Raw genomic sequence first — 44332 nt, 5'->3', positions numbered from 1 at the left:
GCGCGCGCAAAATGCTCCCGGACGCTAGCAGTTTCCACCTTGAGCCGTTGTTCGCCGCTTGACTTCCAATACGGTTGCTTTTCTTTGCGGCGGCAAAGAAAAGTAGGTGCCGCCCCGCACAGGGGCAACGCTAATAGACCACTAACAAAACAAGGAAGGGCACCAACCTCAAACCACCACACGCTCCGCGTCACCAGCAAGGGCGACTTCAAAAAACCGCTCCTGCGCACCGGAACTAGCGCGTTCATAAGCGCGATTGACCCCACTAATAACAGCCCGAATAGAAGCAGTCACCAGATTGGCATCAATCCCAACCCCAAACGCGCTTCCTGTCACATCAGCCCCAGCCATCTCAGCAACAGCAACAGCCCGCGCATCAGCGCCTTGAGTCAAAGCCCGCTCCTCATAATGCTGAATCCGCACCGGAACCCCAATAGCATGCATCAACGCATCAAGCGGCCCATTCCCTTCACCACTCAACACGCGCCGCGAGCCATGAATATCGACAGTGAGCTTGATATGCTCCCGATCGCCACGTTCAGACAGGCTATGCCCGATATAGTGAATCGGCTCAGCACTATGCACATACTCCTGCTGAAACAATTCCCAGATCTGCGAAGGCGTCACTTCCTGCCCGCTATCATCCGTATAGCGCTGCACGGCCGAACTGAAATCAACCTGCAAGCGCCGCGGCAGCACAACCCCATAACCCTGCTCGAGCAAATAAGCAATCCCACCCTTACCAGACTGACTATTCACGCGAATAACTGAATCGTAAGTACGCCCAAGATCGCTAGGATCGATCGGCATATAAGGCACCTCCCAGACCGCGTCCGGTTTCTGCACGGCAAAACCCTTCTTGATCGCATCCTGATGCGAGCCGGAGAACGCGGTGAACACCAGATCGCCGACATACGGGTGGCGCGGATGCACTGGCAACTGCGTGCATTCCTCAGCAGTCCGCGCGACTTCATTGATATTCGAAAAATCGAGCTCAGGATCGACACCCTGCGTGTACAGATTCAACGCGAGCGTCACGAGATCGACATTGCCGGTACGTTCGCCATTGCCGAACAAACACCCTTCGACACGATCCGCTCCCGCCATCACCGCCAGTTCAGCAGCAGCCACGGCCGTGCCGCGATCGTTATGCGGATGCACGGAAACGATCAACGAATCGCGACGCGCGAGATTACGATGCATCCATTCGATCTGGTCCGCGTAGACGTTCGGCGTAGCCATTTCGACGGTAGCGGGCAGGTTGACGATCGCTTTGTGTTCCGGCGTCGGTTGCCAGATATCGAATACGGCGTCGCATACTTCCTTGGCGAATTCGAGTTCGGTGCCGCTGAACACTTCCGGGCTGTATTGCAACGTGAAGTGCGTTTCCGGCGTGGCGTCGGCGAGACGCTTCATCGTACGCGCGGCGTTTTGCGCGAGTTCTTTCACGCCGCTCTTTTCGAGGCCGAACACGATACGGCGGAATTCCGGCGCGGTGGCGTTGTACAGGTGAACGATGGCGCGCGGCGCGCCACGCAAGGATTCGAAGGTGCGTTCGATCAGGTCGTCGCGAGCTTGCGTCAACACTTCGATGGTGACGTCGTCGGGGATGTGCCCGCCTTCGATCAACTCACGCACGAAATTGAAGTCGGTCTGCGAGGCAGACGGAAATGCGACTTCAATTTCCTTGAAGCCGATCTGCACCAGCGTCTTGAACATGCGCATCTTGCGTTGCGCGTTCATCGGCTCGAACAGCGCCTGGTTGCCGTCGCGCAGATCGGTACTCATCCAGATCGGCGCACGCGTGATGACGCGCGATGGCCACTGGCGGTCGGTCAAATTGATGGGCTTGAACGAGTGGTATTTGGTAGCAGGGTTCTTCAACATTTTCATCATCCTTGGGATCGATCAACCTGGGTTGTCGACCGGACGACGAAAAGACAAAGCACTGCCGCCGGTCGGAAACCGGGGCTGGGTCAGTTACTGGGGAATTGAGCGGTGCTTCGGGTGTATCAGATGGAAGCGCGCAGCAGCAGACCTAGCCCGGTAGAGCGGGCTAGTAGTAGCGATAGGGTGGTCTGGGCGCGATACATAGTGCGCAATAGGAACATATTATTGGGATCGCGTCAAGCGCCGGTGCGGCGCAGCGCGCGCCGGCCGGAAGCGCCTATCCCGACCGGCGCGCGCTGAAACCCGCGCCGGTCATGCGTGTCACCTGGGTTTCACGAAGCGCAAGGTCATGCGATCCGATTCGCCGATCGCGGCGTACTTCGCCCGATCGACGTCGTGGCCTTCATACGTTGGCGGCAGCGACCACACACCATGTGGATAGTTTTTCGTGTCGCGCGGGTTGTTGTTCACCTCGCTTTGTCCGGCCAATTCGAAGCCTGCCGCGCGCGCGTGTTCAATGACATAGGCTTCGGTGACATAGCCGCTGTCGATGGTCTGTTGCAGCGAAGTGCCGGGCGCCGCGCGATGTTCCTCGACGCCGAGGATGCCGCCCGGCTTAAGTGCCGCGTAAAAGGCGCGCAGATTCGCATCGATCTGGCCGTCCTTGATCCAGTTGTGGATATTGCGGAAGGTCAGCACCTCGTCAACGCTGCCGTCGGCGGGAAAGCCGCTGAACTGACCCGTTCGCAGCGTGCCGACCACCACATTGCTATAGATCGCCGGTGTGGCCGACAGCTTGCGCGCGAACGACGCCCGGCCGGCCTGCTCTTCTGCCAACGGCGCAGCGTCCGGGCTGTCGTATTGCGCTTCGTACAATTTGCCGTGGTCGTGCAGATAGGGCGCGAGTATCTCCGTGTACCAGCCGCCACCGGGCGCGATCTCCAGCACGGTTTGCGACGACGCCACGCCGAAGAACTGCAGCGTCTCCTTCGGATGGCGGTAGACATCGCGTGCGCGGTTCTTGTCGCTACGCTGCGGCCCCGAAATGGCGGCATCGAGCGAGGCGGAATCGGCCGCCGTGGAAGAGGTCGATGCCGTCGGAGCGGCGCAGGCGGCCAGCAGCAGTGCCGCGCTCAGTGCCACGAGCGCGGAACGCAGCGCGCGGGCTTGGGGAATGGGGTGGGTGTTCATGGCAGCCATTATCGGGTGCGATCTGCCTGGAAAGAAATCGCCAATCGGCATAACGATATGCGCCTGGGGTATTTGCTGTGTCCCCGTGGCCTCTGTTGGCGCCAGGTGTGCAGCGGTTCAGTCCTTGTGCGATGGGCGGGCAAATTTAGCCGAATCCGAAAGACAGGGTAGCGCGTATAAATGATGTGATCAGCGTCTGCCGCGCGCGCTGGCGCGCCTGTGCTGGAATCGCGGACATGATCGCCTTTCATTTCACTTGGCACTTAGCTGGAGGTCGGTATGAAACGAACATCGAGGACGTCGAGGGTAGTGGGGGTTCTGCTGTGCGCGGTCGCTTGCGGCATCGCCGCGCAGGCTGGCGCACAGGGCCTGAGCGCGCAGGACGACATCAACGCGCCGCAAAACAGTACGCGTGTGATGCCGAACGCGGCGCGCGGCAGCGAATATCCGACGCATGGCAACCAGCAGGCGGGCGAGTTGAATCTGAATCCGACCGATCCGCGCGCGCAACTGGTCAATGGCTTGCCGAACAACACCCAGGCGGGTGGTTACGGGGCGCCGCTCGCCGGCGTGCGCACTTACGTGCAGCCGCAAATGCCGTCGAACTGAGCGTTCGCGCGGGCGACAGTCGGTCGTGCTGCATCGCGCGCTGGCAGCAGCGCATCCCGGCACGGGCTGTAGTGTTTCTGGTTTGGGCCCGGATTCAGGCCCATGCTCAGGCTTTCAGGCTCAGGAGTGACCACCCCACCGGCCGGCGACCGGATCACCGGCTGCAGGTCCGCTTCAGATACCAAACACGATCCGCAAGGTATCGTTCTGCACGATCACCGAAACACCAATTACCAGCAGGATCAGCGGCAGCAACGCCGTACCGTAGCGCCGGATCGGCGCGCCCAGCAACGGATGCGCCACCAGCCACACCGCGCCTGCGCACCAGAGGCCGATCATGGCGACGAACACCAGCGAGATGAACATGCCCTCACTATGCGAATGACTCGCGTACAGGGGCACGTACACCGCGAGATTGTCCGAGCCGTTGGCGACCGCCACGCACGCGACTGTCCACCATGACGAGCCTGTACCGGTCGTAGCCGGCGCGGCTGCTGAATCCGCGCGCGCCGTGGTCTGCGCCTCTTGCACCTGATCCGCGTTGCCGGGGCGCAGGCGCGCCCATGCTTTGCTCAGGCCCACGCCGATCGGCAAGATACCGAGCAGACCAACGTAGCCGGCAGGTAATCGAGTCAACAGTGCGGCGAGCAGGATCGATCCCACGATCAAAGTCAGCGAACCGGCAAACTGCCCGGCGACCACGCGCCGACGCCGGCCGCCCGTTTCCGCAAGGAAGGCGAGCAGCACGAAAAGGTTGTCGATATTGGTGGCGACGTAAGCTGCGACGGCGAAGAGGGCAAGGCTGAACATGCGGGAAAGCCGGTCAATACACAGTGGGAAAACGGATCCGCGCCCATCAAGCGGGTACGGCTGAGGAGGCGGCGGCGGCGCGCCGCCGGCGTCGCGGCCGGTCAACACGATGCCGATGCAAGGCGCCGCGGTCAAGCCGTCTCTTCGTCTTGTGCAATGTGCGGATCGGCACGTCCTTGCGCGATGCCGATCAGTCAGCCCGTAAGCTACAATTGACGACGGCTTGCAAAACGGAACATCAATGAAAGTTCGGATTCTCTCTATCGCCTGCGTTACGACTGCTGCAGCGCTGCTGGCGGCCTGCACGGCCGTCTACAAGAACTCGGATGCATGCGAGCAGTTGATGCGAAGCAAGCTGGCTGAAACATCGTCGCCGGATACGCTCAAGATCACTCATACGGGCACTGGTATCGACGGCTCGCGGGTGGTCGTCGAAGGATCGATCGAGCATGTGATGACGGCCTCGGAGGTTGCGGCCGCCTCGGCGGCGTCCGCGGCGAAGCTGGCGAATGCGCCCCAGCCGGCTTCGGGCGTGCGCGCGGCGTCCGGCGTGTCCGTGGCGCAGGGGGCTTCCTCGGCTTCGGCCGCTGCGGCTGCCTCAGACGTGACGGCTGGGGCGGCTTCAGGTGCAATGGCCGCTTCGGCGAGTGTCACTGCCTCGGGGGGCGACGCGGCTTCGCTCAAATCGGCCAAGCCGAAGAAGACCAATACCGCAGCGGCCGCCGAGTGCACGTTCCACGGTTCCGCGCTGAGCGTATTCAGCTGGTTGGCGCCGGCAAAGCTGGCCACGCCGGCCCCTGCTGCTGCGAGCGAAGCCGCCGAGTAAAGCGTTGCTCGCAACGGGCGCAGGCAGCTTTGGCTAGCGCCAGCTCAGCCGCAAACCACGAACCGCGAGTCACAAACCTCAAGCCGCCCCATCCGCGAGGCGGCTTTTGTTTTTGCGCAGCAGTTTCAGCACGCTTTCGCCGAAGGCCTGCGGCCGCCCTTCGAAACAGCGCTGTACCGCCTGCGTATCGATCAGGTGCTGGCGCAGCGCTGTGCGCTCGTCGTGCTGGTCGATCATGCGCACGGCCGCGGCGATATACGTCTCGACGCTGTCCGTGGTGGTCCACGAGGGCATGCCCACGCGCTCGAACAGCGCGCCGTCGATCCGCTCGAACACTTCCGGCCCGCGTTTGCATACACCCGGCAAACCGAGCGTCAACGCATCGACGATACCGTTGGTGTTGCCGAACGGAAACGGGCTCAGGAACAGATCGGACTGGTTGACGCGCGCCAGATACGAGGCGTAGCCATGAAAGTCGTGCACGATGGCGCCTGGCACCGCGCGCACGACGGCGTCGCGCAGACGGTCGAACGGCAGACCCGACGGCACACCGGTCATGAAGTGGAACTCGACGGGTGTCGCGGCACGCGCGTCGATCTCGCGGCACGCATCGAGAAAGCCAGGATTGAGTTTCATCGCACTGGCGGTGATGACGATCTGCAGCGTCTCGCGCCGCGACGGAATCTGCGCGACGATGTCCGGCAACGCGACGGACGGGCGGTACGGTTGACCGTCTTTCGGAAGCTTCATCAGGCGTTCGCTGAAACAGGCCGGGTCGCCGACGTAATCTTCCTCGACGCTGATGTAGTCGATCTTGTCTGAATACGTGGTGGCGGGATGGCCGAGCGCCGCGATCTGCAACGGCGCAATGCGTAGATTGGACATGAACACCGTCAGCACGAACATGCCGACGCTCGGCATGTACAACACGTCCGGCTGCTCGGCCTCGGCGAAGTCGCGAATCGTCTTCAGGCATTCGCCGATGTAGTCAGGTTTTTCCAGTTCGATGAAGCGGTCGAAGACGTCCCGCCCCACTTCGTCGAGCGCGTAACCGAAGCCGAAACCCACCACCTCGAAATGTTCGCGCGCGGCTTCGAGCGTACGCGAGTGCGTGCGGTAGATCGAATGGGCGCCGCTGAACCATTCCAGCACCACCACCATCAGCGGCTTCTTGCCGCGCCGCGTTTTGCCTCTGGAAGGCGTGGGTTTCGATGCGGGCAAGTCGGTCAGGCCGAGTTGTGCCAGCTTGCGGCGCACCAGCACATTGATGTCCTGCTTGATCGCGTGCCGCCGTGGCGTATCGGCATAGCTGCAGAACATATAGGCGTTGTGCAGCACGGCGGATGGCAGATCGTCGAGATCGTCGATCTGCTGCAGCTTGCCGGGCAGCCACTCCAGCAGCGCCTCGCGCTTGAGATGCGCGCTTGGCGAGCCCTTGAAGACCGGCGCCAGCAAAGCGAGGGCGAGGCAGGCCGCGATCGTTTTGTCGTACGCCCAGAGCGCGGCGAAGTCGAGTTCCAGTTCGGACTCGGTCGAATAGAGCACGCATAGCTTCTCGATGAAGCTGTCTCCCGGCAGAAACTGTGCGTCCTCCGCGCCGCGAGGATTCAGATGCCGGATGACGTGGTCCGCATTGCCGAACGCCGTGGCCGAGAACAGCGTGCCGATCCATTCATGCAGCGTGAAAAACAATTTGACGCACGCAGTGGGCGGCCGGAAATCCGGGTCGGCGAACAACGTAGACGCCGCGCTTGTCAGACGCGTGCAGAAACGCTGGCGTTGCTCATTGGGAGTCAGGTCGATCATGCCCGAGGCTTTGAAGCTCGCGTTCAATTCGCCGCGCGTTTGTTGGAGCAGTGCGAGTGCCGCGATGAGCTGAAGCGAGGCTTGCGTATGCTGCCGCGTGTAGACGAGTTGCTCGAAATCGTCGAGCGAAAAGGTGACTTCCATCGTTTCACTATTATTAGAGTATGCAGAGCTAACGATATCGAGATGACGCTAGCCAGAAACGACGATTATTGCAGTCAGGGCGTATCAAATAAGCGGGAGCTGAGAGTTTGGGAATTTTCCTCGCAGGGGAATCCGATCGGTCTGTAGGATTTTTCTGTTTGAGGCGGAAGTTTGGCGCTCGATACGCCAACTCTGCCCGGACATTCAATCGAACCCGCCCAACGCGCTTGTCTGCGCGCAAGGCGGGTCCCGACTTCGACCACTCAGAACGCGTAATACGGCCCCGGCCCTGCCGACGTCACGCTCGATGCAATCGCCGTGTAGACGCGTCGTCCGAAGAAGAAGGGCAGGCCCCATCCGAAGCTGTTGCTGGCAACGCCGGCCAGGTTGTCGAAGGCGTTATTCGACGAACCAAACAGTGCGTTCGAATTGCCGACCGAAAACGACACCGTACTCGACACGCCATCCGTGCCGGAGATCGAGGCACTCGCTGTTTGCGTGGAACTCGGACAGTACCAGTAACCGCATTGAGGCAATTGGCTATTGTTGAAGAACAGGCCGTTCGAGTCACTGTCGAGGTAGCTCTGCCCATAAGTCTGGCCGGCGCTGGTCGTGCGCACATAGCCCGTCTGCGTGTTGGTCCTGAAGACGGTTGCGCCGCCCAGCGTGTTATTCGCCTGAGTGCCGATGCCGAATATCAAGGAGCCCGACACGCTGGGCGCACCCGCGTCGGCGATCGCCGGCAGGTCGATCACCACGCCGTTGTTGTCGAGCGCGAAGCGGCTGACTGGATTGGTCACCTGCTGGGCGAGCGCTTGCGTGCTCGCGACGCAGGCGCCGCTGGCGTCGCAACTGTAATACCAGCGTGGCAGGGCCGAATTGACGCAACCACTGCCGCAATCGGCCGAGAACAGGCCGACCCCGAGAATGCCGTTGGCGCGCAGGTTCGCGACGGTCAGCATCGCGCGGCCTGAGCCGGCACAGTCGGTGGGCACATTGGGCAGCGTGGGGTCGGCAATCAGCTGGATCGGAATCGAGGTGGCCAGTTGGCCGGCCATCCGCACGTCCGCGCCGCGCACCGCGCCCCATGTATAGCCGCCGCCGAATACCGCGCACTCGCCCGCGACGCCGCTGCCCGAGGCCACTGCCGCCAGCGGAAGGCTTGCCGGCAGCGCCGAGGCGAGAATCCGCAAACCCTGCGAGCCGGTGTCGACCTGAATATTGTCGATCGTCGCGCAATTGCTGGTGCCGGACTGGCAGACGGTGACGCTAGTGGTCAGCATGTTGCGCGTCAGGCCCGGCGCGGCGCTGACCGTGATCGGCTGGACATTCGGCGTGTTCGACTGCGGCACGGAGTTCGTCACGCTGGCGCCAGTGCTTCCGGACGGCGCGCTTGCTGCGTTCGGACTGCTGGCCGGGCTCGTCGAGCCCGCCTGGGTGGAGGCAGCCGGCGTACTGCTTCCACCGCCGCCACCGCAACCAGCGAGCACGGCGCAAGTCAGGAACAGGGCGCGGAGACGAGAGGAGGTCTTCATGGCGTGTAGGCGGCGAGTATTCGGGGCGGTTTATTACCGGCTTGTCCGCGTCAGCGGAGGTCGTCGGAGGTGACGCCGGCGGGCAGGGCCGCCGGTAGCCACGCGCGTCCGACATAGCCACGCATCGGACCACCCGATTCCACGATCACATCTGGCCTGACAACCCGCGAGGCGTGCAGATTGCCGTCCGGCGCCGATGCGGCGGCACCCGCCCTGTAGGAGTCGGCGTACCCGCCCAGCAGTGCGCGCAGATCCGGCATGGTCGGGCCTTGCCACGTGTAAGCGATGATCTGACCGGTATTCGTCGCGTACTCGTTGATGGTGGTGTTGCCTGCGTCGGTCAGCGTGCGCAGGCGTAAGGCGCCGTTCAGCAGGGTTTGGGACGCTGCGGCCGTCGAATTCGCCTGGCTGGGCATCGTGCCGCCCAATTCGGCACGCGCGTCGGCACTGACACACAGCAAGGCGGCCACCATTGCCGGGACGGCGAAAGCTGGTATGAAAGAGGAGTTTGGCATGGCAACCTGTCTCGCTATTGGGAAACCTGGAGCGCTCAAGCTTTATTGAGACGTCCAATTCAAGATAACACTCAGGTTTCCTGATCGTTGTCAGTAGCGGTGCGAGGCGCTTCATCCAATCTCGAAAATAGCGTGTGGCGGGAATGGAAAGTGTCTTTTAAAACAATGATCTGACAAGGAACTAGGTCGTGCCCTACAGGCGTTTGAGAAGTGTTGTGAACTGTTAAATTTGCCGCGGATGGAGATGATCGCCGCTGTGAAGCGGGGCGTTTTTCCGCGATGGAAGGGACGCGCCGCGCAGCGATTCATCGGTATTCAGACTCTTCGGCGCAACCCGGGATTTGCCGTTCGCGCGCTGCTCAATTCACGGGCAAACCCGGGTTTTTGCACATGACTCGCCGGGATCGGTAAAATGTTGGGTTGATCCACGGAAACTTGCCGTGGCGTAGCGGAAGGATTCCCCGAACATGACTGATCTTCGTCTTACCAAGCGGTTTGCAGTAATGCTGATGGCAGGCGGTCTGGTCGCCGGCTGCGGCACCTCGTCGCCGACCAAAATCGACTACAAAAGCGACTCGAAATCGAAGCAAGTGTCACTTGCCGTACCGCCGAACATGATCGATGAGACGTCCGATCAGCGTTCGTTGCCCCCGCAGGGCGGCCAAACCTCGCTGTCCACGCTCCAGCAGGTCCAGGCGCAAGCACCGGCCGCCAACACCTTGACGGTGGTGCCGCAGGTCAACGGCATGCACATCCAGCGCGACGGCACGGAAAGCTGGCTTGTGATCGACAACAAGGCGCCCGACCAGGCCTGGGCGCCAATCCGCCGTTTCTGGCAGGAACAGGGCTTCCTGCTGGTGGTCGACCAGCGCGACAAGGGCGTGATGGAAACGGACTGGAACGAAACGCACGCTTCGATCAACGAGGGGCTGATCCGCGACACGCTGTCCAAGGCAATGGGCAACAGCTATGTGAGTTCCGAGCGCAACAAGTACCGCACGCGTCTCGAAGCGGCGCCGAACGGCGGCACCTATGTGTTCGTCAGCCAGAAGGGCATGCGCGAGGCGATCACCGGCACGAACAACGAGTCGACTAAGTGGGAAGCCAAGCCGAACGATCCGGGCCTGGAACAGGAATATCTGAAGCGCTTGATGGCAGCGCTGGCGCTGGCCGATTCGCGCAACACGCAAACTGCCGATCTTTCACCGGCGGGGGCGCAAACGGCGCCGAACGCGGCTACCGCGGGTGCGAAATCGGCGGCTGCGGCCACCGCGGCGCAAAACGTGGCGTTGTCGGCGCAACAGCCTATGCCTGATGACGCGGCAAACACCACGGCGGCACAGTTCTCGTCCACCGAACTGACGCTCAGCGAGCCGTATGACCGTGCGTGGCTGCGCGTGGGCCTCGCGCTCGATCGCAGCAACTTCACGGTCGACGATCGCGACGCGAGCCGCGGTCTGTACTTCGTGCGTTACGTCGATCCGAAGGATCTGAGCTCGGCGGAGCAGGGCTTCTGGAGCCAGGTGTTCCACGGCAAGAAGGAAAAGGTCGCCAAGCAGTATCTCGTCAACGTGCGCGCGGTGACGCCTGACCAGACGCGCGTGGCGGTGGTCGACGACAAGGGAGCTATCGATCAGAGCTCGCAGGCCAAGCAGATCATGGGTCTGATGGTCGACCAGTTGCACTGAACGAAGCTGTAGCAAGTAGCGAACGCTGTCTGAAAACCCGCCCGGAAGGCAATTCCGGGCGGGTTTTTTTATGTCCGCAATTTATCGCCGGCGCCGTAAGCCGTCGACCGCTATCGCAGCGCGCACGTGTTTTGCTTTCCGTCTGAAACACCGGTATGAACCGGCGACGCTTAACGGGGAGATGGCCATGTTCGACGTGATTCCTTACTGGATGTGGGCGGCGAGCTTGCTCGTCCTGGCGCTTGTCTGCGGCGCGGCCCTGGAGCGCCGCGAGACGCAGCGGCCAACGGGCTTGCGGGTCCGGCATCCGGCCGCGCAACGCACGAAATGGCCGGTGCGGTGATGGTCGGCTCGCTTCAAACGCATGAAACGAGTCCGCGCGGCCGCCCTTGTGCGGCCGCATGTAACGTGACGTTACCCCGGTGACGTAACTCGCGAAGCCCCTTCCGCAGACCCTGTCAGCATCCTTTCTTCGCAAAATAATGTAATAAAAATCAATGGTTTGCGAACAATTTCTTGTAAATCTCTATAACTGGCACGCAAGCTGCTTTTAAAGACTCATGGGGCCGGATTCGTAACATCCGACGTGAGTTTGCGGCGAGTGTCCAAACGGCGATTCCCAAACCCTTTCAGCACCGGCGAACGAACCGGTGCTTAGCCCGATGATGGCCTGCGCGCACGGCGCGCGGCCTCGGTGGCCCCGTCGCCTATCCTCGTAGGGCGACGGTTTCGCCCGCACTCCAACGGAGTGCGGGCTATTTTTTTGGGTGCCCGGAATGGGTTGCCAGGCCGCTGACGCGGCGAGCGGTGCAAGACGGGAGGCGGCGACGTAGAAGGCGTCGCGCGAGGCGGTGTTCCTGTGTCGGCGCGGCCCTCGCGGAGGCGGGAAGCGGACCGCGCCGAACGTATCGTGCGAGGTGGCTTTCAGGTGTCGGCGCGGCGCGGCCCGAACCACGGCAGACGTTTGACCACGCCGGTGGCAAGCGCGGTGCCGACGAGAATCACGCCACAGCCTTCCAGCATGCCCAGCGACACGGTTTCGCCGAGAAACAAGGCGCCCCACAGAATGCCGAAGATCGGAATCACGAAGGTCACCGTAATCGTGCGTGCCGGCCCGACCACTGCGATCAGATGGAAGAACAGCATGTACGCGACGCCGGTACACGCGACGCCCAGCGCGATGACCGCGCCCCACGCGTGCAGCGAGATCGGCGCGGCCGGCCAGTAGATCACGGCGAGCGGCAGCAATACGATGGTGGCGCCGGTCATCGTGCCGGTCGCAACGGTCAATGCATCGACGCCGGTCAGGTGGCGCTTCGTGTAATTGGCGGCGATGCCGTAAAGCAGCGTGGCGCCAAGCGCGGCAGCGGCCGCGAGCGCGGTGCTCATCGGTGTGGCGGCCGAGCCGTTCGGCGCGGCGATCTGATCCCATACCAGCATCAGGACGCCGAGAAAGCCGATCACGAGACCGAGCGTGCGCAGCGCGCTCAGGCGGTCACGCAGCCAGAGGAAGCCGACGAGCGCGCCCCACAGCGGCGTGGTCGCATTGATCACGGACGTCACGCCTGCCGACAGCGTCAACTCAGCATAGGCGAACAGGCAGAACGGCGCCGCCGAATTCAGGATGCCGACCACCAGCAATGGAAAAGCACGCGTGCGCAGGATGGTCGCAGACTCGTGCAGCGGCCGCCGCGCAATCAGGACGACGGCGAGAAAGGCCGCGCCGATGCCGACGCGCAACGCCATCAGCGGCGCGACGCCGAAGTCGGTCACGCCGACACGGATAAACAGAAACGAGGCGCCCCACAGGGCGGCCAGGATCAGCAGTTGCAGCAGGTTTTTGGCATTCATTGTCGTAGCGCCGCGCGCGGTTGAGTCGAGACGCCTGCGCATCGTAGCAGCGCGATCGCGCGAAACGTTTCAGGCTGGAATGAAACGGCAAGATTCGGGGGATAGAGGACGTCTGATAGCCGTTATCGTAAGCGCGGTCGAGCCGGCTGCAAAACGAGCAATTCTCACGCTAATGTGAGAAAAATTACGATGAGATTGATGCGGTTGCTAACCAGGTGCAGGCCCGGCGGGGCAGGCACCTGGGGAGCGTGAATTATATTGCGGCAACGCACCAGTGATCCTGGCCCATCACGCAAGCCGCCGCTTCAAGGAATTGGCAGGTGCGAACCGTTGCGTCGATGGGCCAGGCGCGTCTCAATGCGGAATCATCCACTGCAGGAAGTTCTGCTGCAGCCAGACCAGCACGCCGAGGATCACCGTCAACAGAATCGAATGCTTGAAGGTCTTGGCGAACACGACGCCTTCCTTGCCCTTGAGCTCGGTCGTCGCCACGCCGGTCGAGATGTTTTGCGGCGAGATCATCTTGCCCATCACGCCGCCCGACGAATTGGTTGCGGCCATCAGGATCGGGTTCAGGTTCAGTTGATGGGCCGCCACCACCTGCAGATTGCCGAACAGCGCATTGCCCGAGGTGTCGCTGCCGGACAGGAACACCGCGACCCAGCCGAGGAAGGCCGACACCAGCGGAAAGAACGGTCCGACCGACGCGGCGCCAAGCCCGAGCGTGTAAGTGAGCCCGGAGTAGTTCATCAGATAGGCGAGCGCGACGATGGTCGCCACCGTCAGAATGGCGATGCGCGTCTGGACCCACGTGTCGGCAATAGCCTTGCCGAATTCGCGCGCGCTCAGACCCGTCACGAACGTCGTGATGATGGCGGCCACCAGAATCGCCGTGCCGGTCGCGAGCGGCTGGAAGTCCCACACCGCGCCATATGGCGTGTTGTACAGGGTGATGAACACGGCCTTGTCGAGGCCCGGCCACGGTAGCTTGACGTCGCCGATCAGGAAGATTTTGGCGACGGTCCAGACGATCACCACCGCCGAGACGATGATCCACGGATACCAGCCCTGGCCGCCGCTGATCTTGCCGCGCACCTCGCCCACGCGATCGATGTTGATCGCGAACTTCGGATCGGCAGCGGGCTTCCAGACGCGCAGGAACGCGATAGTGAGAATCAGCGAGACCATCGACGACAACACGTCGGTCAGGCTGTAGTTCACGTAGTTCGACGCGACGAACTGGGTCAGCGCGAAGCTCGCACCGGACACCAGCAGGACCGGCCACACGCGCAGCATGTTACGAAAGCCCGCATAGACGCCGATCACATAGAACGGCAGCAGGAAGGCGAAGAATGGCAACTGGCGGCCGACCATCTTGGCGAGCGAATCGGCCGGCAGATGTGTGACCGCGCCGAGTACGGTGATCGGCACACCGAGCGCACCGAACGCAACCGGCGCAGTGTTGAAGATCAGTGTGAAGGTGAGTGCTTCGAGGGTGGGAAAACCGAGCAGGATCAACAGCGAGCTGGTGATCGCGACCGGCGTGCCGAAGCCGGAGATCCCTTCGAGCAACGCGCCGAACGAAAAGCCGATCACCACCAGCACCACGCGGCGGTCGTTCGGCAGGTTATCGATCATCCACATGCGAAAGGCGGCGAAGCGGCCCGAGCGCTGCGAGATGTTGTAGAGCAGGATCGCGGCGAACACGATCCACATCACCGGCCAGCAGGCGAACACCGCACCGTTGGCGACTGACGCAGCCGCGAGTCCGACTGGGAACTGCCAGACGAAAATCGCCACGATCAGCCCGACGATCAGGCCCGCAAGCGACGCCTGCCAGGCCGGCCGGCGGGCCCAGCCGAGCAACAGCAACACGACGATGATCGGCAAGGCGGCGACGAGGAACGAGAGCGGTAGCGAATTGCCGACGGGGGTGAGTAGTTGGTGAAACATCACGTCTCCTTCGTTGTTGTTCGATTCGACGCGGGACTACGCACTACGGGGCGCGTCGCTCTGGCAGGACGGATGGGCGCCGGCGGCGCGTCGAAGACGAGCCGGGTCGCTTATTTAAACAGGTACTGCGTGTGGCTTTCCCAAGCATAGGGCCCGATTGGAGCGCGTCAAGAAGGGAAAGTACGGGCGAAGGACAGAAGGGGGCGTCGCGTCTTGCGTGGCGGGATCGTCGCGGCATGATGCGCGTGAGGTCTGCCCGGCGCGGCATGGCGCGTGCTGGCGGGCGGCTTGCCGACTTCCGGGCAACGGGGTTGCGCACGACGTCGTGAGGCATGGGTCCATCCCGTGCACCGATAGTTGCGGGCACGGGACGGTCAAAGCGGATCAGCAAGATCCGGCTGCGGGATTCAGTGCCAGTGACCGTGGCCACCCCAGCCGCCGTGGCCTCCCCAACAGCAGCCGAAACCGACGCCGATTGAAACCGACGGGCCATACCAGCCCGGATAGCCGTAGTAAGCCGGATAAGCCGGGTAGACCGGCGGCGGATAGTAGGCGGGATAAGCGGGGGCAACGTACACCGGCGGCGGCTGAGCGACCGCGTAGGTGGCCGGCTGGGATTGCGAATTGGCTCGCGCCTGCTGCGCTGCTTGAGCCTGCGCCTGCTGCTGCGAAGTGGCCGAATCGCCAGCCGTCCCCACAGGGACATCCTGCTGAACGCCATTGGCTGGAACGGTGCCGTAAGCGTAATACGGGTAGTAGCCCGGATAGTAGCCGTACGGGTAGTAGCAGCCGGACAGCGTCAGCACACAGGCCACGCCGGCCAGCGCGATACCAGTTTGGGAAAGACGGGGCAAGCCGCGCGGCAGCCGCTGGCTGATTGCGCGAAGAGACTTGACGACGGGGGACTTCATGACGTGCTCCTGGTTACATCACACGCCGCCATCCGGGGCGTAGTGGCTTGAGCTTACGCCGCCGCAGCGCCAACAGGATTGCAAAACCGTAACGGCGTATTTCACGTCATTGCAAAGCATTTCGCGAAGTCACCAGCAGGGCGCCGGTCTTATTTGCGCTTACTTGCCCACCTGATTACCGATGATGCCGCCCGCAGCCGCACCGCCAATCGTCGACAGTGCATTGCCGCCGATCAGTCCGCCTGCGGCGCCGCCCACACCCGCGCCGATCACCGTATCGCGTTGCCGCGTGGTCATGTTGTCACACGCGGAAAGATTTGCGACAACCGCGACGATCGCAGCGAACGTACTGAGTTGACGAATCGATTTCATGATGCTCACTCCATTCATTGTGTCTGGACAATGCTTCGTGGAAATGGATGAATCACCCCGTCCTTACATTTGATCTTATCGCCGCAGCCCGTATCCGGATGTGTGAGCTTGTCAGCAAGGTGTCGGTTTCGTAATCAAATGTTTCCCTTCTGTCAGCATGCGGCGTGCCCGCCCGCGCAGAAACGCAAAAGCCCGCCAGTGGCGGGCTTCGGTGCTGCAATAGCGTGACGCAGAAGCTTCGAATGGCGGGCGCACGCTCGCACGCCCGCGATCCTTACCTTACTGCCGCTGATAGATTTCAGCGCCTTTCTTCATGAACTCGATCGACTTCACTTCCATGCCTTTCTTCAGCGCGTCGTCGTCGGAGAGACCTTGTTGCGCGGCGAATTCGCGCACGTCCTGCGTGATCTTCATCGAGCAGAAGTGCGGGCCGCACATCGAACAGAAATGCGCGACCTTGGCCGAATCCTTCGGCAGGGTTTCGTCGTGGAATTCGCGTGCCTTGTCCGGGTCCAGACCGAGATTGAACTGGTCTTCCCAACGGAATTCGAAACGCGCCTTCGACAATGCGTTGTCACGCACCTGCGCGCCCGGATGGCCCTTCGCCAGATCGGCGGCGTGCGCGGCGAGCTTGTACGTGATGATGCCGGTCTTGACGTCGTCCTTGTTCGGCAGCCCGAGGTGTTCCTTCGGCGTGACATAGCAGAGCATCGCCGTGCCGAACCAGCCGATCATCGCCGCGCCAATGCCCGAGGTGATGTGGTCGTAGCCCGGCGCGATGTCGGTCGTCAACGGTCCCAGCGTGTAGAACGGTGCTTCGTCACACCATTCCAGTTGCAGGTCCATGTTCTCCTTGATCAACTGCATCGGCACGTGGCCGGGGCCTTCGATCATCGTTTGCACGTCGTGCTTCCACGCGATCTGCGTGAGCTCGCCAAGCGTCTTCAACTCGCCGAGTTGCGCTTCGTCGTTCGCATCGTAGATCGAGCCGGGACGCAGGCCGTCGCCGAGCGAGAAGGCTACGTCATACGTCTTCATGATTTCGCAGATGTCTTCGAAGTGCTCGTACAGGAAACTTTCCTTGTGGTGTGCGAGGCACCACTTCGCCATGATCGAGCCGCCGCGCGAGACGATACCGGTCATGCGCTTGGCCGTCAGCGGCACGTATTGCAGACGCACGCCAGCGTGAATCGTGAAGTAGTCGACGCCTTGTTCGGCCTGTTCGATCAGCGTGTCGCGGAAGATTTCCCACGTCAGATCTTCGGCCTTGCCGTTGACCTTTTCGAGAGCCTGATAAATCGGCACCGTGCCGATCGGCACCGGCGAATTGCGGATGATCCACTCGCGCGTTTCGTGAATGTGCTTGCCGGTGGAGAGATCCATCACCGTGTCGCCGCCCCAGCGGATCGCCCAGGTCATCTTGTCGACTTCTTCGCCGATGGAGGAGGTCACCGCCGAGTTGCCGATGTTCGCATTCACCTTCACGAGGAAGTTACGGCCGATGATCATCGGCTCGCTTTCCGGGTGGTTGATGTTGTTCGGAATGATCGCGCGGCCGCGCGCAACTTCTTCGCGCACGAATTCCGCGGTGATTTCCTTCAGACCGTCGGGACCGAAGGCGCTCGCGCCGAACGCCTGGCCCGGATGCTGGCGGCCCATCATCGCGGCGAGCTTTTCGCCGTTCGGACCGCTCGTCTTCAGGGTCTCAAGATACGCGGCGCGTTGCTGGTTCTCGCGAATCGCGATGTATTCCATCTCCGGCGTGATGATGCCGCGACGCGCATAGTGCATCTGCGAGACGTTTTTGCCGGCAATGGCGCGGCGCGGCGTGCGATGCAGGCCTTTGAAACGCAGATCGGCGGTGGCGGTATCGGCGGCGCGTTCGCGGCTGAAGTCGCTCGAAAGGCCCGTCAGCGCTTCGGTGTCGCCGCGCTCTTCGATCCAGGCTTGACGCAGCGCGGGCAGACCGGCGCGGATGTCGATCTTGGCTTCCGGATCGGAGTAGGGGCCCGACGTATCGTAGACGAAGACCGGCGGATTTTTCTCGCCGCCGAAGCTGTCCGGCGTATCCGCCTGGGAAATTTCGCGCATCGGCACGCGGATATCGGGCCGCGAGCCGGTCACGTAGACCTTGCGGGAATTCGGCAGCGGCGCGACAGCGGCGGCATCGACGTGGGCGTCGGCGGAAAGGAACTTCGGATTGGCGTTCATGCATATCTCCTGATGTGGGGCCGCTAAGCAGGAGACGAGACGGAAGTTGTCGGAATTCGCGAGAGATGAAACGGTAGACCAGGTGCGAAATCCGTACGCTTCCCTGCGCTGGCATTATCCAGATCAGGTTCAAAGGGTATTTCTCACCCACGCAACACGGACCTCCAACCTCCGCGCTACGCAGGACCCCCGCGTTAGCAGCGCACACGATACACCGCCCGGGCGCTGCTTGGCAACCCGTCTTGAAAAAGTCAGATGTCGGAGATAACGCCGGTCAGCCACGCACTATTCTTATTGTGATAGGGCTGCCGGGGATGATGCGGCGCAGCGTTCTGCGTCGTGAATGGCTTGGGCTTACAGCGTGAAATCGTCGGCGGCTTCGGGCTGAAACAGGATTTTTTCGAGCTTCAGTACCTTCTCCGTGCCGCTCGGCGGTGTGAAGCGGATGCGGTCGCCACGTTTGGCGCCGAGCAGCGCAAGACCGACCGGCGAAAACACGTTCAGGCGGCCGTGTGCGAAGTCCGCGTTGGGCGGATAGACAACGGTCCAGGTCATCTGCTCGCCACTGGTTTCATCGACCAGCGTGGCTTGCGAATTCATCGTGACGATGTTCGCGGGGATGTCGCGCGATTCGACAATCACGGCGCGTTCCAGGACGTCGTCGAGCATGTCTTGCAATTTGGCGTCGGCACCGGGCGCGGCCGCGTGCTTTTCAAGACGGGCGACGTCGAGTTCGGTGAGGTAACAGGTTTTCGTCTTTTTCATGACGGGTTCTCCAATTCGATCTGCATGTAAGGGGACTGCGTGCGGATGAGATCAGCCCGGAGCCCGACGACGCGGCCCCGGCAATGGAGGGGAAATGCGTCAGATCGGGCGCCGGGCAGCGAGAAGCGGGAGCGTTCGGGACGGCTGGCCGGCGTGTGGCGTCGCGATGTCCGCGCGCGCGCAGCCGGTTGCGCGGCGGGGGCGCAAACGGGTGAGGGCTCGGGAAAACGGAACGCGCATTGGGGTAGCCGGCAGAGTACGAAAAGTGTTGGGGAGCGTCGGGAGGGAAGCTCGGTCGACGCAATCGAAAGGTGAATGTTAGCACGGGCCGGGCGTCTCTTTAATCGCCGCCGGGAGGTGCCGTGGATACGCGTTGCGGCGTGTCGATATCGCACTTAGTCGTTCAAGGCCGTCGCCGCGCTGCCGTTAATCCGCCTGTAGGGGCGGCCGTTGCCCAGCCGAGTGAGCGGCGGCGGGCAGCGCGTCAAAGGCGCGATGCGATTTGAGACGGCTTAAGGAGAGATGCTGATGAAAACGGGAATGGGGCGGTTTGAGGGGCTCAGCGTGGTCGCGGCGACGGCAACGCTGGTTGCGCTCGTTGCAGCGCCACTGCCGGCGGTGGCTGCGAATGGTGGAACGATCAGTTTTTCGGGCGCGATCGTGGCACCGCAACTGGAGATTTCGGCGGCGCCCGCCGGGGCCCGTGTCAATGCCGGCGGCGCGCGGCTCGATCAGTCGGGTTCAGCGGTCACGCTGACCTTTAGCGCCGCGCCGGGCGTGGCGACGGGCGCCGATGTTGCGCTTCAGGTGAACAGCGGCGCGACGGCGCGCAATGGCGACGCTCTGACTGAGCGTTTTGTCGACAGCCATGGCCGTGCATTTCGCGCAGCCAGCGATGGGCACTACCGGGTTGGCCGCGACGGCGGGGCGTTGTCGCTTGCACCGAAGAATGCCGGGCAGGATACCCGGGTGACGGTTGTCGTGAGTTACGACTGAGACACCTTCCGCGGGGCGCTTTGGGGCGGTTCGCCCGCAAGCGTACAGACAAGCCGCGCCCCGCGGGGATAAACAGCATGGAACGGTCTCGACCGTAGGCGAACAACGCAGACAAAAATAAAAATTCAAAACCGGCTGTCATAAGCGGGCTTGTGGTTCGACAAACGTGCAGATCCTGATGGAGCACGCCATGCAAACCGCACGAACCCGCCGAGACAATCGGTATGTCACTCGCGCAATCGCGCTAGCCGTAGCGCTGACAACCCTCTTCGCCAGCGGCCTTGCAAGCGCGGCCGGCGCCGTGTGTGCGTCGCACAGCCCATCGCACCGCGTAGCGCTGGTGGAGCTCTACAGCAGCGAAGGCTGCAACAGCTGCCCGCCGGCCGACAACTGGTTGAGCCAGTGGAAAAACAGCGGCGCAAGCCAAAGCATCGTGCCATTGGCGCTGCATGTGGACTACTGGAATAGCCTCGGCTGGACCGACCGCTTCTCGCAGCATCGCTTTACCGAACGTCAGCAAACCCTCACTGACCTCGCCGGCGGCCACACCATCTATACGCCTGAAATCTTCGTATCGGGCCGCGAACTGCGCAGCTGGTCGCAACACGACAGTTTCCAGAGCCGCATCGGCCAGGTCGTCGCCGAACCGGCGCAGGCGAACGTGGTGCTTGAACTGAAACCTCAGGCGAAAGGCGCCTTCAATGTCGATGCGCAATTCACCAGCAAGGCGGCAGACACTAGGGCCCCGCTGAATGCCTACGTCGCGGTCTACCAGAACGCGTTGAACTCGCAAGTCAGGGCCGGGGAAAACAGCGGCGCAACGCTGCATCACGAACGCGTCGTGCGGCAATGGATCGGCCCCGTGCCGCTGGTTGCCGGTAACGCGCAAATCCGCCGCGACATCCGTATCGACGATGCCGATGCGAATGCTCCGGCGGACCACTTCGGCGTCGTCGCCTTCGTCGAAAACGCCGCGACCGGCGACGTGCTGCAAGTGGGCGAGCTCGCCGCCTGCAATTGATCGCGCGACGACCCCGCGGCGCTTCCCGTTTCATCGGAGATTCTCATGGCCACGCCTCATGCTCTTAGCAAAACCGCTCCGCCCGTCATGCCGAAGAGCGGCACGATTCATCCGGTGTGGGTGCGCGTCACGCATTGGCTCAACGCACTCGCTGCCATCCTGATGATGCTGTCCGGCTGGCGCATCTATGACGCTTCGCCGATCTTCAAAGGCTTCACGTTTCCGCCTGCGATTACGCTCGGCGGCTGGCTTGGCGGCGCGCTGCAATGGCACTTCGCGGCGATGTGGCTGCTGGTCTTCAACGGTCTGCTGTATCTCGCGCTGAATCTGGCCAGCGGGCGCTTCGTGCGCAAGTTCCTGCCGGTCTCGCCGCGCGCCGTGCTGCACGACTTCATCGCCGCGCTGACCGGCAAGCTCTCGCACGCCGATCTGCGCGTCTACAACGCGGTGCAGAAATTCGCCTATCTGTTCGTCGTCTGCGATCTGATCGTGCTGGTGCTCTCGGGTCTCGCGATCTGGAAGTCGGTGCAATTTCCGCTGCTGCGAGAGTTGATGGGCGGCTACGACAACGCGCGCATCGTCCACTTCTGCGCCATGTCGCTGATGGCTGCGTTTATTGCCGTGCATCTGGTGATGGTGGCCCTCGTACCGCGCTCGCTGCTGGCGATGTTGCGTGGACGCTAAGCCGTGGCTACACGGATAAACGGATACGCAAAGCTTAAGGACATCGAATCATGACCAGACCCAATACACAACCCGATCGAAAGCTCGCCGCCATGCCTGACAACAAGCTCGACCGCGAATCGATCCTGATCGACGCCCGGCGCGAACTCGCGATGCCGTCGCGGCGCCTGTTCGGCAAACGGCTTCTGACGCTCGGCGGTCTGTCGATGCTGACGGGCTGCTCGCTCACCGACAACGATTCGGTCACTGCATTCCTGACGGCCGTGTCGCGCCTGAACGACCGCGCACAGGCCGCACTATTCGATCTGAAGCAGCTCGCGCCGACCTACACGGAAGCGCAAATCACGCGGCCGTTTCCGTTCAATGCGTTCTACGGTATCGACGACGTCCCCGATGTCGACCCCTCCGACTACAAGCTGAAGATCAGCGGCCTCGTCACCGGTCAGCGCGTCTGGACCTTGCCCGAGTTGTACGCGCTGCCGCATGCCGAGCAGATCACGCGGCATATCTGCGTGGAAGGCTGGAGCGCGATCGGCCGCTGGGGCGGCACGCCGTTTGCCGATTTTCTGCGGCGCATCGGCGCGGATACGAGCGCGAAGTACGTCGGCTTCAAATGCGCGGACGACTACTACGAAAGCATCGACATGCCGACCGCGCTGCATCCGCAAACGCTCCTGACCTTCGAATACGACGGCGAGCGCCTGCCCGCGAAGTACGGCTTCCCGATGAAGCTGCGCATGCCGACCAAGCTCGGCTACAAGAATCCGAAGCACATCGTCGAGATGTTCGTCACTAACACGTATCCCGGCGGCTATTGGGTCGACCAGGGCTACAACTGGTTCGGAGGCTCCTGACGCGCGCGGGTCGGCGCGAGCAATGACCGACGCGCGACCCCGGGCGGCAGAAGCTTCGGAAGTACCCGGCGCAAGGTAGAAGCCAGAAGCCGGTTCAGGTTTATCCACTACAAAACGGAGTCATCCCATGAAAAAGTTCGCAATCGCAGCAATGGCCGTCGCCCTCCTGACCAGCGGCGGCGCCGCGTTCGCGCAGGCCAGCGGCGCGATGTCCAACGATGCAATGTCGAAGGACACGATGTCGAAGGATTCGATGTCCAAAGACACCATGTCGAAGGACAGCATGAAGAAAAACACGATGAAGCACGATAAGATGAAAAAGGGCAGCGACGCGATGGGCATGAAGCACGAAGCCTCGGGCGCCATGGCCAACTGAGCGTTGCCGGCGATGCCGGTTGCATAGTTTGAACGCCGGTGTCGCAGGCGAGCCGAAAGCCGGGGATACGTCCCCGGCTTTTCTGTTGCAAGCACGCAAAAAAGTTACGATTCTTTCAGGCGACGCGGTGGGCGCTTACTGCATAATGCGATGCGCGCCCAACATTTGGCGTGTGTCAGCCGTGGCTCGATTTCCATCGATCGCCGCGGCGTTGTGGCCCCATTGGCCATCTATCGTCCTTCCGTTCCACCGACATGTCCGCCAGCCTCGCCCGTCAGACCGCATCGCCGATGCGGTGTCCGCCATCCCGTCACAGGGTCTTCAGCGGGGGCGCAGCACCTCGAGCGGCATGGGCGGTTTGAACGTATGGCGCCGCAACTCCCCAGCCGCTTTTCACGTAGTTTCCCGCGTGGTTTCCCGATCCGTTTGCCGCAGTCCCGCAATGGACAGATCGCGCTCGCGCTCGCCGTCGTCTATCTCGTATGGGGTTCGACGTATCTCGCCGTGCACGTAGCGCTGGGTTCGTTTCCGCCCTTGCTGCTTTCCGGCTTGCGCAATCTGTTTGCCGGCATAGGGCTTTTCATCTTCGCGGCGCGCCGCAATCCGGTCTGGCCGAGCGCGGGCGAAATCCGCAATGCCGGCCTTGTCGGCACGATGCTGGTCGGCCTGTCGAGCGGCATGCTGGCCTACGGCATGCGTACGGTCGGCACCGGCACCGCAGCCGTGATGGTCGCGACCGTGCCGCTGTTCGCAACGGTGATCGCGGCGGTGGCGGGGCGCAAGATCGGCAGGGGCGAGTGGTTCGCGGTCGGCCTCGGGCTGGTGGGCATAGCGATCCTGAGTCACGGCGACACTGCGCCGGGATCGGCGGGCGGCAGTCTGGCGATCCTGTGCGGTGCGCTTTTCTGGGCCGGCGGCGCGCATCTGGCCGGGCGGCTGAAGTTGCCGTCGGACCTGTTTCTGTCGACGTCGCTGCAGATCGGACTCGGCGGCGCGATGTCGACGATGGTCGCCTGGGTGTCGGGCGAGCGGATGATGGAAGTGCATTTTCTGCCGGTGCTGGCCTTCGTCTACCTGATGCTGGTCGGGACGATGACCGCCTACGTCGCGTACGGCTTTCTGATCCGGCATACGAGTCCGATCATCGCCAGCAGCTGTATGTACGTGAATCCGGTGGTGGCGGTGGCGCTCGGCGCGTTGTTGCTCGGCGAGCCGGTAACGCGTTCGACGGTCATCGCGACGATCGTGATTCTGGCCAGCGTGGGGCTGTCTTTCTGGTTCGATTACCGGAAGAAGGGGCTCGCTTAAGGAGGGCGGCGCGGCCGCCTCCGCTCTCCACTGGCTCAGTGGCTCGGTGGCTCAGAGCGCCGCCGCCACCTCCGCACCCTCGCGAATCGCGCGTTTCGCATCCAGTTCGGTCGCGACCTTTGCGCCGCCGATCACGTGATAGCGCGGACCGTTCGCACCATTCGAGCCATTCGAGCCGTTTGTCCGATCCGCAGCACGTTCCGCCGTCTCCGGATGCAGGTCGCGCAACGATTCCTGTCCCGCGCACACGACGATCGTGTCCACTTCAAGCCATTCTTCGAGCCCTTCACGCGCGATTTTCAAACCGCGTTCGCTGATCTCCTGGTACGACACGCCGCCGAGCATCTTCACGCCGTTCCTGGCCAGCGTCGCGCGATGCACCCAGCCGGAGGTCTTGCCGAGCCCCATACCGAGCTTGCCGGCCTTACGCTGCAGCAACCAGATCTCGCGGACCGGCTGCGCCGGCGCCGGCGGTTTCAAACCGCCGCGTTCCCGCACCGTAAGATCGACACCCCATTCGTCGAGCCATGTATCGCGCGGCACGGGCAGAGGGTCGCCGGAACGATGCAGCAAAAACTCGCTGACGTCGAAGCCGATCCCACCCGCACCGATCACCGCCACGCGGCGTCCCACCGCCGCACCGCGCAGCACATCCACATAAGACAGCACGTTAGGCCCGTTAATACCGGCGATCGCCGGGTTCCGCGGCACGATGCCCGTGGCGATGATCACATCGTCGTAACCGCCTGCCGCGAGCAGGGCGGGGTCGACGCGCGTCTCGAGCCGCACGTCGACGCGATGCCGCTCCAACTGGCTCTGAAAATAGCGGATCGTTTCGCTGAACTCTTCCTTGCCCGGCACGCGCATCGCCAGATTGAACTGGCCGCCGATCGTTGCGCTCGCATCGAATAAGGTCACGCGATGCCCGCGCGAGGCCGCGACGGTCGCCGCGGAAAGTCCCGCCGGACCCGCGCCGACTACCGCCACGGAGCGCGCGGCCTGCTGGCCTGCGATCGGCCGGTAGATCAACTCGGTCTCGCGTCCCGCACGGGGATTGACGAGACAACTTGCACGCTGGTTCTTGAACGTGTGATCGAGGCAGGCCTGATTGCAGGCGATACAGGTATTGATTTCGTGCGCGCGTCCTTCGGCGGTCTTCAGCACGAACTCGGGGTCGGCGAGAAGCGGCCTTGCCATCGACACCAGATCGCCCGTTCCCTGAGCGAGCAGTTCTTCAGCGACCTCGGGCGTGTTGATGCGGTTCGACACGATCACCGGCACCTTGACCGCGGCCTTCAAGCGCGCGCTCAACGCGGCGAATGCGGCGCGCGGCACCGAGGTCACGATGGTTGGCACCCGCGCTTCGTGCCAGCCGATTCCCGTGTTGAACATCGTGACGCCGGCAGCTTCGAGCGCCTGGGCGACCTGCACGGTTTCTTCCCACGTGTTGCCGCCTTCGACCAGATCGATCAGCGAGAGCCGGTACACCACGATAAAGCGTTCGCCGCACACCGCGCGCACGCGCTCGACAATCTCGCGCGCGAGCCGCATGCGGTTCTCGATGCTGCCGCCATAGCGGTCGGTGCGCTGGTTCGTGCGCGGGCAGAGGAACTGGTTGAGCAGATAGCCTTCGCTGCCCATGATCTCGATGCCGTCGTAACCGGCACGCTGGGCGAGGCGCGCGCAGCGGGCATAGTCGCGCACGGTCCGCGCGATCCCGGCTTCGGTGAGCGCGCGCGGCTTGAACTTCGAGATCGGCGACTTGAGCGCCGAGGCGGACACGACAAACGGCTGATACCCATAGCGGCCCGCGTGCAGGATCTGCAACGCGATCTTGCCGCCTTCGGCATGGACGGCCCCGGTCAGCAAGCGGTGATTGCGCAGATCGAACACTGAGTTCAGCGTGCCGCCGAAGGGCAGCAGCCAGCCTTGCCGGTTCGGCGAGATGCCGCCTGTGATGATCAGGCCGACGCCGCCTTTCGCGCGCTCACGGAAATACTCGGCCAGTTTCGGGTAATTCCAGAAACGATCCTCCATGCCGGTGTGCATCGAACCCATCACCACGCGATTGCGCAAGCGGGTAAAGCCGAGGTCGAGTTCAGCGAGTAAGTGTTGGTAAGACATGCAGGGGACCGTGTAAGTATGGTTGTGCGCGAACAATACACCGCGAAACGTGCCAACCCTCCGAGGAAAAATTCTAATCCGCGCAACGCGTTGCTCCGTAAGCCATTCGTCTGACGCCGGAACCCATATCGAACCCGCGGCACGTGCTTTGCTGAATGCTGGCGTCCATCGACACGGACCACACCGCTCACCACGGGCGCGATGTGCAGCAGGGATAGGGAGGGGGCGCTTCATTTCGGAGAGCCGGGCTGGAACCGTTCTAACGACCAACGAACAAGGTTTCCAGCCGGCACGATGTCCGAGGCCGGGCGCTCGCAAATTAACGGCTCGAGAGCCCAACATCGATATAGGTGGAACACAATGAAAACGATCCGAACCATGGCGGCTGTGGCCGCTGTTGCATCTGTCCTCGCCGCGTGCGGTGGCAGCGGCAGCGACGTAGGCAAGGAACTCGGTCTGACGAATCCGGAGATCCATTTCATCCACGCAATTCCTGGCGGCCCGGCAGTCGACTTTCTCGTGAACGGTACCGCACCCTCGGGACAGACGAACATCAGCTATAAGGGCGTGACGAACCTCACCAACATCAACACGGGTTCGACCTCCGTCGCGTACTCGAACACCGGCACGACGACCGCGTTGGCGAGCGGTAACTTCCCCGATGTGGCGAAGGGCCATGAATACACGGTGCTGGCTCTGCCGGGTGCGACAGCGCCGGATATCGGCCTGATCGACGATCCGTTCGACAAGGGGCTGCTCTCGAATAGTGCGCGCCTGCGCGGCTTCAACGCATCGGCTAACGCGACCAATCTCGACCTGTATCTGGTTCAGTCAACCGGCACTGACATCAGCAATGTCAGCCCGACGATGGCGGGCGTGTCGTTCAAGAACGCGGTGCCGGCAAGCGGCCAGGATTCGATCTACGTGTCCGGTGGCCAGTACGTGTTGATCGCGACGGTGGCGGGCAGCAAGACGCCGATCTTCCAGTCGTCGTCTTTCACGCTGTCGAACAACGCCGACTGGCTGGTGACGTCGGTGCCGATCGCCGGTGCGCTGAGCCAGCTCGTGCCGGGGCAGATCCATCTGCTGATTGCACAGAACGGCAACACCGGCACGCCGAGCATCGAGCTGACGAACACGCTGACGGGGCAATAAGCTCGCGAATCCGCATGCGTGCATAGCATGCGGCACATACGATAAGCGACAGTCTCAGGGAGGGCAGAGCGGCGATCCACGCAAGTGGGGCGCCGCTCTGTTTATGGCTCTGGCCATAAAAAAAGCCCACCGCGGTTTCCCGCGATGGGCTGTGGAATTCCTGCATGGCAGGGCGCCGTGAGGCGCCGCGCAGTCGATGCGTTGCCGCTAACTTACTTGGCTTGTTCGGCCGAATTCGTGATGGCATTGCCACCCTTCGAAATATCCTGCCCAGCCCCCGCCATCGTGTTGCAACCGGCGAGCGCAGCCGTCCCTGCGATGAGAAGCAAAGCGATCAGTCGATTCATGAAAGTTCTCCTTGTCGAGAATGCATCGGTTGACGTGCCCATGCTGTACGGCACGCGCTAGCCGGGCTAGCTGTCGTCCGACCGGGGCTTACGCCAGTCGATCCGGTCTGATTGCATGTTAAAAAAAGGGCGGAGGCCGCGCTGTCGGTTGCGCTGCGATTTTGTTGTAGGCGTGCTCCGGTGTTTGCGTCGGCGCACTCCTACACGTGCCATCGCAATGTTCGCCAAAGCCTTGCTAGACCGCCGTTCGCGACGGGGTCGATGGCGGCAGATCCACTGACGGCGTAGCCGTGCTGACGCTCGGCATCACCACATGGATGTCGGTGCCGTTCGGCACGCCGCGCTGAATATCGAAGCGCCCGCCGTGCGCGGCAACCCGCTGGCGCATGCCGAGCAGCCCGTGCGTGTGCGTACGCTGCAAATCGGCGGGCGTGATGCCGACGCCGTTGTCCGCGATCCGCAGCGCCACCTCGCCGTCGCCGACCTCCAAGGCGATCGAAACCTTCGAGGCCCGTGCATACTTGGCGGCGTTCGTGAGCGACTCCTGCGCGACGCGAAAGAGCGCGATTTCGGTTTGTTCGTCGAGCTGGATATCGTCGGCGGGCAAGTGCAATTCGAGCGTCCAGTTGTTGCGCTGCGCGGCTTCGTCGGCAAGCGTGCGCAACGCGGTGACGAGGCCGAAGTTCGCCAGCACGGTGGGCCGCATGTCTTCGATGATGCGGCGCTTCAGCGCAATGCCCTGGTCGAGATTGGCGAGCGCGCGCTTGAGTTTCTCGGAGATATCCGGGGCACTGTCCTTCAGTTTGCGGTTGGCCCAGGCCACATCCATTTTGCTCGCAGTCAGAATGGCGCCGAGTTCGTCGTGCAGTTCGCGCGCGAGCTGCGTCTTTTCGTTTTCGCTGACGGCCTGCAAGTGCCAGCCGAGCGCCTCGAGCTGACGCGTGCGTTCGTTGACAAGCTGGTCGAGCTCTTCCTGTTGCGTGATCAGTTGACGCTGCACGCGCGCCTGCCGGTTCATCTGGATGCCGAGATTGCGAAACAGCAGGATGAACAGCACGATGTTGAGCGCGGACAGCGCCGCCGCGCATAGCGTGGAGATACGCTGGTCGGCGCGGCTTGCGTCGAGCGCGTGCTGCGCGCGACGCTCCTCGTTGTCGCGCAGTAGCGTGAGCGTGCTGTCGACCAGCGTGGCATCGGCCGGATTGGCCTCGCCGGCACTGCCGCAGGCGGAGAGATCGAGCGAATGCGGTGTCGCGCGTTGCAATGCAGCAGCGCCCGTGCCGATGCGCGCGTCGATCAGCGCGACGATCTCGGTGAAGCTCGCGAGTTCGGGGCTGTCCGCCTTGCCGCCGCGGTAAAACCGGCTTAGCTGCTGCTCGTTCTGCCGTATCTGCACGGCGGTCGCGCAAAAGCCTTGAGCGGATGAGTCCTGCTTCGTCAGAAGAAAATCGCTTTGGTGGGCGCTTAAGCGGGATAGCTGGCTCGCGAGCGTGCTCAATTGAACCGTGACGTCGCGCGCTTCGAGTGCCGTTTCGTATTCAGCGGCGATGCGTTGGCGCGCGGTTTCGAGAATCACGAGCCCGCCTACCGTGATGACGATCGCCACGGTCATCGCAATGGCCCAACTGCGATTGCGCATCCAGTCGCTGAGCCGCACGGTGGCCCCTGATTTATGCGTGTTCGACACGTTCAGCACTTTTGGCTCCTGAGGTGGGCATCAGTGTAACGCCCGCAGGGCTCGACGATGGAGCAGGCGGCGTAACGCTGCCGTAACCCCGTGTAAGCGGATTCTCACACGAAAAACGGAGCACGTCGGAATGCGCCCGGCGTCGACGACCGATAGGATGAACCTGATCGTTCATTGACTGATTCTGGAGGAAGCCATCATGTTGAAATGGGCATTGTTCTTCGCCGTCGTGGCGGTGATCGCCGGCCTGCTTGGCTTTACCGGCGTAGCCGCGGGCGCGGCGGCGATCGCAAAGTTCCTGTTTATCGTGTTCGTGATTCTGTGCGTGGTGTTCCTCGTGCTCGGCTTCGTGGTCACGAAGAAGATCGTCGATTAGCGCCGTTCGATGAGGCGCTTGCGTGCTGTACCCGTTGATTGTGAGGGAACGGTTCGCGTCGGATTCGCCTCAGGGTCTCTTGATGCAGATACCAACAAGGAGAGTCGCCATGCTTCACTATGCCATCGTCTTTTTCGTGATTGCGATCATCGCAGCCGTGTTCGGTTTTACCGGAATCGCCGCGGGTGCGGCCGAAATCGCGAAGATCCTGTTCTATATCTTCCTTGTCGTGTTCGTGGTCACGCTGCTGCTCGGCGTATTCCGAACGTAGACGAATGCGCCTTCCTTAAACCGGCGTATCAGGCGCGATTCGTGCGGGATACGCAGTTCCCCCAATACCGGATAAAGGAGAATCTCAATGGCGAAGGCTTCTGGCGCCCAGGGCGCAGCATCTCAATCCAGCGGTTCGTTCGTGATGGACATCAAAAAGATCCGCGAAGACGCCCGCAAGCATATGTCGGATGGTCCGGTTACGCAGAGCTACGCTGCGGACCGTGAGACAGTGCTGAAACTGCTCAACGATTCGCTGGCCACTGAAATCGTCTGCGTGCTGCGTTATAAACGGCATCATTTCATGGCCAAGGGCATCAACTCCGAAGGCGTGGCGGCGGAATTCGCGGCGCATGCCGCGGAAGAGCAGGAGCACGCCGACCGCATCGCCGAGCGTATCGTGCAGCTTGGCGGCGAGCCGGATTTTGCACCGGACGGCCTGAAGACACGTTCGCATTCGGAGTACAAGGAAGGCAGCAATCTGACGGACATGATTCGCGAAAACCTGATTGCCGAGCGTATTGCAATCGATACGTATCGTGAGATCGTGCATTATCTCGGCGAGAAGGACGTGACGACGCGTCGTCTGTTTGAAGAAATCCTTGCTGTCGAAGAAGAGCATGCCGATGATATGGCGGACCTGCTTGAAGGCCGCGAGTAGGCGAGGTTGGAAAGCGGAGTCGAAAGGCGGACGTCAGCAGGCGTCCGCTGGACGCAGCGCGGATTGTTGCTTATAGCCGCTTCGGCTGCCGCGTCTGGTCGGTCGACGCGGGATGATCTGGGTGGTTTCCCGCGCCGGGATGGTTCGATGCACCGCTACGCCGTGCACATCGGTCTTCGGTAAAGACGGTGCCGGAGATCATTACAATGTCTGCTTTGGAGCAATCCTGTAGCACGGACGCCAAACTGATGATTCGAGTGCTGATAGCTGACGACCATGCGATCGTCCGAGGTGGTTTCCGGCAGTTCGTCGCTGACGAGCCGGACATGTGCGTCGCGGCCGAAGCCTCGACCGGCGACGAAACCATTAGCCTCGTGCGGGAGCAGGCGTTCGACGTGGTGTTGCTCGACATTGCGATGCCGGACAAGAACGGCATCGACACGCTACGTGTGATCAGGCAGGTGCGGCCGGAGCAAGGCGTACTGATTCTGTCGGGCTACCCGGAGAGTCAATACGCGATCAACCTGCTGCGCGCGGGCGCCAACGGCTACCTGAACAAAGACTGCGAGCCCGAGGAGATTGTGCGGGCGATCCGCGCGGTGGCGCGCGGGCATCGTTATCTGTCGGAGGCCGTGGCCGACACGCTGGCCGACAACCTCGACAAGCCGACGATGGGGCGGCCGCACGAAGCGCTCTCCGAGCGCGAGTTCCAGATATTCTGCAAACTGGCGGCGGGACAGATTCCGACTGACATTGCCGAGGAATTGCATTTGTCGGTGAAGACCGTGAGCACTTACCGGGCTCGCGTGCTGGAGAAGATGCGGTTGGCGAACAATGCCGATCTGACTTATTACGCGATCAAGAACGGCTTGATCGAATAATGAACGATCGAGATACACCGATGAACAGCGAATCGAACATTGATGCAGGAGCAGCCAATCGCGCGCCGTTGCGCGTGCTGCTGATCGAGGATTCGCCGCTGATACGCAGGAGTCTCGTCGAGGCCATCGATGCATCGGGTTTGCTGCAAGTGGCTGCGTATGCAGATTCTGCTGATCAGGCGATTGCTTTGTTGAGCGATGAGGCTTTTGATGCGGTGATCGTGGACTTGCAGTTGAAGCAGGGTTCAGGGGTGCCGGTGCTCGCTTACTTGCAGCGCGAGGGGATGGTTGAGTCGATTTTTGCTGCGGTGTTGACGAATCATGCGTTGCCGGCGTATCGGGAGCGGTGTGAACAGTATGGTGTTCGGCACTTTTACGACAAGTCGTTCGAGTTTGATCGGGTGATCGACGCGTTGCATGAGTATGCGTCGACGCGCTGAGCTGCGCCCCGTATAGCTGGTTCAATTCGCGCTGCAGCGTGACAACGCGACTTCCAGATGATCGCTCAGCAGCCGCGAGGCAACCAGGCCACCGTACCTGATCAGGATGCTGTGACGGCGTGGCGCTTGCCGCGGGAGTGATTCCATCCCGCCAGCGCCGCGAACGCCAGACCGGCGATGCTGACGCCGGCCCAGCCGAAGGTCGGCCACACGACTGCGCCGACGCCGGAGCCCAATGCTCCGCCGATGAAATACGCCACCATGTAAACCGTGTTCACCCGGCTGCGCGCGTCGGGCTTCAGCGCATAGATGCGTGACTGATTCGATATCTGCGCAGCCTGCACGCCGATATCGAGGATGATCACACCGATCACGAGCCCGGCAATGCTGGTCGCCGACAAGCCGAAGACGACAAATGACACGGCCACGAGCGCGATCGAAACCGAGATGATCGCTCGTGGCCCGCGGCGATCGGAAAACTTGCCGGCGAGCGGTGCGGCCATTGCCCCCGCAGCGCCGACAATACCGAACAGGCCGGCTGCCTGCGGCCCAAGATGAAACGGTGCGCCCGCCAGCAACAACGCCAGCACCGACCAGAAGATACTGAAAGCGGCGAACATCGCTGCGCCCGTTAGCGAGGCTTCACGCAGTGCGCGATGCTCGACCACCAAGTGCCACATCGAAACCAGCAACTTGCCGTAGGGCAGCGTCGACGTCGGCTTGCTCTTCGGCAAGCGCAAGATGATCACCACCGCCAGCACCAGCAGCGCGACCACGGAAGCGCCGAACACCGTGCGCCAGCCGAAATACTCGGCGATCAAACCCGCCGCGGTCCGCGCCAGCAAAATGCCGAGCAGCAGGCCGCTCATCACCGTGCCGACGGCTTGCCCCCGCTGCGCCGGCGGCGCGAGTTCGGCGGCGAACGGCACAGCCTGTTGCGCGATGGTGGCGAGCACGCCGATGGCGAGGCTCGCCGCGATCAACACGGGTAAGTTCTGCGCCGCAGCCGCGATTACGAGCGTGACGCACATGCCGGCAGTCTGCAGCAGGATCAGCTTGCGCCGATCGAAGCGATCGCCGAGCGGCGCCAACAACAGCATCCCGGCAGCGTAGCCGAGCTGCGTCACGGCAGGCACCACGCCGACCCACGACGCGCTATTCGGAAACGACTGGCGGAAATTGTCTAGCAGCGGCTGATTGTAATAGATGTTTGCGACTGCCACGCCGGCAATCGTCGCGAGCAGAAGCAGCAAGCCGCGCAACGACCGGTCGGCGGAAGCGGGGGTGGAAGCGTCGGATGTGGACATGAGAGGGGGCTATCGATGGACCGGCCCATGCGCGGTCCTCAAGCGTGCCGATCATACCGGAGCAGGAAGGATCGTGCTGACGGCCCGACATGGGCTCCCTCGCAGACAAAATGAGATGGTCGTTCGGTTTTCGTTCGTAGAATCGGCGCGCGCAACGCGATCCATTACGTGACCGATCTCATGAACATATCCTCGAAACCCGAACCTCGACGCCTCAGCGGCTGGCTGCTCGTCGCCCTGATCTGCCTCGCCGCATGGGCGCTCTCAACCGCAGTCGCATTGCGCGACCCCCTCAAGCTGATGCTCGAATGGGAGCTGCTGGCGGTATTCGTGCGCCGTGAAACGCACGGCTGGTATCGCACCGTGATCGCGATGGTCGGCTGCGACGTGATCATCGGGGTGTTCATCGTCGCAGGCGCAGGCTGGCTGGCGCTGCTCGTGCGGCGCAAGTCGGCGCGTTTTCCGGTGCAGGTGCAGGCGTGGCTGTTGGCCACCCTCGTCATGCGAACTATCGCCTACCTGCTCGGCGATCACATGACCCATGCCATTGGCATTGCCATCGCCATTCCGTTCGATGGCTTCATTCAGGCCGTCGTCGCTGCCGCGCTCGGGATACCGTATTTCAGGCTGTCCCGGCGCGTTCGGCAAACTTTTGTTGCGGTCTGAACCGGTGAGGCGAAACCCTCAATCGATCAACTCGCCTTCAGGTTCGTAAAAAGGATACGGACCATCGGCTTTATCGACATACGCATGGTGCGTGACGATGCCCGTCGCCGGATCGTAGCGATGCAGTGCGTACGCGGGCGGCTCCATCACGAATGCGGAGGGCGCATCCTCGCGCAGATCGAGTCCGACCTGATGCGCGGGCGCCGGCACCGCCGACGCAATCGTGCCGCCAAAACGAACGAACATCGGCCGATGCACGTGGCCGCAGATCACCCGCTCCACGTTCGGATAACGCGCGATCAACGCCGCGAGTTTGTCGGCGGCAGCGGGATCGAGCCGCAATTCATCCATATGCCCGATTCCGCAGACGAACGGCGGATGATGCAATGCCACCACCGTCGGCTTGCCTTGCGCCGCATCGAGTTGTGTCTCGAGCCAGGCGAGACGTGCGTCGCATAGATTGCCGGCGCTTTCGCCCGGCACCATGGAATCGAGCGCGACCACCCGCAGCGGTCCGACATCGACCGCGTAGTGCACGAACTCGCCACCACTACGCAATTCGGCCCGATCGGGAAACGCCGCGCGCAACGCAGCCCGTTCGTCGTGATTGCCCACCATCAGGAAGTAGGGAATCTCGAGCGGCGCGAGCAACGTCTTGAGGTGTTCGTACTGTTCCGGATCGCCCTGATCGACGAGGTCGCCGGTCATGATTACGGCGTCGGGACGCGGATCCAGTGCATTGAGCGCGGCGACAGTGCGCGCGAGATAGGCGCCGGTATCGACGCGGCGGTAAGCCAGCGCGCCGGGCCGTTTGATATGCAGGTCGCTAATTTGAGCCAGCAGCATGGGGATGTCCTTCTTTATGGCGCGCTAGAAACGCAGCGCTGTGTCATTACGATAGCGCAATCAGCGCGTCCTGCGCGATCGAAATCCCGACCGGTGTGCCGCGCGCGAGTTCGACGCGGCCCGCGACGTCGATGAGCAGCGCGTCCGGTGCGGCGCCGCCGATCGTCAAACGGGTACGCTCGCCGAGAAACGCCGTGCTTTCGATGTTGCCGCGCAATTGCGCGCTGGCTGGGTCAGCGAGATACGCGTCTTCGGGGCGGAAGAAAAATTCGTGTGCCGTGCTTGCGTGCCCGGCGCTTGATGGCAACGGTACAGCGCCGCCGGTTGTCGCCAACAGACCATCACGCCGCTCACCAGCCAGCCGGTTTATGGTGCCGACGAATTGCGCGACCGTGCGATTCGCCGGACGGTAATAGATGTCGCGCGGCGAGCCGATTTGCTCGATGCGCCCGGCGCTCATCACGACGATGCGGTCGCCGAGCTCCATCGCTTCGGCCTGATCGTGGGTCACGTAGACGGTCGTGATGCCCAACTCGCGCAGCAACGTATTCATCTCGCTGCGCAAGGTGTCGCGCAAACGCGCGTCGAGGGCGGTCAGTGGTTCGTCGAGCAGCAGCACACGGGGTTGCACGGCGAGTGCGCGCGCGAGAGCAACACGCTGACGCTGGCCGCCCGAAAGCTGATCGATGGGTTTGTCCGCGTGCGCGGTGAGACGCATCATCGCGAGCAATTCGTCGACGCGTTGCCGTGCGGTTTCAGCCGGCACGCGTTTGATCTTCAGGCCGTAGCCGATGTTGCCGCGCACGGTCAGATTCGGAAACAGCGCGTAGCTTTGGAACACCATGCCGACCTGGCGTTTTTCGATCGGCAGGGCGGTGACGTCTTCGTCGCCGAACGCGATGCTGCCGCCGGCGTCAGGGGTCTCGAGGCCTGCGATCATGCGCAGCGTGGTGGTCTTGCCGCAACCGGACGGGCCGAGCAGCACCAGTGTCTCACCGGCGCCAATGTGCAGATCGAGCGGTTCGAGCACACGTGTGCCGCGAAACGTTTTCGCGCACTGTGTGAGCGTGATGGGAACGGAGTCGAGTTTCATGGCGTGGACGTCGGTATGGGCTTGGAACGGGAGGCAGCGCTGCGTTGTTTGCCCGCGCTGCGCTGGCCGGTCGCATCGACGCCGAGCCATTGCATCGCGACGAGCAGCGGCATCGTCATGATGAAAAAGAGAATGGTGTAGGCGCTGCCGATTTCGATGCGTAACGACGCATAGGTGTCTGCGAGACCGACCGGCAGCGTCTTGGTATCGGGCGTATGCAACATCCACGTGAGATTGAACTCGCCGATCGAGAGCGTCAGCACCGCCAACGCACCGGCGACGATTCCCGGCCGCGCATTCGGCAAGACGATCGTGACGAAGCGTTGAAAGAAGCTCGCACCGAGACTCGCCGCGCCTTCTTCGAGTGTACGTAGATCGCTGCTCGCGCACACGGCCGCGACTGCGCGCACCATGAACGGCAGCGTGAACACCACGTGTCCGACGACGATAAACGCGACGCTCATGCGAAACATCGTGAAGCCGCCGTAGACCACCAGCAGCGCGAGCGCGGAAGCAAGGCCGGGCAGGGCGATCGGCAGCACCAGAAACTCTTCGATGATGCGCGAGAGCCGCGTCTTGCTGCGCGCCAGCACGTAGCCGGCGGGCACGCCGGTCAGCAGCGTGATCAGCAAGGTCATCGCCGCCACTTCGAGCGAGAGAAATACCGAGCTGTGATACTGCGTCCACACCTCACCGAGCCAGCGCAGCGTGAGTCCGCTCGATACCCCTTTGAAGTAGTTGACCGTGAGGCCGGCCATGATCGACATCACGACCGGCACGATCAGAAAGGCGCACAGCAACAGCGTAACGAACCACTGTCCGGCTGCGAGCCACGTGCGTGATGTGGGCAACCCGCGGCGCCGCGCGCGCGGTTTAGCGGGCTGCTTGATTGGAGCAGTGATGGAGTTCATCGAAGTCTTGTCGTTGGGTTTGGACACGCGGCTCATGCGCTTGCCGCGACAGCCGAACCGCTCACGCTGCGAGCGAACGCCAGCACGGCCCATGTGACGATGCCGAGCACGATCGAGAGACCCGCGGCCGTCACCATGTTCGCGTTCAGCGTGAACTCGGTGTAGATGGTCATCGGCAATACGTCGATGTCGGTGGCCAGTGTGAAGGCGGTGCCGAAGGCGCCCATGGCGGTCGCGAAACATACCGCGCCGGCTGCGATCAAGCCCGGCGACAATGCGGGCAACACGATGTCGCGCGTAATACGCCATGGCGATGCGCCGAGCGAACGCGCGGCCTCTTCCAGCGAGGCATCGAGCTTGGTCGCCGAAGCCATCACGGTGACGATCACGCGGGGAATCGAGAAGTACAGATAGCCGAGAAAGAGGCCGCTCATCGAGTAAGCGAACACCCAGCGGTCGCCGGTGAGTTTCAGCGACAGTGCGCCGATCAACCCCTGGCGTCCTGCCAGCATGATCACCATGAAGCCGACCACGACGCCTGGGAATGCCAACGGAAAGGTCAGCAGCGCGAGCAGCGTGCGCTTGAGTGGGAACTCACGGCGCGCCAGCAGCAAACCGGCGATCACCGACAGCACCAGCGTCGTCGCCGTGACCGCAGCGGACAACATGACCGTTGCGCCGAGGCTCGACATGTAGCGCGGATTCGTCAGCATCGCGCGATAGGTCGCGAATGCGTGGCCGTCGCCGCTGATCTGCGCGAGCGCGCCCATCGGCAACAGCCAGAACGCGATGAAAACCGCCAGCGCCGGCGCGATCAACGCGATGCGCCAGCGCAGCGGGAACGTGACGTCGTTCAATGCATCACCTGTAGATAACGCTCGCCGAAGCTCGATTGCTTCTCGGCCATTTTGCCGAAGTCGACCGGTTTGGCGCGGGCATAGTCGCTTGCGGGCAGGAATTTGGCGGCGGTTTCCGGGCTCATTGCGTTCGCACGCACCGGACGCAGATAGGCGTCGGCCCACAATTTCTGGCCTTCGTCCGACAGCACGAAATCGAGCACTTTCTTGCCGTTCGCTTCATGCGGTGCGCCCTTCACGAGACTCATCACGTACGGTACCGAGATCGTGCCTTCCTTCGGAATCACGAATTCGACGTTGGCGTGGTCCTTGTACTTCGCGCGGTAGGCGTCGAAGTCGTAATCGAGCAGGATCGGGATTTCGCCGGACATCACGCGCGCATAGGCGGTCTGCTTCGGCACGATCGGCGCGTTGGCCTTCAGCTTGCGGAACCAGTCGAGGCCCGGCTCGAAGTTGTCGAGCGTGCCGCCGAGCGCCTGATTCACCGCGACCGCGCCCGCATAACCGACAAACGCGCTCGACGGATCGAGGTAGCCGATCATGCCTTTGTACTCAGGCTTCAGAAGGTCGGCCCACGAACGCGGGACCGGTTTGCCTTCCAGCGCGTCCTTGTTGACGAAAAAGCCCAGCGTGCCCGAGTGGATCGTGAACCAGTAGCCTTGCGGGTCCTTCATGTTGGCCGGAATGTCGTCCCAGTGCGCGGGCTTGTACGGCTGGATCACGCCTTTGTCTTTCGCCTGGAATGCCGACGACACGCCGAGGTACACCACGTCCGCAACCGGGCTCTTCTGCTCGGCCATCAGTTGCGCAATCGACTGGCCGGAGTTCTTGTTGTCGAACGGCACGCGGATGCCGGTCTTTTGCTGGATCGCCTTGATCTGGCTCGCCCAGTCGGCCCATTCGGGCGGGCAGTTGTAGCAGATCGCGGTTTCATCGGCATGAGCGGCTTGCGGTGCAAGGGCGGCGAGCGCGGCAGTGACGATCATGCCTGCCGACAGCGCGGTGGCCGTGGTGCGGGCGAGACGGCGCCAGAGCGGTTTGATGGAAGACGCAAAACGTGTTGAAGAGCGGATCACTGCGGGTCTCCTGGAGAGGACGAGAGCGGGTGGTTCGGGGTTCGAATTGGATGTTTTTACGCAAGCGGCTAGGCAAACGGCCTCTAGGTCGTCGCCGATGTTTCTGTGCGGTTCGAAATCGCCGCGATGGTGGCGCCTTCGCGCAAGCTGTGCGGCAACGTCAGCTTGGGCGACGTTGCCTCATGCGTTTCGAAGGTGCCGGTTACGCGGGCCAGCAAACGCCGCCAGGCGGCGCAGCCGATCTCGCGATTCGGCGCGCAGATGCTTGCCAGCGGCGGCGACAGCAATTCGCCCATGGCGAGACCGTCGAAGCCGAGAATCGACATGTCGTGCGGAATCTGCAGACGCGCGCGGCGCAGGCCGCGCATCACGACCATGGCGAGCAGATCGTTACTGCAGAAGAGGGCGGTCGGGCGGTTCGGGCCGCTGGTCAGATGGGCGAGCACGGACGGCGCCAGTTCGTCGGCGTTGAAATCGACTTCGAGCGCGGGCGCTGGGGCGAGGCCGGCCTGCTGCATCGCCTGCGCGTAGCCGAGATGCCGCTGGCGGGCGCGGTCCGAAGCGGCGAGCGTGCCTGCCAGCATCAGGATGCGGCGATGGCCGTGCGCGATCAGCATGCGCACGCCATCGAACGCGGCGAGGCGGTTGTCGACCGAGACCGACGGACGCCGCACCGTATCGTTATGCATCAGCACGTACAGCAGACCGGAGCGATCGAGGTCGTCGAGCAGCGGATGCGTGTCGGCATCGGCAACGGTCAGGATCAGGCCTTCCACGCGATGTTCGCGTAGCGTTTCGATGGCGTGGCGTTCGCGGTCGGCATCGTACTGGGTGGTCATCAGCATGAGCCGGTAGCCTTGTGCCACGGCAAGTTCGTCGATGCCTTGCAGGCATTCGGCGAACACGGGGTTGGCGAGCGTCGGCAGGATTACGCCGATCAGGCGCGTGCGCTCGCCGCGCAACTGCCGACCGAGCGGGCTGGGGCGGAAGTTAAGGGCGTCGATGGATTGACGCACCTTGTCGAGCGTGACCGGGTTCACGGTATGCGGCGCGTTGATCGCGCGCGAGACCGTGGCGATGGAGAAGCCCGCGTGGGCGGCGACGTCTTTGATCGTTGGGATCATGATTTCCGCGCGTTATGAAAACGTTTTCGTGAGCGGATTATCAGGAACGTTTGTGACTTGCGGATGACTCCAATTTTTATGCCGGGCGGGCGAGGGTGGGGAGGGACTGCGGCGGGATTGCGCCGGTTTGGTGCGCCCGCCGGGCAATGGTAGAATTCGCGTCCAGCGTGGTTCTGACCCCTGCCGGGGTGATGAAATTGGTAAACATAGCGGACTTAAAATCCGCCGCCTCACGGCTTGCCGGTTCGAGTCCGGTCCCCGGCACCAGGAAGCATTCCACCCGGTTCCAGAAAATTCCTTGAACCCTCGATGCAGTAATGCTTCGAGGGTTTTTTGTTTCCCAGAGAAACCGCGGAGTTCCGTTGACATCTGGGGGCATGTGGGGGCATCTTAGGGGGCATGTTGGTGTGAAAAACGATGTCGTTGCGAAAAATGCCCCCAGGAGGTATTCATGCCCCTGACTGACATTGCTGTGCGTAGCGCAGCCCCTCGTGAGAGGGTCTATCGCCTGACCGACGGTGGCGGGATGTATCTGGAGATTGCGCCGTCGGGAGGGAAATACTGGCGCCTGAAATACCGATTCGGTGGTAGAGAAAGACGCTTGGCGCTGGGCGTCTACCCCGACGTATCGCTCGCGGCAGCGCGCAAGAAGCGAAGCGCGGCGCGTGAACAACTGGCGGCCGGGATAGACCCGGGCGACGTCAAAAAGGCTGATAAGCGTGCCGCAAGACTCAACGCCAACAATTCATTCGAGGCCGTAGCCCTCGACTGGCTGGAGGAGCGCAAATCGGTCGTGCAGATTGGTCAGCACGAAAAGACACTCGCCCGTCTGAAGAGCGACGTATTCCCGTGGCTGGGCAAGCGTCCCATCACCGAGATCGATGCGCCCGAGATTCTGCTGGTGCTCAAGCGGATCGATGGGAGGGGGGCACGATATTCAGCGCACCGGGTGCGCAGTGAAATCAGCCGCGTTTTCCGATATGCGATCAAGGAAGGCAAGGCAAAGAGCGATCCGGCAAAAGACTTGATCGGAGCGATTCCGCCTCCAATAGAAAAGCACTTTGCTGCGCTCACCGAACCCGCCAAGGTGGCGGAAATGCTCAGGGCCTTCGATGGTTTCTCGGGGACGTTTCCCGTCCTCTGCGCGCTCACGCTTGCGCCGATGCTGTTCGTGCGGCCAGGCGAACTTCGTCAGGCTGAGTGGGCGCAATTCGACCTGGATAAGGGGGAGTGGCGCTATCTTGTGACAAAGACGCGGACTCAGCATCTGGTGCCGCTTGCAACCCAGGCAGTGACTCTCCTGCGGGAGTTACAAGCACTGACCGGCAAGGGGCGGTTTGTTTTTCCCGGCGCTCGTTCGACGTTGCGTCCAATGAGCGAAGCGGCGATCAATGCCGCACTTAGACGACTGGGTTATGACACACGAACGGAGATTACCGGTCACGGTTTTCGCGCGATGGCCCGTACCATCCTGCACGAGGAACTGGAGCAGAAACCAGAGGTAATCGAGCACCAACTCGCACATGCAGTACCGGATAATCTTGGCTCGGCGTATAACCGGACTAAGTTCATCAGGGAACGTCGGGTGATGATGCAGTTGTGGGCAGACTATCTAGACAAGCTGAAGGCGGGTGCAGTGATCATTCGGCTTGGTGGCGTGGCAGGCTGAGTCGGAATCTGAGCGTCTGCTGGGGAGATATTTCGACCGGCTGCTAAGAGGGTCGGGCTGAGCAGGTTGTCTTTCGGCTCTGTGCGGCCACAACGGGACAGTCGACAGCAGTTGCAAGACCGTCGACAATCGACGCGATCGCGATGATCGGAAGAACTCGTGGCGGTCGGCCGTCGGCGCACCTTTGCGGCTGGCATCATAAGGCTGTTCGAGCGAACAGATAAACATAACTTTCAATGGTTCAGCCGGATGGACTCTTGGCAGGGACACCTCGCTAAAGGGCTGCTGTTTCTCACCATTCTAGCGGTAGGTGCGCTGTTGCCGGTCGTTCGATGGCGGATCAAGCTGCGAGTCTTGATGATTGGCGCTCTGAGCATGCTACTGATTCTCCCAATCGTAATTTTTGTGCTTGTTGCCCTCAGTCTTGGTAGCACTATATAAACGTCGGGCATTGTGTGACGCACTGGCACCCAAACCACGAAGCCTTCAGCGTTACAGTCAGTCTTCCGATTGCGGCCGGAAGCGGCCGATCAACGCCCGGGGCCAATTCGTACAAGCGAGATTGAGTCACAACTCAGGCAGGGTGAAGCGACGTAACTGGACGTTCAAAGGAATTTTTCCGCAAATGCGTAAACACCCGATTGCCCTTGTTCTTGCAGCTGGCCTGGCGTGCCTCAGCAGTTGCTCCTCCGCAGTTGAAGCACAAACACCATGCGCACACTTCGAAAAAAAATTGTCCCGGTTGCAACAGCAGCATCCACATGTCGATATCTCGAACCTAGGCTCGCGAGAACTATGTTTCGATAGCTGCACTGGAGACCAGACCCGGGCTGCTCGGTTCTGGGAACAAGCTGCACCGGTTTCGGCCGACGCGATCCGAACTGAGCTGACTCAATACGCCGATACGACGGGTTATGCGACAGAAATAGCGATACCCGGCCGATCCCAGCCTATCGTCAGAATCTCGCGACGTGTGGGAACGGCCTATTGCGTCCGCGATACCTATCTCACCCGCGCTGCCGATGGCTACCGTTTGATAAGTAACTCAATTCTCGATGATTTCTCTCAAGAAGCCGGGTACTGCGGCAAATCGTTCGTCTACTTCGAAACGTGGCGAAGCCGCTCTTACGCCGTGCTCTGGGACGAAGGAGAAACCAACACGGACATAGCTGCTTACCACGTGACGCCGTCACTTGATGTGGAGAAAGTTTGTTCTGTTCAAAGAACGAGCAGAACAGCGACCGATAACTAGCCGCAGGGACAAGAGCCGTGGCCTGCGTTGAGGATCGCGAAACGGATGAAGGGCCGCTATCAAGAACGTTAAAGAACCGTTCCGGGTCGCGTGCCGCCGATCGCTGCGGCGCGTGATTTAGGCAATCTAAGCCGTTTGCATAAGGTAGCGATCGGCCACAACCGGTCGTTCGACATACCGGCGCGAATCGTCGACAATCCGGTGAAAACCTTCATTTGCGACGGAAAGCAGCCGATGGAACCCTGCGAGATCCAATTTACGGTGAATAGCCTTTGCCATTGGGCAGGCATGGGCGACTATGTGCTGTTTCCGCCCGATCGCAGCTATGAGATGACACTGCGATATGAAGGTGAACCTCCGCACGGCGATTCATATCACGTCGTTGATATTGCTGGGCGCCGGTTTCCCGGGTATGCATGGGGATGCATGTTTGCAATGTCGGAATGCTCGAACTTCATTGCCTTCAGTTGGATGGAAAAGAAATTCGAAAGGCTGACGACAGTTATCGACGTGAGACATTCGAGATACTTGGTTCTGCCGCGATACATCTATCATCCCCACATCGAATGGCCCTCAGTTCTAGACGCGACGAACGACCGGGAAAGGTATGCGTTCGATGGGACGGAAGCTTGGGGGATCTTTTGACGACTTGCCTTCTCGGCGAAGGTTCTCGTTGGCCCGGTCCGGCTTACCCGTCGGACGGCCAGCTATCAGCATTCGAGGCCGATACTGGAATTGCGCACAAATGGGTCGAGCTACCCGGCTGTCGCCGGCGTTATTTCCACTGGAAGGATGCTGCTCGCACGAACTGCGCGCGCGCATCGTCAGGCAACCATGAAAATCCGTTCCGAAGTCCGTGATCGCACGCATCGCAGCACTTGGAAATGTCGGCGTCCCGCCAGTATTCGGGGCGGCACGCTTCGGCCCAGACATCCTCTAAAGCGGCCCTGTCATCGGATTCTAGTGAGAGGTGGTTCAATACAGCCGAATAGAATGTCCATGGCTTTTCCCAATCCACGAACTCAATCGCAGCCCCTATGAGGTCAGATTTGGCCATGGTGCAGGTGATCTCGAAGTGTGGAGAACCAACAATACCACGCCCGATGGCTGCTTTCGGGTTGCGCGAAGGTCGGTTCAGGGTCGCTATGCAGAGATTTGCATAGCGACCCCTATGCGCAGGTCGCAACTATGCGGAGATTTTACCGGGGCACGTGGTGGGTGCAGCGGCGACGTGGCCTTGGCGAGCTTGATCTGTGGATATCTGGACATAGTTT

42 protein-coding genes, 1 tRNA gene and 1 riboswitch are annotated in these 44332 nt (G+C 62.1%); of the genes, 21 read left to right on the top strand and 22 right to left on the bottom strand.

Going from position 1 to position 44332, the window contains the following annotated elements; translation table 11 throughout:
• Positions 1–168 precede the first annotated feature (168 nt).
• A complete protein-coding gene (gene leuA, locus KHO33_RS38225) occupies positions 169–1887 on the bottom strand; it encodes a 2-isopropylmalate synthase (RefSeq protein WP_200563676.1) in 1719 nt (572 codons plus the stop codon).
• A 324-nt stretch (positions 1888–2211) separates the two neighbouring features.
• The gene (locus tag KHO33_RS38220) at positions 2212–3090 is read right to left on the bottom strand and encodes a class I SAM-dependent methyltransferase (protein ID WP_200563674.1); all 879 of its coding nucleotides are present in this window, start codon (positions 3088–3090) and stop codon (positions 2212–2214) included.
• Positions 3091–3360: 270 nt separating this feature from the next.
• On the opposite strand from KHO33_RS38220, the gene KHO33_RS38215 reads away from it, so the two are divergent.
• The gene (locus KHO33_RS38215; RefSeq protein ID WP_054039796.1) at positions 3361–3690 is read left to right on the top strand and encodes a hypothetical protein; all 330 of its coding nucleotides are present in this window, start codon (positions 3361–3363) and stop codon (positions 3688–3690) included.
• 174 nt (positions 3691–3864) lie between these two features.
• Here KHO33_RS38215 and KHO33_RS38210 read toward each other — a convergent pair whose 3' ends face one another.
• Positions 3865–4500, bottom strand: a complete 636-nt coding sequence (locus KHO33_RS38210; RefSeq protein WP_200563672.1) for a cadmium resistance transporter — start codon at positions 4498–4500, stop codon at positions 3865–3867.
• 241 nt (positions 4501–4741) lie between these two features.
• Between KHO33_RS38210 and KHO33_RS38205 the strand changes: the two genes are divergently transcribed.
• On the top strand, positions 4742–5326 hold the full coding sequence (locus KHO33_RS38205) for a hypothetical protein (RefSeq protein ID WP_200563670.1): 585 nt from the start codon (positions 4742–4744) through the stop codon (positions 5324–5326).
• 78 nt (positions 5327–5404) lie between these two features.
• Here the strand turns inward: KHO33_RS38205 and KHO33_RS38200 are convergent, their stop codons facing one another.
• The 3 genes from KHO33_RS38200 to KHO33_RS38190 all read right to left on the bottom strand — a co-directional run bounded on the left by KHO33_RS38200 (position 5405) and on the right by KHO33_RS38190 (position 9284).
• Positions 5405–7276: a glycosyl transferase family 1 gene (locus KHO33_RS38200; RefSeq protein ID WP_200563668.1), complete on the bottom strand. Its 1872-nt coding sequence runs from the start codon at positions 7274–7276 to the stop codon at positions 5405–5407.
• Between the two features lie 263 nt (positions 7277–7539).
• On the bottom strand, positions 7540–8811 hold the full coding sequence (locus KHO33_RS38195) for a DUF3443 domain-containing protein (protein WP_200563666.1): 1272 nt from the start codon (positions 8809–8811) through the stop codon (positions 7540–7542).
• Between the two features lie 50 nt (positions 8812–8861).
• On the bottom strand, positions 8862–9284 hold the full coding sequence (locus KHO33_RS38190; protein ID WP_407946215.1) for a DUF2844 domain-containing protein: 423 nt from the start codon (positions 9282–9284) through the stop codon (positions 8862–8864).
• Between the two features lie 509 nt (positions 9285–9793).
• Between KHO33_RS38190 and bamC the strand changes: the two genes are divergently transcribed.
• Positions 9794–11014 carry an outer membrane protein assembly factor BamC gene (gene bamC / locus KHO33_RS38185; RefSeq protein ID WP_054039788.1) on the top strand — a complete coding sequence of 407 codons (1221 nt, stop codon included), beginning with the start codon at positions 9794–9796 and terminating at the stop codon, positions 11012–11014.
• A gap of 187 nt (positions 11015–11201) precedes the next feature.
• Positions 11202–11357 carry a hypothetical protein gene (locus KHO33_RS38180; protein WP_172737792.1) on the top strand — a complete coding sequence of 52 codons (156 nt, stop codon included), beginning with the start codon at positions 11202–11204 and terminating at the stop codon, positions 11355–11357.
• A gap of 581 nt (positions 11358–11938) precedes the next feature.
• Here the strand turns inward: KHO33_RS38180 and KHO33_RS38175 are convergent.
• The 6 genes from KHO33_RS38175 to KHO33_RS38150 all read right to left on the bottom strand — a co-directional run bounded on the left by KHO33_RS38175 (position 11939) and on the right by KHO33_RS38150 (position 19077).
• Positions 11939–12865, bottom strand: coding sequence for a DMT family transporter (locus tag KHO33_RS38175; RefSeq protein WP_234475694.1), 927 nt, complete (start codon positions 12863–12865; stop codon positions 11939–11941).
• Between the two features lie 354 nt (positions 12866–13219).
• On the bottom strand, positions 13220–14818 hold the full coding sequence (locus tag KHO33_RS38170; RefSeq protein WP_054039782.1) for an L-lactate permease: 1599 nt from the start codon (positions 14816–14818) through the stop codon (positions 13220–13222).
• A 407-nt stretch (positions 14819–15225) separates the two neighbouring features.
• Positions 15226–15729 carry a hypothetical protein gene (locus tag KHO33_RS38165; RefSeq protein ID WP_054039780.1) on the bottom strand — a complete coding sequence of 168 codons (504 nt, stop codon included), beginning with the start codon at positions 15727–15729 and terminating at the stop codon, positions 15226–15228.
• Between the two features lie 159 nt (positions 15730–15888).
• A complete protein-coding gene (locus tag KHO33_RS38160) occupies positions 15889–16101 on the bottom strand; it encodes a glycine zipper 2TM domain-containing protein (RefSeq protein WP_200563660.1) in 213 nt (70 codons plus the stop codon).
• 279 nt (positions 16102–16380) lie between these two features.
• Complete coding sequence (thiC, locus tag KHO33_RS38155) at positions 16381–18312, bottom strand: phosphomethylpyrimidine synthase ThiC (RefSeq protein ID WP_054039778.1); 1932 nt, start codon at positions 18310–18312, stop codon at positions 16381–16383.
• Between the two features lie 82 nt (positions 18313–18394).
• A riboswitch (TPP riboswitch) is annotated at positions 18395–18513 on the bottom strand.
• A 153-nt stretch (positions 18514–18666) separates the two neighbouring features.
• On the bottom strand, positions 18667–19077 hold the full coding sequence (locus tag KHO33_RS38150) for a GreA/GreB family elongation factor (RefSeq protein WP_054039776.1): 411 nt from the start codon (positions 19075–19077) through the stop codon (positions 18667–18669).
• Between the two features lie 528 nt (positions 19078–19605).
• On the opposite strand from KHO33_RS38150, the gene KHO33_RS38145 reads away from it, so the two are divergent.
• The 6 genes from KHO33_RS38145 to KHO33_RS38120 all read left to right on the top strand — a co-directional run bounded on the left by KHO33_RS38145 (position 19606) and on the right by KHO33_RS38120 (position 24316).
• Positions 19606–20073, top strand: a complete 468-nt coding sequence (locus KHO33_RS38145; protein WP_234475693.1) for a hypothetical protein — start codon at positions 19606–19608, stop codon at positions 20071–20073.
• 190 nt (positions 20074–20263) lie between these two features.
• Positions 20264–21094, top strand: coding sequence for a DUF1223 domain-containing protein (locus KHO33_RS38140; RefSeq protein WP_200563658.1), 831 nt, complete (start codon positions 20264–20266; stop codon positions 21092–21094).
• A gap of 45 nt (positions 21095–21139) precedes the next feature.
• Positions 21140–21778, top strand: a complete 639-nt coding sequence (locus tag KHO33_RS38135; protein ID WP_200563656.1) for a cytochrome b/b6 domain-containing protein — start codon at positions 21140–21142, stop codon at positions 21776–21778.
• Positions 21779–21828: 50 nt separating this feature from the next.
• Positions 21829–22632, top strand: coding sequence for a molybdopterin-dependent oxidoreductase (locus KHO33_RS38130; protein WP_234480450.1), 804 nt, complete (start codon positions 21829–21831; stop codon positions 22630–22632).
• 127 nt (positions 22633–22759) lie between these two features.
• Positions 22760–23008, top strand: coding sequence for a pentapeptide MXKDX repeat protein (locus tag KHO33_RS38125; RefSeq protein ID WP_054039770.1), 249 nt, complete (start codon positions 22760–22762; stop codon positions 23006–23008).
• 366 nt (positions 23009–23374) lie between these two features.
• Positions 23375–24316, top strand: coding sequence for an EamA family transporter (locus KHO33_RS38120; RefSeq protein WP_093643030.1), 942 nt, complete (start codon positions 23375–23377; stop codon positions 24314–24316).
• A gap of 51 nt (positions 24317–24367) precedes the next feature.
• On the opposite strand, the gene KHO33_RS38115 is transcribed toward KHO33_RS38120, so the two are convergent.
• Entirely contained in the window at positions 24368–26440 is a 2073-nt protein-coding gene (locus tag KHO33_RS38115) for an NADPH-dependent 2,4-dienoyl-CoA reductase (RefSeq protein ID WP_200563654.1), read from the bottom strand.
• A 360-nt stretch (positions 26441–26800) separates the two neighbouring features.
• Here KHO33_RS38115 and KHO33_RS38110 point away from each other — a divergent pair, with 360 nt between their 5' ends.
• On the top strand, positions 26801–27595 hold the full coding sequence (locus KHO33_RS38110; RefSeq protein WP_200563652.1) for a DUF4397 domain-containing protein: 795 nt from the start codon (positions 26801–26803) through the stop codon (positions 27593–27595).
• 212 nt (positions 27596–27807) lie between these two features.
• Here KHO33_RS38110 and KHO33_RS38105 read toward each other — a convergent pair whose 3' ends face one another.
• Both KHO33_RS38105 and KHO33_RS38100 read right to left on the bottom strand, forming a co-directional pair.
• On the bottom strand, positions 27808–27942 hold the full coding sequence (locus KHO33_RS38105) for an entericidin A/B family lipoprotein (protein WP_012433647.1): 135 nt from the start codon (positions 27940–27942) through the stop codon (positions 27808–27810).
• A gap of 235 nt (positions 27943–28177) precedes the next feature.
• Positions 28178–29581: a sensor histidine kinase gene (locus KHO33_RS38100; protein WP_234480466.1), complete on the bottom strand. Its 1404-nt coding sequence runs from the start codon at positions 29579–29581 to the stop codon at positions 28178–28180.
• A 247-nt stretch (positions 29582–29828) separates the two neighbouring features.
• Here KHO33_RS38100 and KHO33_RS38095 point away from each other — a divergent pair, with 247 nt between their 5' ends.
• From KHO33_RS38095 to KHO33_RS38075, 5 genes are all read left to right on the top strand, one after another.
• Positions 29829–30005, top strand: a complete 177-nt coding sequence (locus KHO33_RS38095; RefSeq protein ID WP_091800263.1) for a DUF1328 domain-containing protein — start codon at positions 29829–29831, stop codon at positions 30003–30005.
• A 109-nt stretch (positions 30006–30114) separates the two neighbouring features.
• On the top strand, positions 30115–30276 hold the full coding sequence (locus KHO33_RS38090; protein ID WP_006052455.1) for a DUF1328 domain-containing protein: 162 nt from the start codon (positions 30115–30117) through the stop codon (positions 30274–30276).
• 87 nt (positions 30277–30363) lie between these two features.
• Positions 30364–30936: a ferritin-like domain-containing protein gene (locus tag KHO33_RS38085; protein ID WP_054039764.1), complete on the top strand. Its 573-nt coding sequence runs from the start codon at positions 30364–30366 to the stop codon at positions 30934–30936.
• Between the two features lie 248 nt (positions 30937–31184).
• Positions 31185–31817, top strand: a complete 633-nt coding sequence (locus KHO33_RS38080) for a response regulator (RefSeq protein ID WP_200563648.1) — start codon at positions 31185–31187, stop codon at positions 31815–31817.
• A gap of 20 nt (positions 31818–31837) precedes the next feature.
• A complete protein-coding gene (locus KHO33_RS38075; protein ID WP_200563646.1) occupies positions 31838–32257 on the top strand; it encodes a response regulator in 420 nt (139 codons plus the stop codon).
• Between the two features lie 101 nt (positions 32258–32358).
• Here KHO33_RS38075 and KHO33_RS38070 read toward each other — a convergent pair whose 3' ends face one another.
• Entirely contained in the window at positions 32359–33564 is a 1206-nt protein-coding gene (locus KHO33_RS38070) for an MFS transporter (RefSeq protein ID WP_200563644.1), read from the bottom strand.
• A 180-nt stretch (positions 33565–33744) separates the two neighbouring features.
• On the opposite strand from KHO33_RS38070, the gene KHO33_RS38065 reads away from it, so the two are divergent.
• Complete coding sequence (locus KHO33_RS38065; protein ID WP_200563700.1) at positions 33745–34230, top strand: DUF2569 domain-containing protein; 486 nt, start codon at positions 33745–33747, stop codon at positions 34228–34230.
• 18 nt (positions 34231–34248) lie between these two features.
• Here KHO33_RS38065 and KHO33_RS38060 read toward each other — a convergent pair whose 3' ends face one another.
• The 6 genes from KHO33_RS38060 to KHO33_RS38035 form a co-directional block, all read right to left on the bottom strand.
• Positions 34249–35076: a phosphodiesterase gene (locus tag KHO33_RS38060; RefSeq protein WP_200563642.1), complete on the bottom strand. Its 828-nt coding sequence runs from the start codon at positions 35074–35076 to the stop codon at positions 34249–34251.
• Positions 35077–35122: 46 nt separating this feature from the next.
• Complete coding sequence (locus KHO33_RS38055; protein ID WP_200563640.1) at positions 35123–36169, bottom strand: ABC transporter ATP-binding protein; 1047 nt, start codon at positions 36167–36169, stop codon at positions 35123–35125.
• Entirely contained in the window at positions 36166–37080 is a 915-nt protein-coding gene (locus KHO33_RS38050; protein ID WP_200563638.1) for an ABC transporter permease, read from the bottom strand. Before KHO33_RS38050 ends, KHO33_RS38055 begins: the two co-directional genes overlap by 4 nt.
• A 32-nt stretch (positions 37081–37112) precedes the next feature.
• Entirely contained in the window at positions 37113–37937 is an 825-nt protein-coding gene (locus tag KHO33_RS38045) for an ABC transporter permease (protein WP_093647257.1), read from the bottom strand.
• Positions 37934–39013 (bottom strand): ABC transporter substrate-binding protein, encoded by a 1080-nt coding sequence (locus KHO33_RS38040; RefSeq protein ID WP_171927830.1) that lies wholly within the window; start codon positions 39011–39013, stop codon positions 37934–37936. Before KHO33_RS38040 ends, KHO33_RS38045 begins: the two co-directional genes overlap by 4 nt.
• Positions 39014–39096: 83 nt before the next feature.
• Positions 39097–40137 (bottom strand): LacI family DNA-binding transcriptional regulator, encoded by a 1041-nt coding sequence (locus tag KHO33_RS38035; protein ID WP_200563636.1) that lies wholly within the window; start codon positions 40135–40137, stop codon positions 39097–39099.
• 182 nt (positions 40138–40319) lie between these two features.
• Here KHO33_RS38035 and KHO33_RS38030 point away from each other — a divergent pair.
• From KHO33_RS38030 to KHO33_RS38015, 4 genes are all read left to right on the top strand, one after another.
• Positions 40320–40404, top strand: a tRNA-Leu gene (locus KHO33_RS38030).
• Positions 40405–40588: 184 nt separating this feature from the next.
• A complete protein-coding gene (locus KHO33_RS38025) occupies positions 40589–41806 on the top strand; it encodes a tyrosine-type recombinase/integrase (RefSeq protein WP_200562332.1) in 1218 nt (405 codons plus the stop codon).
• Positions 41807–42431: 625 nt separating this feature from the next.
• The gene (locus tag KHO33_RS38020) at positions 42432–43058 is read left to right on the top strand and encodes a hypothetical protein (RefSeq protein WP_200562330.1); all 627 of its coding nucleotides are present in this window, start codon (positions 42432–42434) and stop codon (positions 43056–43058) included.
• Between the two features lie 90 nt (positions 43059–43148).
• On the top strand, positions 43149–43703 hold the full coding sequence (locus KHO33_RS38015; RefSeq protein ID WP_200562328.1) for a hypothetical protein: 555 nt from the start codon (positions 43149–43151) through the stop codon (positions 43701–43703).
• The last annotated feature ends 629 nt before the right edge of the window (positions 43704–44332 follow it).

This window comes from Paraburkholderia nemoris, from assembly GCF_905221015.1.
Classification (GTDB): Bacteria; Pseudomonadota; Gammaproteobacteria; order Burkholderiales; family Burkholderiaceae; genus Paraburkholderia; species Paraburkholderia nemoris.
Note: the sequence above shows the minus strand (reverse complement) of the source record. Positions and strands in the feature narration are given on the sequence as shown.

What these genes read in the sequence shown, in the direction of transcription:
- leuA (WP_200563676.1), bottom strand. Translation starts at nt 1,887, where the DNA reads ATGTTGAAGAACCCTGCTACCAAATACCACTCGTTCAAGCCCATCAAT.
- KHO33_RS38220 (WP_200563674.1), bottom strand. Translation starts at nt 3,090, where the DNA reads ATGGCTGCCATGAACACCCACCCCATTCCCCAAGCCCGCGCGCTGCGT.
- KHO33_RS38215 (WP_054039796.1), top strand. Translation starts at nt 3,361, where the DNA reads ATGAAACGAACATCGAGGACGTCGAGGGTAGTGGGGGTTCTGCTGTGC.
- KHO33_RS38210 (WP_200563672.1), bottom strand. Translation starts at nt 4,500, where the DNA reads ATGTTCAGCCTTGCCCTCTTCGCCGTCGCAGCTTACGTCGCCACCAAT.
- KHO33_RS38205 (WP_200563670.1), top strand. Translation starts at nt 4,742, where the DNA reads ATGAAAGTTCGGATTCTCTCTATCGCCTGCGTTACGACTGCTGCAGCG.
- KHO33_RS38200 (WP_200563668.1), bottom strand. Translation starts at nt 7,276, where the DNA reads ATGGAAGTCACCTTTTCGCTCGACGATTTCGAGCAACTCGTCTACACG.
- KHO33_RS38195 (WP_200563666.1), bottom strand. Translation starts at nt 8,811, where the DNA reads ATGAAGACCTCCTCTCGTCTCCGCGCCCTGTTCCTGACTTGCGCCGTG.
- KHO33_RS38190 (WP_407946215.1), bottom strand. Translation starts at nt 9,284, where the DNA reads ATGGTGGCCGCCTTGCTGTGTGTCAGTGCCGACGCGCGTGCCGAATTG.
- bamC (WP_054039788.1), top strand. Translation starts at nt 9,794, where the DNA reads ATGACTGATCTTCGTCTTACCAAGCGGTTTGCAGTAATGCTGATGGCA.
- KHO33_RS38180 (WP_172737792.1), top strand. Translation starts at nt 11,202, where the DNA reads ATGTTCGACGTGATTCCTTACTGGATGTGGGCGGCGAGCTTGCTCGTC.
- KHO33_RS38175 (WP_234475694.1), bottom strand. Translation starts at nt 12,865, where the DNA reads ATGAATGCCAAAAACCTGCTGCAACTGCTGATCCTGGCCGCCCTGTGG.
- KHO33_RS38170 (WP_054039782.1), bottom strand. Translation starts at nt 14,818, where the DNA reads ATGTTTCACCAACTACTCACCCCCGTCGGCAATTCGCTACCGCTCTCG.
- KHO33_RS38165 (WP_054039780.1), bottom strand. Translation starts at nt 15,729, where the DNA reads ATGAAGTCCCCCGTCGTCAAGTCTCTTCGCGCAATCAGCCAGCGGCTG.
- KHO33_RS38160 (WP_200563660.1), bottom strand. Translation starts at nt 16,101, where the DNA reads ATGAAATCGATTCGTCAACTCAGTACGTTCGCTGCGATCGTCGCGGTT.
- thiC (WP_054039778.1), bottom strand. Translation starts at nt 18,312, where the DNA reads ATGAACGCCAATCCGAAGTTCCTTTCCGCCGACGCCCACGTCGATGCC.
- KHO33_RS38150 (WP_054039776.1), bottom strand. Translation starts at nt 19,077, where the DNA reads ATGAAAAAGACGAAAACCTGTTACCTCACCGAACTCGACGTCGCCCGT.
- KHO33_RS38145 (WP_234475693.1), top strand. Translation starts at nt 19,606, where the DNA reads ATGAAAACGGGAATGGGGCGGTTTGAGGGGCTCAGCGTGGTCGCGGCG.
- KHO33_RS38140 (WP_200563658.1), top strand. Translation starts at nt 20,264, where the DNA reads ATGCAAACCGCACGAACCCGCCGAGACAATCGGTATGTCACTCGCGCA.
- KHO33_RS38135 (WP_200563656.1), top strand. Translation starts at nt 21,140, where the DNA reads ATGGCCACGCCTCATGCTCTTAGCAAAACCGCTCCGCCCGTCATGCCG.
- KHO33_RS38130 (WP_234480450.1), top strand. Translation starts at nt 21,829, where the DNA reads ATGACCAGACCCAATACACAACCCGATCGAAAGCTCGCCGCCATGCCT.
- KHO33_RS38125 (WP_054039770.1), top strand. Translation starts at nt 22,760, where the DNA reads ATGAAAAAGTTCGCAATCGCAGCAATGGCCGTCGCCCTCCTGACCAGC.
- KHO33_RS38120 (WP_093643030.1), top strand. Translation starts at nt 23,375, where the DNA reads ATGGCGCCGCAACTCCCCAGCCGCTTTTCACGTAGTTTCCCGCGTGGT.
- KHO33_RS38115 (WP_200563654.1), bottom strand. Translation starts at nt 26,440, where the DNA reads ATGTCTTACCAACACTTACTCGCTGAACTCGACCTCGGCTTTACCCGC.
- KHO33_RS38110 (WP_200563652.1), top strand. Translation starts at nt 26,801, where the DNA reads ATGAAAACGATCCGAACCATGGCGGCTGTGGCCGCTGTTGCATCTGTC.
- KHO33_RS38105 (WP_012433647.1), bottom strand. Translation starts at nt 27,942, where the DNA reads ATGAATCGACTGATCGCTTTGCTTCTCATCGCAGGGACGGCTGCGCTC.
- KHO33_RS38100 (WP_234480466.1), bottom strand. Translation starts at nt 29,581, where the DNA reads ATGCGCAATCGCAGTTGGGCCATTGCGATGACCGTGGCGATCGTCATC.
- KHO33_RS38095 (WP_091800263.1), top strand. Translation starts at nt 29,829, where the DNA reads ATGTTGAAATGGGCATTGTTCTTCGCCGTCGTGGCGGTGATCGCCGGC.
- KHO33_RS38090 (WP_006052455.1), top strand. Translation starts at nt 30,115, where the DNA reads ATGCTTCACTATGCCATCGTCTTTTTCGTGATTGCGATCATCGCAGCC.
- KHO33_RS38085 (WP_054039764.1), top strand. Translation starts at nt 30,364, where the DNA reads ATGGCGAAGGCTTCTGGCGCCCAGGGCGCAGCATCTCAATCCAGCGGT.
- KHO33_RS38080 (WP_200563648.1), top strand. Translation starts at nt 31,185, where the DNA reads ATGATTCGAGTGCTGATAGCTGACGACCATGCGATCGTCCGAGGTGGT.
- KHO33_RS38075 (WP_200563646.1), top strand. Translation starts at nt 31,838, where the DNA reads ATGAACAGCGAATCGAACATTGATGCAGGAGCAGCCAATCGCGCGCCG.
- KHO33_RS38070 (WP_200563644.1), bottom strand. Translation starts at nt 33,564, where the DNA reads ATGTCCACATCCGACGCTTCCACCCCCGCTTCCGCCGACCGGTCGTTG.
- KHO33_RS38065 (WP_200563700.1), top strand. Translation starts at nt 33,745, where the DNA reads ATGAACATATCCTCGAAACCCGAACCTCGACGCCTCAGCGGCTGGCTG.
- KHO33_RS38060 (WP_200563642.1), bottom strand. Translation starts at nt 35,076, where the DNA reads ATGCTGCTGGCTCAAATTAGCGACCTGCATATCAAACGGCCCGGCGCG.
- KHO33_RS38055 (WP_200563640.1), bottom strand. Translation starts at nt 36,169, where the DNA reads ATGAAACTCGACTCCGTTCCCATCACGCTCACACAGTGCGCGAAAACG.
- KHO33_RS38050 (WP_200563638.1), bottom strand. Translation starts at nt 37,080, where the DNA reads ATGAACTCCATCACTGCTCCAATCAAGCAGCCCGCTAAACCGCGCGCG.
- KHO33_RS38035 (WP_200563636.1), bottom strand. Translation starts at nt 40,137, where the DNA reads ATGATCCCAACGATCAAAGACGTCGCCGCCCACGCGGGCTTCTCCATC.
- KHO33_RS38025 (WP_200562332.1), top strand. Translation starts at nt 40,589, where the DNA reads ATGCCCCTGACTGACATTGCTGTGCGTAGCGCAGCCCCTCGTGAGAGG.
- KHO33_RS38020 (WP_200562330.1), top strand. Translation starts at nt 42,432, where the DNA reads ATGCGTAAACACCCGATTGCCCTTGTTCTTGCAGCTGGCCTGGCGTGC.